The sequence below is a fragment of the Pseudoxanthomonas sp. J35 genome (assembly GCF_000513995.1).
Lineage (GTDB): Bacteria > Pseudomonadota > Gammaproteobacteria > Xanthomonadales > Xanthomonadaceae > Pseudoxanthomonas.
Window position 1 is genome coordinate 57,214 of the sequence record NZ_AZVB01000004.1, and the last position, 55,370, is coordinate 112,583.

Annotated in this window: 55 protein-coding genes and 1 tRNA gene (2 of these 56 only partly in view); 34 read left to right on the top strand and 22 right to left on the bottom strand. The window is 70.6% G+C overall.

Translation table 11 applies throughout. The annotated features are described in order from the left end of the window. The 3 genes from PSEJ35_RS15390 to PSEJ35_RS0104555 form a co-directional block, all read left to right on the top strand. Window positions 1–243, top strand: partial view of a GFA family protein gene (locus PSEJ35_RS15390; RefSeq protein WP_051412498.1) — the 3' portion only. Its footprint begins 69 nt before the window's first position; the window shows 243 of its 312 coding nt (coding positions 70–312); the start codon falls outside the window, past its left edge; its stop codon occupies window positions 241–243. Between the two features lie 97 nt (window positions 244–340). Beyond that, on the top strand, window positions 341–721 hold the full coding sequence (locus PSEJ35_RS0104550) for a VOC family protein (RefSeq protein WP_028916766.1): 381 nt from the start codon (window positions 341–343) through the stop codon (window positions 719–721). A gap of 123 nt (window positions 722–844) precedes the next feature. Further along, window positions 845–1,882, top strand: coding sequence for an aldo/keto reductase (locus PSEJ35_RS0104555; RefSeq protein WP_028916767.1), 1,038 nt, complete (start codon window positions 845–847; stop codon window positions 1,880–1,882). A 68-nt stretch (window positions 1,883–1,950) separates the two neighbouring features. On the opposite strand, the gene PSEJ35_RS0104560 is transcribed toward PSEJ35_RS0104555, so the two are convergent. Further along, complete coding sequence (locus PSEJ35_RS0104560) at window positions 1,951–2,169, bottom strand: DUF6522 family protein (protein WP_028916768.1); 219 nt, start codon at window positions 2,167–2,169, stop codon at window positions 1,951–1,953. 164 nt (window positions 2,170–2,333) lie between these two features. On the opposite strand from PSEJ35_RS0104560, the gene PSEJ35_RS0104565 reads away from it, so the two are divergent. From PSEJ35_RS0104565 to PSEJ35_RS0104575, 3 genes are read left to right on the top strand one after another with little or no spacing between them, the layout of a single operon-like run. After that, complete coding sequence (locus PSEJ35_RS0104565) at window positions 2,334–3,386, top strand: class I SAM-dependent methyltransferase (RefSeq protein WP_028916769.1); 1,053 nt, start codon at window positions 2,334–2,336, stop codon at window positions 3,384–3,386. 8 nt (window positions 3,387–3,394) lie between these two features. Continuing rightward, entirely contained in the window at window positions 3,395–4,105 is a 711-nt protein-coding gene (locus tag PSEJ35_RS0104570; RefSeq protein ID WP_028916770.1) for a 16S rRNA pseudouridine(516) synthase, read from the top strand. A 5-nt stretch (window positions 4,106–4,110) separates the two neighbouring features. Next, on the top strand, window positions 4,111–4,797 hold the full coding sequence (locus PSEJ35_RS0104575) for an HAD family phosphatase (RefSeq protein ID WP_037082468.1): 687 nt from the start codon (window positions 4,111–4,113) through the stop codon (window positions 4,795–4,797). Between the two features lie 35 nt (window positions 4,798–4,832). Here PSEJ35_RS0104575 and PSEJ35_RS0104580 read toward each other — a convergent pair whose 3' ends face one another. From PSEJ35_RS0104580 to PSEJ35_RS15395, 3 genes are all read right to left on the bottom strand, one after another. Beyond that, a complete protein-coding gene (locus PSEJ35_RS0104580; protein ID WP_028916772.1) occupies window positions 4,833–5,414 on the bottom strand; it encodes a DUF1415 domain-containing protein in 582 nt (193 codons plus the stop codon). After that, window positions 5,414–5,896 carry a YajQ family cyclic di-GMP-binding protein gene (locus tag PSEJ35_RS0104585; RefSeq protein WP_028916773.1) on the bottom strand — a complete coding sequence of 161 codons (483 nt, stop codon included), beginning with the start codon at window positions 5,894–5,896 and terminating at the stop codon, window positions 5,414–5,416. Before PSEJ35_RS0104585 ends, PSEJ35_RS0104580 begins: the two co-directional genes overlap by 1 nt. A 90-nt stretch (window positions 5,897–5,986) precedes the next feature. Further along, entirely contained in the window at window positions 5,987–6,664 is a 678-nt protein-coding gene (locus tag PSEJ35_RS15395; RefSeq protein WP_051412499.1) for an HAD hydrolase-like protein, read from the bottom strand. Window positions 6,665–6,838: 174 nt separating this feature from the next. Between PSEJ35_RS15395 and PSEJ35_RS0104595 the strand changes: the two genes are divergently transcribed. Next, window positions 6,839–7,735 (top strand): DMT family transporter, encoded by an 897-nt coding sequence (locus PSEJ35_RS0104595; RefSeq protein WP_028916774.1) that lies wholly within the window; start codon window positions 6,839–6,841, stop codon window positions 7,733–7,735. A gap of 69 nt (window positions 7,736–7,804) precedes the next feature. Next, window positions 7,805–8,365: a hypothetical protein gene (locus PSEJ35_RS0104600; protein WP_028916775.1), complete on the top strand. Its 561-nt coding sequence runs from the start codon at window positions 7,805–7,807 to the stop codon at window positions 8,363–8,365. A gap of 79 nt (window positions 8,366–8,444) precedes the next feature. On the opposite strand, the gene PSEJ35_RS0104605 is transcribed toward PSEJ35_RS0104600, so the two are convergent. Continuing rightward, window positions 8,445–9,068 carry an OmpW family outer membrane protein gene (locus tag PSEJ35_RS0104605; protein ID WP_028916776.1) on the bottom strand — a complete coding sequence of 208 codons (624 nt, stop codon included), beginning with the start codon at window positions 9,066–9,068 and terminating at the stop codon, window positions 8,445–8,447. Between the two features lie 434 nt (window positions 9,069–9,502). Between PSEJ35_RS0104605 and aceF the strand changes: the two genes are divergently transcribed. Both aceF and lpdA read left to right on the top strand, forming a co-directional pair. Continuing rightward, entirely contained in the window at window positions 9,503–10,921 is a 1,419-nt protein-coding gene (aceF, locus tag PSEJ35_RS0104610; protein ID WP_028916777.1) for a dihydrolipoyllysine-residue acetyltransferase, read from the top strand. Between the two features lie 12 nt (window positions 10,922–10,933). Then, on the top strand, window positions 10,934–13,084 hold the full coding sequence (gene lpdA, locus PSEJ35_RS0104615) for a dihydrolipoyl dehydrogenase (protein WP_084635441.1): 2,151 nt from the start codon (window positions 10,934–10,936) through the stop codon (window positions 13,082–13,084). A gap of 76 nt (window positions 13,085–13,160) precedes the next feature. On the opposite strand, the gene PSEJ35_RS0104620 is transcribed toward lpdA, so the two are convergent. Beyond that, window positions 13,161–13,973, bottom strand: coding sequence for a hypothetical protein (locus tag PSEJ35_RS0104620; RefSeq protein ID WP_028916779.1), 813 nt, complete (start codon window positions 13,971–13,973; stop codon window positions 13,161–13,163). Between the two features lie 346 nt (window positions 13,974–14,319). Between PSEJ35_RS0104620 and PSEJ35_RS0104625 the strand changes: the two genes are divergently transcribed. From PSEJ35_RS0104625 to PSEJ35_RS0104685, 13 genes are all read left to right on the top strand, one after another. Then, window positions 14,320–14,688 (top strand): ATP synthase subunit I, encoded by a 369-nt coding sequence (locus PSEJ35_RS0104625; RefSeq protein WP_028916780.1) that lies wholly within the window; start codon window positions 14,320–14,322, stop codon window positions 14,686–14,688. A gap of 48 nt (window positions 14,689–14,736) precedes the next feature. Further along, window positions 14,737–15,534 carry a F0F1 ATP synthase subunit A gene (atpB, locus tag PSEJ35_RS0104630; protein WP_024869949.1) on the top strand — a complete coding sequence of 266 codons (798 nt, stop codon included), beginning with the start codon at window positions 14,737–14,739 and terminating at the stop codon, window positions 15,532–15,534. A gap of 67 nt (window positions 15,535–15,601) precedes the next feature. Continuing rightward, window positions 15,602–15,883, top strand: coding sequence for a F0F1 ATP synthase subunit C (gene atpE / locus PSEJ35_RS0104635; protein WP_013534007.1), 282 nt, complete (start codon window positions 15,602–15,604; stop codon window positions 15,881–15,883). 126 nt (window positions 15,884–16,009) lie between these two features. After that, window positions 16,010–16,480, top strand: coding sequence for a F0F1 ATP synthase subunit B (locus PSEJ35_RS0104640; RefSeq protein ID WP_028916781.1), 471 nt, complete (start codon window positions 16,010–16,012; stop codon window positions 16,478–16,480). Window positions 16,481–16,484: 4 nt separating this feature from the next. After that, complete coding sequence (locus PSEJ35_RS0104645; protein ID WP_028916782.1) at window positions 16,485–17,012, top strand: F0F1 ATP synthase subunit delta; 528 nt, start codon at window positions 16,485–16,487, stop codon at window positions 17,010–17,012. A gap of 70 nt (window positions 17,013–17,082) precedes the next feature. Further along, on the top strand, window positions 17,083–18,630 hold the full coding sequence (gene atpA, locus PSEJ35_RS0104650) for a F0F1 ATP synthase subunit alpha (RefSeq protein ID WP_028916783.1): 1,548 nt from the start codon (window positions 17,083–17,085) through the stop codon (window positions 18,628–18,630). Between the two features lie 82 nt (window positions 18,631–18,712). Then, entirely contained in the window at window positions 18,713–19,576 is an 864-nt protein-coding gene (atpG, locus tag PSEJ35_RS0104655; RefSeq protein WP_028916784.1) for a F0F1 ATP synthase subunit gamma, read from the top strand. 99 nt (window positions 19,577–19,675) lie between these two features. Then, the gene (gene atpD / locus PSEJ35_RS0104660) at window positions 19,676–21,073 is read left to right on the top strand and encodes a F0F1 ATP synthase subunit beta (RefSeq protein ID WP_028916785.1); all 1,398 of its coding nucleotides are present in this window, start codon (window positions 19,676–19,678) and stop codon (window positions 21,071–21,073) included. 38 nt (window positions 21,074–21,111) lie between these two features. Then, window positions 21,112–21,534, top strand: coding sequence for a F0F1 ATP synthase subunit epsilon (locus PSEJ35_RS0104665; protein WP_028916786.1), 423 nt, complete (start codon window positions 21,112–21,114; stop codon window positions 21,532–21,534). Between the two features lie 645 nt (window positions 21,535–22,179). Beyond that, the gene (gene trpD / locus PSEJ35_RS0104670; protein WP_028916787.1) at window positions 22,180–23,226 is read left to right on the top strand and encodes an anthranilate phosphoribosyltransferase; all 1,047 of its coding nucleotides are present in this window, start codon (window positions 22,180–22,182) and stop codon (window positions 23,224–23,226) included. Next, window positions 23,223–23,585, top strand: a complete 363-nt coding sequence (locus PSEJ35_RS0104675) for an antibiotic biosynthesis monooxygenase (protein ID WP_028916788.1) — start codon at window positions 23,223–23,225, stop codon at window positions 23,583–23,585. The genes trpD and PSEJ35_RS0104675 overlap by 4 nt, the downstream gene beginning before the upstream one ends. 105 nt (window positions 23,586–23,690) lie before the next feature. Further along, window positions 23,691–24,485, top strand: coding sequence for an indole-3-glycerol phosphate synthase TrpC (gene trpC, locus PSEJ35_RS0104680; protein WP_028916789.1), 795 nt, complete (start codon window positions 23,691–23,693; stop codon window positions 24,483–24,485). Then, window positions 24,482–25,210: a haloacid dehalogenase-like hydrolase gene (locus PSEJ35_RS0104685; RefSeq protein ID WP_028916790.1), complete on the top strand. Its 729-nt coding sequence runs from the start codon at window positions 24,482–24,484 to the stop codon at window positions 25,208–25,210. Before trpC ends, PSEJ35_RS0104685 begins: the two co-directional genes overlap by 4 nt. Before the next feature lie 151 nt (window positions 25,211–25,361). On the opposite strand, the gene crp is transcribed toward PSEJ35_RS0104685, so the two are convergent. Next, window positions 25,362–26,030: a cAMP-activated global transcriptional regulator CRP gene (crp, locus tag PSEJ35_RS0104690; protein WP_024870476.1), complete on the bottom strand. Its 669-nt coding sequence runs from the start codon at window positions 26,028–26,030 to the stop codon at window positions 25,362–25,364. Window positions 26,031–26,190: 160 nt separating this feature from the next. Here crp and speD point away from each other — a divergent pair, with 160 nt between their 5' ends. Together speD and sugE are read left to right on the top strand one after the other, a co-directional pair. Continuing rightward, complete coding sequence (speD, locus tag PSEJ35_RS0104695; RefSeq protein ID WP_024870477.1) at window positions 26,191–26,985, top strand: adenosylmethionine decarboxylase; 795 nt, start codon at window positions 26,191–26,193, stop codon at window positions 26,983–26,985. 168 nt (window positions 26,986–27,153) lie between these two features. After that, window positions 27,154–27,471, top strand: a complete 318-nt coding sequence (gene sugE / locus PSEJ35_RS0104700) for a quaternary ammonium compound efflux SMR transporter SugE (RefSeq protein ID WP_028916791.1) — start codon at window positions 27,154–27,156, stop codon at window positions 27,469–27,471. A gap of 900 nt (window positions 27,472–28,371) precedes the next feature. Here sugE and coq7 read toward each other — a convergent pair. After that, window positions 28,372–29,016 carry a 2-polyprenyl-3-methyl-6-methoxy-1,4-benzoquinone monooxygenase gene (coq7, locus tag PSEJ35_RS0104705; protein ID WP_028916792.1) on the bottom strand — a complete coding sequence of 215 codons (645 nt, stop codon included), beginning with the start codon at window positions 29,014–29,016 and terminating at the stop codon, window positions 28,372–28,374. A 247-nt stretch (window positions 29,017–29,263) separates the two neighbouring features. On the opposite strand from coq7, the gene rplM reads away from it, so the two are divergent. The 4 genes from rplM to PSEJ35_RS0104725 all read left to right on the top strand — a co-directional run bounded on the left by rplM (window position 29,264) and on the right by PSEJ35_RS0104725 (window position 31,489). Then, entirely contained in the window at window positions 29,264–29,692 is a 429-nt protein-coding gene (gene rplM, locus PSEJ35_RS0104710; RefSeq protein ID WP_028916793.1) for a 50S ribosomal protein L13, read from the top strand. Between the two features lie 9 nt (window positions 29,693–29,701). Then, a complete protein-coding gene (rpsI, locus tag PSEJ35_RS0104715; protein WP_024867475.1) occupies window positions 29,702–30,094 on the top strand; it encodes a 30S ribosomal protein S9 in 393 nt (130 codons plus the stop codon). A gap of 116 nt (window positions 30,095–30,210) precedes the next feature. After that, window positions 30,211–30,285 (top strand) — tRNA-Gln (locus tag PSEJ35_RS0104720). 133 nt (window positions 30,286–30,418) lie between these two features. Then, window positions 30,419–31,489: a sensor domain-containing diguanylate cyclase gene (locus PSEJ35_RS0104725; RefSeq protein ID WP_156924729.1), complete on the top strand. Its 1,071-nt coding sequence runs from the start codon at window positions 30,419–30,421 to the stop codon at window positions 31,487–31,489. Window positions 31,490–31,506: 17 nt separating this feature from the next. On the opposite strand, the gene PSEJ35_RS0104730 is transcribed toward PSEJ35_RS0104725, so the two are convergent. The 10 genes from PSEJ35_RS0104730 to ccoN form a co-directional block, all read right to left on the bottom strand. Further along, entirely contained in the window at window positions 31,507–32,232 is a 726-nt protein-coding gene (locus tag PSEJ35_RS0104730; RefSeq protein WP_028916795.1) for a sulfite exporter TauE/SafE family protein, read from the bottom strand. A 1-nt stretch (window position 32,233) separates the two neighbouring features. Continuing rightward, on the bottom strand, window positions 32,234–32,431 hold the full coding sequence (gene ccoS, locus PSEJ35_RS0104735) for a cbb3-type cytochrome oxidase assembly protein CcoS (protein WP_028916796.1): 198 nt from the start codon (window positions 32,429–32,431) through the stop codon (window positions 32,234–32,236). Next, complete coding sequence (locus tag PSEJ35_RS0104740; RefSeq protein WP_232207578.1) at window positions 32,428–34,854, bottom strand: heavy metal translocating P-type ATPase; 2,427 nt, start codon at window positions 34,852–34,854, stop codon at window positions 32,428–32,430. Before PSEJ35_RS0104740 ends, ccoS begins: the two co-directional genes overlap by 4 nt. A 23-nt stretch (window positions 34,855–34,877) precedes the next feature. Further along, on the bottom strand, window positions 34,878–35,405 hold the full coding sequence (locus tag PSEJ35_RS0104745; RefSeq protein WP_028916798.1) for a FixH family protein: 528 nt from the start codon (window positions 35,403–35,405) through the stop codon (window positions 34,878–34,880). Beyond that, entirely contained in the window at window positions 35,402–36,949 is a 1,548-nt protein-coding gene (locus PSEJ35_RS0104750) for a 4Fe-4S dicluster domain-containing protein (protein ID WP_028916799.1), read from the bottom strand. The genes PSEJ35_RS0104745 and PSEJ35_RS0104750 overlap by 4 nt, the downstream gene beginning before the upstream one ends. A 198-nt stretch (window positions 36,950–37,147) precedes the next feature. Next, window positions 37,148–37,444: a hypothetical protein gene (locus PSEJ35_RS0104755; RefSeq protein WP_024867482.1), complete on the bottom strand. Its 297-nt coding sequence runs from the start codon at window positions 37,442–37,444 to the stop codon at window positions 37,148–37,150. Next, window positions 37,441–38,376: a cytochrome-c oxidase, cbb3-type subunit III gene (gene ccoP, locus PSEJ35_RS0104760; RefSeq protein ID WP_028916800.1), complete on the bottom strand. Its 936-nt coding sequence runs from the start codon at window positions 38,374–38,376 to the stop codon at window positions 37,441–37,443. The genes PSEJ35_RS0104755 and ccoP overlap by 4 nt, the downstream gene beginning before the upstream one ends. Continuing rightward, window positions 38,373–38,528, bottom strand: a complete 156-nt coding sequence (locus tag PSEJ35_RS16840; protein WP_081721055.1) for a cbb3-type cytochrome c oxidase subunit 3 — start codon at window positions 38,526–38,528, stop codon at window positions 38,373–38,375. Before PSEJ35_RS16840 ends, ccoP begins: the two co-directional genes overlap by 4 nt. Continuing rightward, window positions 38,525–39,157: a cytochrome-c oxidase, cbb3-type subunit II gene (gene ccoO, locus PSEJ35_RS0104770; protein ID WP_028916801.1), complete on the bottom strand. Its 633-nt coding sequence runs from the start codon at window positions 39,155–39,157 to the stop codon at window positions 38,525–38,527. The genes PSEJ35_RS16840 and ccoO overlap by 4 nt, the downstream gene beginning before the upstream one ends. A 9-nt stretch (window positions 39,158–39,166) precedes the next feature. Beyond that, window positions 39,167–40,606, bottom strand: a complete 1,440-nt coding sequence (ccoN, locus tag PSEJ35_RS0104775; RefSeq protein WP_028916802.1) for a cytochrome-c oxidase, cbb3-type subunit I — start codon at window positions 40,604–40,606, stop codon at window positions 39,167–39,169. 290 nt (window positions 40,607–40,896) lie between these two features. Between ccoN and PSEJ35_RS0104780 the strand changes: the two genes are divergently transcribed. Together PSEJ35_RS0104780 and PSEJ35_RS15400 are read left to right on the top strand one after the other, a co-directional pair. Then, window positions 40,897–43,626: a bifunctional acetate--CoA ligase family protein/GNAT family N-acetyltransferase gene (locus PSEJ35_RS0104780; RefSeq protein ID WP_028916803.1), complete on the top strand. Its 2,730-nt coding sequence runs from the start codon at window positions 40,897–40,899 to the stop codon at window positions 43,624–43,626. Window positions 43,627–43,681: 55 nt separating this feature from the next. Continuing rightward, complete coding sequence (locus PSEJ35_RS15400) at window positions 43,682–44,578, top strand: NAD(P)/FAD-dependent oxidoreductase (RefSeq protein WP_037082421.1); 897 nt, start codon at window positions 43,682–43,684, stop codon at window positions 44,576–44,578. Between the two features lie 3 nt (window positions 44,579–44,581). On the opposite strand, the gene prpF is transcribed toward PSEJ35_RS15400, so the two are convergent. The 3 genes from prpF to acnD are packed head-to-tail and all read right to left on the bottom strand — an operon-like array spanning window position 44,582 to window position 48,989. Next, window positions 44,582–45,775: a 2-methylaconitate cis-trans isomerase PrpF gene (gene prpF, locus PSEJ35_RS0104790; RefSeq protein WP_028916804.1), complete on the bottom strand. Its 1,194-nt coding sequence runs from the start codon at window positions 45,773–45,775 to the stop codon at window positions 44,582–44,584. A gap of 1 nt (window position 45,776) precedes the next feature. Beyond that, entirely contained in the window at window positions 45,777–46,370 is a 594-nt protein-coding gene (locus tag PSEJ35_RS0104795) for a 2'-5' RNA ligase family protein (RefSeq protein ID WP_028916805.1), read from the bottom strand. Continuing rightward, window positions 46,371–48,989, bottom strand: coding sequence for a Fe/S-dependent 2-methylisocitrate dehydratase AcnD (gene acnD / locus PSEJ35_RS0104800; protein ID WP_028916806.1), 2,619 nt, complete (start codon window positions 48,987–48,989; stop codon window positions 46,371–46,373). It abuts the gene before it with no gap. Between the two features lie 470 nt (window positions 48,990–49,459). Here acnD and xylB point away from each other — a divergent pair, with 470 nt between their 5' ends. Both xylB and xylA read left to right on the top strand, forming a co-directional pair. After that, on the top strand, window positions 49,460–50,971 hold the full coding sequence (xylB, locus tag PSEJ35_RS0104805) for a xylulokinase (RefSeq protein ID WP_028916807.1): 1,512 nt from the start codon (window positions 49,460–49,462) through the stop codon (window positions 50,969–50,971). A gap of 38 nt (window positions 50,972–51,009) precedes the next feature. Further along, window positions 51,010–52,347, top strand: coding sequence for a xylose isomerase (xylA, locus tag PSEJ35_RS0104810; RefSeq protein ID WP_028916808.1), 1,338 nt, complete (start codon window positions 51,010–51,012; stop codon window positions 52,345–52,347). A gap of 151 nt (window positions 52,348–52,498) precedes the next feature. Here the strand turns inward: xylA and PSEJ35_RS0104815 are convergent, their stop codons facing one another. After that, window positions 52,499–53,560, bottom strand: a complete 1,062-nt coding sequence (locus PSEJ35_RS0104815) for a LacI family DNA-binding transcriptional regulator (protein WP_028916809.1) — start codon at window positions 53,558–53,560, stop codon at window positions 52,499–52,501. A 169-nt stretch (window positions 53,561–53,729) separates the two neighbouring features. On the opposite strand from PSEJ35_RS0104815, the gene PSEJ35_RS0104820 reads away from it, so the two are divergent. Beyond that, window positions 53,730–55,370, top strand: partial view of an alpha-glucuronidase family glycosyl hydrolase gene (locus PSEJ35_RS0104820; RefSeq protein ID WP_028916810.1) — the 5' portion only. It continues 510 nt past the right edge of the window; the window shows 1,641 of its 2,151 coding nt (coding positions 1–1,641); it begins with the start codon at window positions 53,730–53,732; the stop codon falls past the right edge of the window.

Here is a 55,370-nt window from a genome sequence, read left to right on the forward strand (position 1 = left end):
CGGATCGAAGGGCGCAGCAGCGAGTTCGCGCGCACCGGCGACGAAGGCACGACGGCGCGTTTCCACTTCTGCCCGGCGTGCGGCGACACGGTGTATTACCTGATGGACGCGGTGCCCGACGCGGTGGCGATCCCGGTCGGCGCATTCGCCGATCCACGGTTCCCGGCGCCGACCGTGTCCGTCTACGGCGAGCACAAGCACGCCTGGGTGCAGCTGCCGCCCGGTATCGAAGCCTGGGACTGACCCGTGGAGCCGGGCCTGCCCGACTCCCCCGCATCCGGATCGAGACGGGACCCGCACCGCGGGCAATCCGTCCGCAACACACCTGCCCGGAGGTCCCATGAAACGCGTCACCGGCATCGGCGGCATCTTCTTCAAGGCGAAAGATCCGGCCGGGCTCGGCGCCTGGTACGGCAGGCACCTCGGCCTCGACGTGACCGGCTGGGGCGGCGCGCTGTTCCGTTGGGGCGGCGCGGGCAGCGAGGCCGGGATCACGGTGTGGAGTCCGTTCGCGCAGGACACCCGGTACATGGAACCGGGCACGGCCTCCTTCATGATCAACTACCGCGTCGCCGACCTGGACGCGCTGCTGGCCGCCCTGCGCAGCGAAGGCTGCAACGTGCTGGACAGGACCGAGGAGTCGGAGCAGGGCAGGTTCGGCTGGGTGGTCGATCCGGAAGGCAACAAGATCGAACTGTGGCAGCCGGCACCGGGCATGTGATGCGGCGTCGCCGTGCGGCGGTGCGACCGCCGGCAACCCAGCATCCCACCGGCGGGCTTGGCGGTGCCGCCGCGAGGGAGTGAAATGTCGCGCCTGGACCCTACTCCCCCGAGGAACACTTCCATGGAATACCGCTATCTCGGCCGTTCCGGCTTCCGCGTCCCCGTCCTGAGCTTCGGCACCGGCACCTTCGGTGGCAGCGGCGCGCTGTTCAGCGCCTGGGGCAGCACCGACGTCGCCGAAGCGCGGCGCCTGGTCGACATCTGCCTGGAGGCCGGCCTCAACATGTTCGACAGCGCCGACGTGTATTCGAAAGGCGCGGCCGAGTCGATCCTCGGCGAGGCGATCAAGGGCCGCCCGCGCGACTCGCTGATCATCTCGACCAAGGCCACCTTCCGCTTCGGCGAGGGCGAGAACCAGGTCGGCTCCTCTCGCTACCACCTGATCAACGCGGTCGACGCGGCGCTGAAGCGGCTGGGCACCGACTACATCGACCTGTTCCAGCTGCACGGCTTCGACGCGCGCCCGCCTGTGGAGGAAGTGCTGTCGACCCTCGACAACCTGGTGAAGGCCGGCAAGATCCGTTACCTGGGCGTGTCCAACTTCTCCGGCTGGCACCTGATGAAGTCGCTGGCCACCGCCGACCGCTACGGCTGGACCCGCTACGTGGCGCACCAGGCCTACTACTCGCTGGTTGGCCGCGACTACGAGTGGGAGCTGATGCCGCTGGCGCACGACCAGGGCGTGGGCACGGTGGTGTGGAGTCCGCTGGGCTGGGGTCGCCTCACCGGCAAGCTGCGCCGCGGCCAGCCGCTGCCCGAATCCAGCCGCCTGCGTTCGCAGACCGCGGTCGACTCCGGCCCGCAGGTGCCTGAGGAATACCTGTTCCGCGTGGTCGACGCGCTGGACGAGGTCGCCGCCGAAACCGGCAGGACCGTGCCGCAGGTGGCGCTGAACTGGCTGCTGCAACGGCCGACCGTGTCCAGCGTGATCATCGGCGCGCGCAACGAGGAGCAGCTGAAGCAGAACCTCGGCGCGGTGGGCTGGAACCTCACCGCCGCGCAGGTGGCCAGGCTCGATGCCGCCAGCGAGGTGCAGAAGCCGTATCCGTACTGGCACCAGTCCGCGTTCAAGTACCGCAACCCGACGCCGCTGGACTGAGCCGTGCGCGCCGACGCGGGAGCCGGGCTTGCCCGGCCCTGCCGGTGCAGCGGTGCATCCGCCCGTGCTCAGGCCGGGCGGATGCGGCCGCGCGCATCGACCAGGAAGCGCGCCCGCCGGCCCTGGTAGTAGTACGAGGCACGCCAGGTGCCGGCGTCCTCGCCGGTGCCGCGCTCGCACAGCACCGCGATCCGGCCGTCGTCCATCAGCCGGCGGAAGCTGTCCACGTCCAGGTCGAGCGCGCGGGCGACCTGGCGGCCGTCGATTTCCAGCTGAGGTGAAGGCATGCGCCGGTCCCGTCCTGACCCGCAGGATCGCCGCCGGTGGCCGCCTCTGCCTTGATCCCGGTCAGGTGACGGCCATTCGGCGGCAGGACCGGCGGCGGCCCCCGCGACCCGGCCGCGACGGCGATCACCGATAATGGCTGCCCCCCGACTCCCAGCCGTGCCGCGTGACCGCCGACGACGAACCCCTCAAGGCCCTGCTGCTGCCGTTCGACAGTGGCGCGCTGCCGTGGCCGTCGCAGGGAGCGATCGCCTTCCTGCGCGCTCGCGACGGCTGGCCGCTGCGCCGCCGTCCGCTCGCCAACCTGCGCTGCGAGCAGGGCTTCCGCCCGCTGGCCGACGGCCTGCGCCAGGCCGGGCTGGAGGCGCAGCCGGAACTGCAGGGCGCCGGCGAGGCCGCGCTGGTGCTGGTGCTGCCGCCGCGCCAGCGCGAGGAGGCGCAGGCGCTGCTGGCCCGCGCCGTCGACCTGGCGGCGCCGGGCGCGCGCGTGGTCGCCGCCGCCGCCAACGACGAGGGCGCGCGCTCGCGTGAGAAGGACCTGCAGCAGCTGGCCGGCGTCGACGGCACGCTGACCAAGTTCCACTGCCGCGTGTTCTGGACGCCGCCGCTGGCCGGGCCGCGCGATGCGGAACTGGCCGCGCGCTGGCGCGTCGCCGATGCGCCGCGGCCGATCCTGGGCGGACGCTATACCAGCCGTCCGGGCGTGTTCGCCTGGGACCGCATCGACCCGGCCTCGGCGCTGCTGGCGGCGCACCTGCCGGCCGACCTGCGCGGCCGCGGCGCCGACCTGGGCGCAGGCTGGGGCTACCTTTCCGACGAGGTCCTGGGCCGCGCGCCGGCGGTGCAGGCGCTGGACCTGTACGAGGCCGAGGCGCGCGCGCTGGAGCTGGCCCGCGGCAACCTCGCCGCGCACGCGACCAGGGTCGCGCTCGGCTTCCACTGGCACGACGTCACCGCCGGCCTGCCCGCGGACGGTTACGACTTCATCGTCAGCAACCCGCCGTTCCACGCCCACGACCGCGGCGACCGGCCCGAACTGGGCCAACGCTTCATCGAGGTCGCCGCGCAGGCGCTGCGGCCGGGCGGGCGGCTGCTGATCGTGGCCAACCGCCACCTGCCGTACGAGGCCACGCTGGTGCAGGCCTTCGACGCGACGCGGGTGCTGGCCGAGGGCGGCGGATTCAAGGTGATCGAGGCGACGAAGGGAGCGCAGCGTTGAGCAAGTCGATGAAACTGGTGAAGCACCTGGCCAACCTCGGCTATGGCAGCCGCAAGGAAGTGGCCTGGATGTTCCGCGAAGGCCGCGTCACCGACGCCGCCGGCGAGGTGCTGTACCAGGACGATCCGCTGGACCACGACAACGTGCGCGTGGACGGCGAGCCGCTGGACCCGCCACCGGGCCTGGTGGTGATGCTGCACAAGCCGGCCGGCTACACCTGCTCGACCAAGGACAAGGGCCGCATCGTCTACGACCTGCTGCCGCCGCGCTTCCGCCTGCGCGACCCGGTGCTGTCCACGGTCGGCCGCCTGGACCGCGACACCACCGGCCTGCTCCTGCTCACCGACGACGGCGCGCTGCTGCACCGGATCGTCTCGCCGAAATCGCGCCTGCCCAAGGTGTACGAAGCCACCCTGGCGCGGGACCTGCGCGGCGACGAGGCCGAACTGTTCGCCAGCGGCACGCTGATGCTGGAATCGGAAAGCACGCCGCTGCTGCCGGCGGGACTGGAAGTGCTGGGCCCGCGCCGCGCGCGCCTGGTCCTGCACGAGGGCCGCTACCACCAGGTGCGGCGCATGTTCGCCGCGACCGGCAACCACGTCGAGGCGCTGCATCGACCGCAGGTCGGCGGGCTGGCCCTGGACGGGCTGCCGGAAGGGCAGTGGCGCGCGCTTGACGAAGGCGACGTGGCGCGGCTGTTCGCCGGGGCGACGCCGTGAGCCCGGTGCCCGGCGTCGCCCCGCTGCCGTTCGCGCCGCAGGCGGTGGTGTTCGACATGGACGGGCTGATGCTCGACAGCGAGCGCGCGATCAACGCCTGCATGGCCCGCGCCGCGCGCGAGCTGGGCCACGACCTGCCGGACGCGCTGTGGCTGGCGATGGTCGGCAGGGGCGAGGCGGTGTGCCGGGCGATGCTGGCCGGGCGCGTCGGCGAGGACGCGGCCGATGCGCTGCTGGCCCGCTCCGGCGCGCTGTACGACGCGGTGGCCGCGGCCGGCATCGACCACCGGCCCGGCATCGTCGAGCTGCTGCGGCTGCTGGTCGCGCGCGGCATCCCGCGCGCGGTGGCGACCTCCACGCGCCGGCCACTGGCCATCGCCAAGCTCCGGGCGGCCGGGCTGCTGGACTACTTCGACGCGGTCTGCACCAGCAGCGACGTGGCCCGGCCCAAGCCGGCGCCGGACGTGTACCTGCTGGCCGCCGAGCGGCTCGGCGTGGAGCCGGCGCGCTGCCTGGTGCTGGAGGATTCGCCCACCGGCGTGCGTGCGGCGCTGGCCGCCGGCATGACCCCGGTGCAGGTGCCGGACATGCTGGCCCCGGACGAGGAAGTGCGCGCGCTGGGCCACCGCATCGTCGCCTCGCTGGCCGAGGCGCAGCGGCTGCTGGAAGCGCGGCTGGCCGAACAGGCCTGAAGTGGCCGCGCCGGACCGTGGCGCGCGGCTCCGGATCAGGACGCCGCGTCGTCCTCGAACAGCCTGCGCCAGCCCTCGTGGCCGAGCCTGCGCAGGGTCTGGTAGTTGCGCTCGACGATCGGATCCGGCTCCGGATACGCCTCCACCGCGCGGTCGATGCTTTCCTCGCGCAGCAGGTGCAGGGTCGGGTAGGGCGAGCGGTTGCTGTAGTTCTCGATGTCGTCCGGATCGCTGCCGGCGAACCGGTAGTCCGGGTGGAAGCTGGCCACCTGCAGGATGCCGTCCAGCTCCAGCGCCTCGACCAGGGCGTCGGCCTCGTCGAGGAAGTCGTTGTAGTCCATGAAGTCCTGCAGCACGTGCGGATGCACCAGCAGGGTGGTGTCGGTATGCGAGGCCGGCGTGTCGCGCAGGCGCAGCAGTTCCTCGCCCAGGTGCTCCAGCAGCTGCTCCGGGGTGGTCGCGTCGCTGTACTCGAAGCGCACCTGCTCGCGCACGTACACCGACTTGGCGAAGGGGCACAGGTTCAGCCCGATCACCGCCCGTTCCACCCAGCGACGGGTGGCTTCGAGGGCTTCCCCGGCGCCGGGAGGCGGCGCGTTGGCGTCGTCGCCGGCCATCAGTCGCGGAAGTTCTCGAACTGCAGGGGGATGCCGAAGTCGCCCTTGCGCAGCAGGGCGATGGCTTCCTGCAGGTCGTCGCGCTTCTTGCCGTTGACCCGCAGCTTGTCGCCGTTGATCTGGCTGTCGACCTTGAGCCTGGCGTCCTTCAGCGCGCCCTGGATCTTCTTGGCGGTCTCGCGCTCGATGCCCTGCTTGACCGTGATCTTCTGCCGCGCGCCGGCCAGGTTGGTCTCGATGTCGCCGAATTCCAGGCAACGGATGTCGATCCCGCGCGCGGTGAGGCGCTGCTTGAGGATGTCGGTCATCTGCTTGAGCTGGAAGTCGCTGGGCGCCGACTGGCTGATGGTGTTGTCTTCCAGCGCGAACTTCGCGTCCACGCCCTTGAAGTCGAAGCGGGTGGTCAGCTCGCGGCTGGCCTGGTCGACCGCGTTGGTCAGTTCGTGGCGGTCGACTTCGGAGACGATGTCGAAGGAGGGCATGTCGGGCACCGGTGGGAAACAGGATCGCGGCGCATTATCCCACGCCACCGGGCAGGGGCCGCCACGCCGCGGCAGATCCTCGCGGTGGCATCAGCGCGCGGCCGCGCCAAGCTGGGCCAGGTCGGTCGGCTGCTGCCGGCGCACCTGCGGATTGCACGCCTCCAGCGACGACAGCGGCATGTAGCCCCAGCCCACCGCGCCGAAGCCCATGCCCGAGGCGCGCGCGGCCTCGCCGTCGCCGAGCTGGTCGCCGACGTAGAGCACGCGCTGCGGGGCGACGCCGGCGCGGCGCGCCAGCCGTGCCAGCTTGGCGGCCTTGCCGAACAGCGACACGCCACAGACCGTGTCCTCGAACAGCGCCCAGTCGCGCGGACCGAGCACCTGCTCGCAGGTCGCGCGTGCGTTGGAGGTCAGCAGGGCCAGGCGCGTGCCGCCGGCGTGCAGCTCGCGCAGGGCCTCGACCACGCCGGGGAAGGGCGCCACGCGGGTCCGGCGTGCGGCCATGAGCCGCCGCGCCTGGTGGACGATCAGCGGCAGCCGCCAGCCCGGCACCTGCAGATGGCGGACCAGGGCGCGCGCGTCGAGCTGGCGCAGCGTTTCCACCTGCCCCGGTTCGATCCGGGCGAAGCCATGGTGCGGGGCCAGTTCATTGTGTACCTCCAGGAACAGCGCGAACGAGTCGACCAGGGTGCCGTCGAAGTCGAAGGCGACCAGGTCCCAGGGCCGGTCAAGGGCGGATGCGTGCGGGGACGGTGGCGCGACGGTCATCGGAACGGAGGCATGGATGCACGAGCGCGCATCATCCCCGACGGCACACGCGCCTGCTTGAACGGAAGCCTGTCGTGGGAGCCGGCCGTAGCGGATCCTCGGCCAGGCTGCCGCCTGCCGGGCCCGCGACTTCCATCACGCGCACGCCGGCGCGGATCGGCGGACAATACGGGCATGACCCTCCCCCGTTCGAACCTGGCGGCCGCCGGCTGGATGATCGCGGCCGTGGCCAGCTTCTCGCTGATGGACGCGGGCATGAAGCTGCTGTCGGCGCACTACCCGCCGCTGCAGGTGACCCTGCTGCGCGGCGCCGCCTCGCTGCCGTTCGTGCTGGCCTGGGTGCTGGCCACCGCCGGGCCGCGTTCGATCGTGCCGGTGCGCTGGGGCCTGCACCTGCTGCGCGGCGTGCTGGGCATGGCGATGATCGGCTGCTTCGTGTTCGCGCTGAAGCGGATGCCGCTGTCCACCGCGTACACGATCTACTTCGTCGCGCCGCTGCTGGTGGCCGCGCTGTCGGTGCCGCTGCTGGGCGAACGGGTGGGGCCGCGGCGCTGGACCGCCATCGCCATTGGCCTGGTCGGCGTGATCGTGGTGCTGCGGCCCGGCGCCGACGGGCTGGTCTCGCTGCCCGGGCTGATGGTGCTGCTGGCGGCCACCGCCTACGCCGTGGCCGCGGTGACCGTGAGCCTGCTGACCCGCACCGACACGCCGCAGTCGATGGTGGTGTGGTTCTTGCTGATCATGGCCGTGGGCGCCGGCGTGGCCGCGATCCCCGGCTGGGTGCCGCTGCGCCTGGAGCACGCCTGGCTGATCCTGGGCATGGGCCTGGCCGGCGCGCTGGGCCAGGTGGCGCTGACCGCGGCGTTCATGCGCGGCGACGCCTCGATGATCGCGCCGCTGGAATACACCGGCCTGGTCTGGGTGATCGGCTGGGACTGGCTGCTGTGGCGCACCCTGCCGGATGCGATGACCTGGGTCGGCGCGGCGATCATCGTCGCCAGCGGGCTGTACCTGCTGCGGCGCGAACGCGTGACCCGTACTGCCCGCTGCGCGACGCTCGACCAGCCGTGACCACAGCGGCGTGACGCGAAGCCGCGGCGGGACGGGTTAGCCTGCGGGCTGGCCATCCGGAAGCGGACCATGCCCCTGCTGCTTGCCGTGCCGCTGGCGATCCTGCTGGCGCTGTCCCTGCTGCTGGTGCTGCTGCCGCTGTCGCTGTGGCAGCGTTGGCGCCTGGCCGGTTCGCGCCGGCGCGCGCGCGGCTGGGCGATGGCGCTGGCGTGGTGGTCCTCGCTGGGCTCGAGCCTGCTGTTCCTGCTGTTCGTGCTGGTGGCCGGGCACTTCTGGCCCTCGGCCTGGGCCTACGTGGCGCTGGCCTGGCCGGCGGGACTGCTGCTGGGCGCGCTCGGCCATGCGCTGACCCGCTTCGAGCCGACGCCGCAGGGCCTGTACTACCGCTCCAGCCGCGTCATCGCCCTGGGGCTGGTGCTGCTGGTGGCGGTGCGGCTGGGTGCCGGGCTGGTGCAGGGAATGCGCGGCGGCTTCGGCGCGGGCTGGCCGGACAGTGGCTGGCTCAGCCATGCCGGCCTGCTGGCGATCGGCGCGCTGCTGCTGGGCTATGCGACGGCGCAGTCGCTGGGGCTGTACCGGCGCGTGCGGCGGTTCGAACGCCACCGCGGCTACGACCGCTCGCCGGGCTGAGGCGTCCTACCCGGCCTTCCATGCATGAACGAACGGGCCCCGCGGGGCCCGTTCGCGATTGCAGCGGAACCGGCGTGCGTCAGAAGCGCGCGCCGATGCCCACGCCGACGGTCCACGGATCCAGCTTCAGCTTCTCGCCGGTGCCTTCGCCGGCGACGCGGACCTCCGGGCGGCCATGCATGTAGCGCACGTCGGTGCGGGCGAACCAGGTCGGGGTGATGTTGAAGTCCATGCCGATCGTGCCGATCGCGCCCTTGGCGTTGGACAGGCCCACGTGCAGGCCGTCGCCGCCGATGTCCTCGTTGCTGAAGTTGGACTCGTAATAGCCCACGCCCACGAACGGGCGGAACACGTTGTCGGCCTGGCCGAAGTGCCACTGGCCGCTCAGCGCGATCGGCTGCTGCTGCACGGTGCCCAGCTTGCCGACGCCGTCCTGGCGGACGCGGTGGTCGAACTTGTCGGCCGCGCCCCACAGCTCGATGGCGAGGTTGTCGTTGGCGTACCAGCTGGCGCTCAGCGTCGGCGCCGGGCCGCCGTCCACGCGCAGGCCATTGCCCGGGTCGGACGGATTCATGTGGGCGAAGCCGCCGGTGACGGCAAAGCGCTTGCCGGAGGCGGTGTCGGTGGTGGTGTCCTGGGCGAAGGCGGAACCGGCCGCCAGCGCCGGGATCAAGGCCAGGGAGAGGATTCGAATGGACCGCATGGGGAGTTCTCCTGTTGTTGTTCTGGTGCCCTTGGAGTGGGCGCGCCCGACCGTAGTGGCGCGTGGATGAACCTCCGCAGGCTCGCGGACGCATGTCGTCGCGACGGTTCAGGCAGTCGCCGGCAGGCCCCGTGGTTGCTTCATCGCGCGACGTCGCCACGTTCATGCAGCTCATCGGCGGGTGAGCGCGCCGGGGCCGGCGGGTGGCATCGATGCGCCGTGAAAGCACCGGCGCGCGCCTCCGCATCGCGGCACGCCGGAACATGCGCATGCGTACTGAAACGGGCCGTCGCATGCGGCGACGGTCACCGCTGAAACCTGTCCGGGACAGGCTCCACGGGACATCGCGCGGTTTCGTGCGGGAGGTTGGCGGGTGGGGCGAGGCCGGACACAATAGGGGTCTTTCCCCCACGCATAACCGCCGGAGTCCTGGCATGGCCGAAATCAAGGAAGCGCGCGTCCCCGATATCGGGGATTACAGCGACGTCCCCGTCATCGAAGTCCTCGTCGCAGTTGGCGACACCGTCGCCAAGGACCAGGGACTGGTGACGCTGGAGTCGGACAAGGCCACGCTGGAAGTGCCCGCGCCGTTCGCCGGCGTGGTCAAGGAGCTGAAGGTCAAGATCGGCGACACCCTCTCCGAGGGCAGTGTCGTGGCGCTGATCGAGGTCGCCGGCGAGGCCGCGCCCGCCGCGCCGAAGGCCGAAGCCCCGAAGGCCGAAGCCGCGCCCGCGCCGGTGAAGACCGCCGCAACCGGCGCCAGGGTCGAGCCGGTGGCGCCGTCCGCGGCGCCCGACAAGCTGGCCCAGCGCGAGATCGCGCAGGCCGATCGCGTACCGACGCCGTCCGGTAGTGATCCGGAAGCCAATCCGCCGCGCACTCCGCCGGTGGAATTCAACGCTGACAGCGTGCTGCCGGGAAAAGTGCCGTACGCCTCGCCGGCGGTGCGCCTGTTCGCGCGCGAGCTGGGCGTGGACCTGTTCCAGGTCAAGGGCAGCGAACGCGGCGGCCGCATCACCCGCGAGGACGTGCAGCGCTTCGTCAAGGCCGCGCTCGCCGGTGGCGCTTCGCCGTCGGCCCCGGCCGGCGCGGTGGCGGGCGGTGGCGGACTCAACCTGCTGCCGTGGCCGAAGGTCGACTTCGCCAAATTCGGCGAGATCGAGACCCGGCCGTTGTCGCGGATCAAGAAGATCTCCGGCGCCAACCTCGCCCGCAACTGGGCGATGATCCCGCACGTCACCCAGTTCGACCAGGCCGACATCACCGAGCTTGAGGAACTGCGCGTGCAGCTCAACAAGGAGCAGGAAAAGGCCAAGTCCGGCATCAAGCTGACCATGCTGGCGTTCCTGCTGAAGGCCTCGGTCGCCGCGCTCAAGCAGTTCCCCGAGTTCAACGCTTCGCTGGACGAGACCGGCGAGAACCTGACCCTCAAGAAGTACTTCCACATCGGCTTCGCCGCCGATACGCCCAACGGCCTGGTCGTGCCGGTGATCCGCGACGTCGACCGCAAGGGCGTGCTGCAGATCGCCCAGGAAATGGGCGAGCTGGCGAAGAAGGCGCGCGAAGGCAAGCTCGGCCCGGCCGACATGCAGGGTGGCTGCTTCTCGATCAGCTCGCTGGGCGGCATCGGCGGCACCGCGTTCACCCCGATCATCAACGCGCCGGAAGTGGCGATCCTGGGCGTGTCCAAGTCCAGCTTCCAGCCGGTGTGGGACGGCAAGCAGTTCGTGCCGCGCCTGACCCTGCCGCTGTCGCTGAGCTACGACCACCGCGTGATCGACGGCGCCGCCGCCGCGCGCTTCACCAGCTACCTGTCGCAGGTCCTCGCCGACATGCGCCGCGTGCTGCTGTAAGGAGGCATGGACATGGCGAACCTTATCGAGGTGAAGGTCCCGGACATCGGCGACTACAGCGACGTGCCGGTGATCGAGGTGCTGGTGTCCGTGGGCGACACGGTGAAGAAGGACCAGGGCCTGGTCACGCTGGAATCGGACAAGGCCACCCTGGAAGTGCCGTCCTCGGCCGATGGCGTGGTCAAGGAAGTGAAGGTCAAGGTCGGCGACAGGCTGTCCGAAGGCAGCGTCGTGGTGGTGCTGGAAGCCGCCGGTGCCGCCGCGGCCGAAGCGCCGAAGGCGGCCGCGCCGGCCGCCGCGGCTCCCGCACCGGCCGCTGCGCAGGCTCCGGCTGCCGCGCCCGCGGCGGCCCCTGCACCGGCGCCTGCCGCCGGCAGCGCCGGTCCGGTCGAGGTGAAGGTCCCGGACATCGGCGACTACAGCGACGTGCCGGTGATCGAGGTGTTGGTCGCCGTCGGCGACACGGTGAAGAAGGACCAGGGCCTGGTCACGCTGGAATCGGACAAGGCGACGCTGGAGGTGCCGTCCTCGGCCGATGGCGTGGTCAAGGAGATCAAGGTCAAGGTCGGCGACACGCTGTCCGAGGGCGACGTGGTCGTGGTGCTGGAAGGTGCCGCTGCCGCCGCTGCTCCGGCGCCGGTCGCGCCGGGCAGCAAGCCGCCGGTGACCCCGTCGCACCGCGCCCCGGCCGAGCCGCCGGCGCCGAAGCCGGCCCTGTCCACCGGCAAGCCGGCCGACATCGAGTGCCGCATCGTCGTGCTCGGCGCCGGCCCCGGCGGCTACACCGCTGCGTTCCGTGCCGCCGACCTGGGCCTGGATACCGTGCTGGTCGAGCGCTACCCCAGCCTCGGCGGCGTCTGCCTCAACGTCGGCTGCATCCCGTCCAAGGCACTGCTGCATTCGGCCGCGATCATCGAGGAGGCCGCGCATGCCGACGAGTGCGGCATCGAGTTCCCGGCGCCGAAGATCCACCTGGACAAGCTGCGCGCGTACAAGGAAAAGGTCGTCGGCCAGTTGACCAAGGGCCTGGCCGGCATGGCCAAGCAGCGCAAGGTGCGCACGGTGCAGGGCGTGGCGAAGTTCGTCTCGCCCTACGAGCTGGAGGTCGCAGGCGCCGACGGCAAGACCCTTCTGCTGCGCTTCGAGCAGTGCATCATCGCCGCCGGCTCGCAGGCGGTGAAGCTGCCCAACTTCCCGTGGGACGACCCGCGGATCATGGATTCCACCGACGCGCTGGAACTGGCCGAGGTCCCGAAGAAGCTGCTGGTCGTCGGCGGCGGCATCATCGGCCTGGAGATGGCCACCGTGTACAGCGCGCTGGGCGCGCAGGTCACCGTGGTCGAGTTCATGGACCAGCTGATGCCGGGCGCCGACAAGGACCTGGTGAAGCCGCTGGCCGACCGCCTGAAGAAGCAGGGCATCGAGGTGCACCTGAAGACCAGGGCGTCCGGAGTGAAGGCCGACAAGAAGGGCATCACCGTCACCTTCGAATCGGCGGTCGAAGGCCAGAAGCCGGCGCTGGAATCGGGCACCTGGGATCGCGTCCTGGTCGCCGTCGGCCGCGCACCGAACGGGAAGAAGATCGACGCGGAGAAGGCCGGCGTGCAGGTCACCGACCGCGGCTTCATCCCGGTCGACCGGCAGATGCGCACCAACGTGCCGCACATCTTCGCCATCGGCGACATCGTCGGTAACCCGATGCTGGCGCACAAGGCCACGCACGAGGGCAAGCTGGCGGCGGAGGTGGCCGCCGGCGAGAAGAAGGAGTGGGTGGCGCGGGTGATCCCGTCGGTGGCCTATACCAGCCCGGAGATCGCCTGGGTCGGCGTCACCGAGACCGAAGCCAAGGCCAAGGGCCTGAAGGTCGGCGTGGGCAAGTTCCCGTGGGCGGCCAGCGGCCGCGCCATCGGCATCGGCCGCACCGAGGGCTTCACCAAGCTCGTCTTCGACGAGGCGACCCACCGCATCATCGGCGCGGGCATCGTCGGCGTGCATGCCGGCGACCTGATCTCGGAGCTGGCGCTGGCGATCGAGATGGGCGCGGAAGCCGGCGACATCGGCGCGACCGTGCATCCGCACCCGACCCTGGGCGAGACGGTGGCGATGGCCGCCGAGGTCTACGAGGGCACGATCACCGACCTGTACATCCCGAAGAAGAAGTAAGCCGCGCCGGCGGCAACACAAGGAAAAACCCCGGCAATCGCCGGGGTTTTTCCTGTCCGGGCATGGTGCGGCGGGCTCAGAACGCCAGGGTGACGCCCACCACCGGCCCCTTGAAGCGCTGGTCCCAGCCGACGATGCCGTTGCCCAGGCCGTCGCCGCTGACCTCGCGCTTCACGTCCAGGCGGTACCACTCGTAGCCGGCGAACAGGCCGAAGTTGGGGGTGAAGCGGTATTCGGCGATGGCATTGGCGCGGGTGATGCTGCCGTCGTAGTCGTCGAAGTCGCCCCAGTCGGCGTCGAGGTACTGGCCCTGCAGGTTGAGCAGCCAGCGGTCGCCCGGGCGGGCGGTGAAGCGCACACCGACCACCGGGGCGTAGCCGTCCTCGCTGGCGCTGTCGGTCCAGCGGTCGTCGCCGGCCTCGGCCACGAGGCTGGCGGTGGCCTTGGCCCATTCGGCGCCGATCTGCAGGCCGAGGCTGAAGCTGTCGTTCTCGACCACGGCGAAGTCGTAGACCAGGGTGGCCAGCTGGAAGTCGAGCTCGGCCTCCGCGTAGCTGCCGGCCGGGATGGTGGTGGCGTCGAAGGAGATGTCCTCGCCGAGGGTCTCGCGGCGCTTCTTGTCGTAGTTGAAGTAGTCGAAGACCAGGCGGTGGCGGTCGCCCATGCGGAACACGCCGTCCACGCGCGGCACCCATTCCTCGCTGCCGAAGTCGAAGGTCTCGGAGAAGCGGTACGGCTGGTCCTGGTAGGTGGTCGAGGCCGACAGGGTGGTCTCGGCATCGGCGTTCAGCGCGCCCAGGCGCAGGGTGAAACGGTCGGCTTCCTGGGCCTGGACGGCCGGGACGGAGAGCAGGGCGAGGGGCAGGGCGGCGAGCACGGCGGGTCGCATGGGCGGGGAAGTCCTTGGGTGGCGGGACCTCCATGATTCCGGCGGCGCGGTACATGCGCGGTGACGCCGGCATCGATGACGGGTGAAAACGCCGGCGATCGCGCAGCCAACATGGCCGATGCGGACAATAAAAAGGCCCCGGATGGGGTCCGGGGCCTGCAGGGACTGGACCGACGAGGTTCTCCGTCCCCTGCAGGCATCGACCGGCCGGTGCCATGGAAGTTCCATACGCCGGTTGTGCGACCTTCGGCGGTTGTCCCGGAAAATGTCCCGCTGCTATACTTTTGCAGCTCGACAGGGCGCGTTTGCGTCCGGCCTCCCGCCGACTCCCGCAGGTAACCGTCTCGTGCTGAATTCCGTTGCCGCAGGCCGGCGACAGGCCGGCCGCGCGATCGCCTGGCAGGTAGTGGCGACGCTGCTGGTCGCGCTGGCATGCCTCTGGAAGGGGCAGGGCTGGGCCGCGGCCGCGCTCGTGGGCGGTGGTTCGGTGGTCCTGGCGGGATGGATTTCGGCCCGGATAGCGCTGGGGGGCGGCGTGGACGCCGCGGTCCCGGCGCTGACCAGGCTGGTGGCCGGGGTGCTGGCCAAGTGGCTGGTGCTGGTCGCGGCGCTGTCGCTGGGCGTGATCGCCCTGGGGCTGCACCCGCTGCCGATGCTGGCCGCCGCTGCGGCGGTACTGGCGGCGCAGATGGTGGCGCTGGCGGTTCGCCGCTGACGCTGGCCGCTTCATCAATCAGGTTGTTAGAACAGGAAAAACGGACCCATGTCGGCTGAGGCGGAACTGACCCCAACCAGCTACATCCAGCACCACCTGAAGAACCTGACCCAGCCCCTGGGCGAAGGCAGCTTCTGGACGCTGAACGTGGACACCTTCGTGACCGCGGTGCTCATGGGCCTGCTGATGGTGTTCCTGTTCTGGCTGGCGACCCGCAAGGCCACCGCCGGCGTGCCGGGCAAGTGGCAGGCCTTCGTCGAGATCTGCCTGGAGTTCGTCGACCGCCAGGCCCGCGACACCTACCACGGGACCAGCAAGCTGGTGACGCCGATCGCGATCACCCTGTTCTTCTGGATCCTGTTGATGAACCTCATCAAGATGGTCCCGGCCGACTTCATCGCCAAGCCGCTGGAATGGGTGGGCGTGCACTACTGGAAGCCGGTGCCGACCGCCGACGTCAACGCGACCCTCGGCATGTCGTTCAGCGTGTTCTTCCTGATGCTGTTCTTCGCGCTGCGCGCCAAGGGCCTGGGCCACTTCACCGCCGAGTTCCTGACCGCGCCGTTCGGCAAGTGGATGATGCCGTTCAACCTCATCCTCAACATCGTCGAATGGCTCAGCAAGCCGATCTCGCTGGCGATGCGACTGTTCGGCAACATGTTCGGCGGCGAGATCGTGTTCCTGCTGATCTGGGTGCTCGGCGGCGCCGGCATCGCCGGCATGTTCGCCGGCGCGGCCTTCGGCTTCGGCTGGATGATCTTCCACCTGCTGGTGATTCCGCTGCAGGCGTTCATCTTCATGATGCTGTCGATCGTGTACCTCAGCCTGTCCGAAGACAGCCACTGATTTCCCCTGCGTTCCACCCTTCGTTCCCACCGCTTCACCACTCAAGCAATCCGTTCCGGAGAAAACCATGGAAACCGCACTGACCGCCCTCGCTTCCGTCCAGGCTTCGACCGTTCTGGCCATCGGCATCATGATCGGCCTGGCCGCGCTGGGCGCCGGCCTGGGCCTGGCCATCATGGCCGGCAAGTTCCTGGAGTCGGCCGCCCGCCAGCCGGAACTGATCCCGGTGCTGCAGGTCCGCATGTTCATCACCGCCGGCCTGATCGACGCCGCGTTCATCATCTCGGTCGCCGTCGGCCTGCTGTTCGCCTTCGCCAGCCCGTTCCTGGTCGGCGGCCTGGCCCCGTAATTGCCGGTCCGGATCGGCATTTCTACGGCTCTGCCGCCGCCCGCGCCCGCGGAGCGGCGGCAGCAAGCGGGTTAGCCTGCCGGCCAATGCGGCCGCAGGCGCCCTGAGCACAGGCAGAGCGCACCCATGAGCATCAATCTGACCCTTATCGCCCAGGCGCTGGCTTTCGCCGCGCTGATCTGGCTGATCGCCACCAAGATCTGGCCGCCGCTGCTGAAGGCCATCGAGGAGCGCCAGCAGAAGATCGCCGAGGGCCTGGCCGCGGCCGACCGCAGCCAGAAGGAACTGGCGCAGGCGCAGGACAAGGTCAACGAGCTGCTGAAGGAAGCCCGCGTCAAGGCCAACGAGATCATCGACCAGGCCCACGCGCGCGCCAACCAGATCGTCGACGCGGCCCGCGAGGAAGCGGTCGCCGAGGCCAACCGCCAGAAGGCACTCGCCCAGGCCGAGATTGACGCGTCCGCCAACCGCGCCCGCGAGGAGCTGCGCAAGCAGGTTTCGGTGCTGGTCGTGAGCGGCGCCGAGAAGCTGCTGCGTCGCGAGATCGACGCCAACGTCCACAAGTCGCTGCTGGACGAACTGGCTGCCGAGATCTGACGACATGAGCCAGGCCCTCACCCTTGCCCGTCCCTACGCCCGCGCCGCCCATGCGGTCGCGCGCGACGAAGGCCGCGTGGAAGCGTGGTCGCAGGCCCTGGGCTTCGCCGCCCAGGTCGCCGCCGACCCGCGCGTGGCCGGTCTGCTGCTCAATCCGGAGCTGGGCAGTGACCAGGCGGTCGCGCTGCTGGCGCCGGAGGGCGCGGACGCCTCGTTCACCCGCTTCCTGGCCCTGCTGGCCGACGCCGGCCGCCTGCCGCTGCTGGCCGAGATCGCCGGGCTGTTCGAGCAGCTCCGCGCCGAGGACCAGCGCGTGGTCCGCACCACCGTGACCTCCGCCACCGAGCTGTCGGCGCAGGAGCTGGACAAGCTCCGCGAGGCGCTCAAGCGCCGTTTCGGCCGCGACGTGGAGATCCAGACGGCGGTGGACACCGGCCTGATCGGCGGCGCGGTGATCGACGCCGGCGACGTGGTCATCGACGGCTCGCTCAAGGGCAAGCTGGCGCGCCTGCAGACGGCGCTGGCCGGCTGACGGACCGCTCCAGACAGTTCACTTTTCAGGTCGCAGACCCGCCAGGGCGCGCGACTCCAAGGAAACCAACATGGCTACCACGCTCAACCCCTCCGAAATCAGCGACCTGATCAAGACCCGCATCGAGCAGGTCAAGCTGTCCGCCGAGGTCCGCAACGAAGGCACCGTGATCTCGGTCTCCGACGGCATCGTGCGCATCTTCGGCCTGGCCGACGTGATGCAGGGCGAAATGATCGAGCTGCCGGGCAACACCTACGCGCTGGCCCTGAACCTGGAGCGCGACTCGGTCGGCGCCGTGGTCCTGGGCGACTACGAGCACCTGCGCGAGGGCGACGTGGCCAAGACCACCGGCCGCATCCTCGAAGTGCCGGTCGGCCCGGAACTGCTGGGCCGCGTGGTCAACGCCCTGGGCGAGCCGATCGACGGCAAGGGCCCGATCAACGCCAAGCTGACCGCGCCGGTTGAGCGCGTCGCCCCGGGCGTGATCTGGCGCAAGTCGGTCGACCAGCCGGTGCAGACCGGCTACAAGTCGGTCGACGCGATGATCCCGATCGGCCGCGGCCAGCGCGAGCTGATCATCGGCGACCGCCAGACCGGCAAGACCGCCATGGCGATCGACGCGGTCATCAACCAGAAGAACACCGGCATCAAGTGCGTGTACGTGGCGATCGGCCAGAAGGCCTCGACCGTCGCCAACATCGTGCGCAAGCTCGAGGAGAACGGCGCGCTGGCCCACACCATCGTCGTGGCCGCCACCGCCTCCGAGTCGGCCGCCATGCAGTACATCTCGGCCTACGCCGGCTGCACCATGGGCGAGTACTTCATGGACCGCGGCCAGGACGCGCTGATCGTGTACGACGACCTGTCCAAGCAGGCCGTCGCCTACCGCCAGATCTCGCTGCTGCTGCGCCGTCCCCCGGGCCGCGAAGCCTACCCGGGCGACGTGTTCTACCTGCACTCGCGCCTGCTGGAGCGCGCCGCGCGCGTGTCCGAGGAGTACGTCGAGAAGTTCACCAACGGCGAGGTCAAGGGCCAGACCGGTTCGCTGACCGCGCTGCCGATCATCGAGACCCAGGCCGGCGACGTGTCCGCGTTCGTGCCGACCAACGTGATCTCGATCACCGACGGCCAGATCTTCCTGGAAACCGACCTGTTCAACGCCGGCATCCGCCCGGCGGTGAACGCCGGTATCTCGGTGTCGCGCGTCGGCGGCGCCGCCCAGACCAAGATCATCAAGAAGCTGTCCGGCGGCATCCGCATCTCGTTGGCGCAGTACCGCGAGCTGGCGGCCTTCGCCCAGTTCGCCTCGGACCTGGACGAAGCGACCCGCAAGCAGCTCGAGCGCGGCCAGCGCGTCACCGAGCTGATGAAGCAGAAGCAGTACCTGCCGATGTCGATCGCCAACCAGGCGCTGTCGATCTACGCCGTCAACGAGGGTTACCTGGACGACGTGCCGGTGAACAAGATCGGCGCCTTCGAGGAGGGCCTGCACGCCCACTTCGCCAACACCGCCGGCGAGCTGATCGAGCAGATCAACAAGACCGGCGCCTGGAACGACGAGATCGAGGCGGCCTTCAAGAAGGGCATCGCCGAGTTCAAGCAGACCGGTACCTGGTAAGCCGCGCGGCGGGCATGCCCGCCGGGTAGACGCAACCAAGTCCACACGGCGGGCCCCCGGGCCCGCCCCACGGGAAGAAGAGATGGCTGGCGGACGCGAAATCAAAACCAAGATCAAGAGCGTGCAGAACACCCGCAAGGTGACCCGCGCGCTGGAGATGGTCTCGGCCTCCAAGATCCGCAAGGCACAGGACCGGATGCGGACCTCGCGCCCGTACGCGCACGCGATGAAGCAGGTCATCGGCCACCTGGCCCAGGCCAGCACCGACTACCAGCACCCGTTCCTGGTCGAGCGCGAGCAGGTCAAGCGCGTCGGCTACATCGTCGTGTCCTCCGACCGCGGCCTGGCCGGCGGCCTCAACAACAATCTGTTCCGCAAGCTGCTGGGCGAGATCCGCCAGCACAACGAGCAGGGCGTCGAGGTCGACATGGTCACCATCGGCCAGAAGGCGCAGGCCTTCTTCCGCCGGATCAAGGTGAACATGGTCGGCAGCGTTTCCCACCTGGGCGACGTGCCGCACCTGGACGACCTGATCGGCGTGATCAAGGTGATGCTGGACGCGTACACCGAAGGCAAGGTCGACCGCGTGTACGTGGTCTACAACCACTTCGTGAACACGATGAGCCAGAAGGCCACCTTCGACCAGCTGCTGCCGCTGCCGGCGGCGCAGGCCGGGGTGCCGAACCACGACTGGGACTACATCTACGAGCCCGACGCGGCCACGGTGCTGGACCACGTGATCACCCGCTACATCGAGTCGCTGGTGTACCAGGCAGTGCTGGAGAACGTCGCTTCGGAGCACGCGGCGCGCATGGTGGCGATGAAGGCCGCCAGCGACAACGCGACCAAGCTGATCGGCACGCTGAACCTGGTCTACAACAAGGCCCGCCAGGCGGCGATCACCCAGGAAATCTCCGAGATCGTGGGCGGCGCCGCGGCGGTCTGATCCAAATCCATCGGGAGCCACACGCAGCCGCGCGGGGCCCCGGAGAAAAACCTTCGGCGACCCGGGTCGCGAGAATTTTGAGAGTCTGAGGAAAACACCATGAGTCAGGGCAAGATCGTTCAGATCATCGGCGCCGTCGTCGACGTCGAGTTCCCGCGTGCCGAAGTGCCGAAGGTGTACGACGCGCTGAAGGTCGATGGCACCGCCATCACCCTCGAAGTCCAGCAGCAGCTGGGCGACGGCGTGGTCCGCACCATCGCGCTGGGTTCGACCGACGGCCTGAAGCGCAACCTGGTTGCCACCAACACCGGCCGTGCGATCTCGGTGCCGGTCGGCGCCGGCACCCTGGGCCGCATCATGGACGTGCTGGGCAACGCGATCGACGAGGCCGGTCCGGTGCAGGCTTCCGATCACTGGGAGATCCACCGCGCCGCCCCGTCCTACGAGGACCAGTCCTCGACCACCGAGCTGCTGGAAACCGGCATCAAGGTCATCGACCTGATGTGCCCGTTCGCCAAGGGCGGCAAGGTCGGCCTGTTCGGCGGCGCCGGCGTCGGCAAGACCGTCAACATGATGGAGCTGATCAACAACATCGCCAAGGCGCACTCGGGCCTGTCCGTGTTCGCCGGCGTGGGCGAGCGTACCCGCGAGGGCAACGACTTCTACCACGAGATGAAGGACTCCAACGTCCTCAACAAGGTGGCGATGGTGTACGGCCAGATGAACGAGCCGCCGGGCAACCGCCTGCGCGTCGCGCTGACCGGCCTGACCATGGCCGAGTACTTCCGCGACGAGAAGGACGAGTCGGGCAAGGGCAAGGACGTGCTGCTGTTCGTCGACAACATCTACCGCTACACCCTGGCCGGTACCGAAGTGTCGGCGCTGCTGGGCCGCATGCCGTCGGCGGTGGGCTACCAGCCGACGCTGGCCGAGGAAATGGGCGTCCTGCAGGAACGCATCACCTCGACCAAGACCGGTTCGATCACCTCGATCCAGGCCGTGTACGTGCCCGCGGACGACCTGACCGACCCGTCGCCGGCGACCACCTTCGCCCACCTCGACGCCACCGTCGTGCTGTCGCGTAACATCGCCGCGCTGGGTATCTACCCGGCCGTCGACCCGCTGGACTCGACCAGCCGCCAGCTGGACCCGAACGTCATCGGCCACGAGCACTACGACACCGCCCGCCGCGTGCAGGCCACGCTCCAGAAGTACAAGGAGCTGAAGGACATCATCGCGATCCTGGGCATGGACGAGCTGTCGGAAGAGGACAAGCTGGCCGTGTCGCGCGCCCGCAAGATCGAGCGCTTCTTCAGCCAGCCGTTCCACGTGGCCGAGGTGTTCACCGGTTCGCCGGGCAAGTACGTCTCGCTGAAGGACACCATCCGCGGCTTCAAGGGCATCGTGGACGGCGAGTACGACCACCTGCCGGAGCAGGCCTTCTACATGGTCGGCACCATCGAGGAAGCCGTCGAGAAGGCCAAGAAGATCGCCTGAGTGCGATCTTCTCCGGACACTGAGCACAGCGAGGCAGCATGAGCACCATCCGTTGCGACATCGTCAGCGCCGAGCAGGAGATCTTCCACGGCGAGGCCACCCTGGTCGTGGCCACCGGCGAGCTGGGCGAGCTGGGCATCGCGCCGCGGCACGCGCCGCTGATCACGCGGCTGAAGCCGGGCAAGGTGGTGGTGACGCTGCCTGACGGCTCGTCGCTGGACTTCGCCATTTCCGGCGGCATCCTCGAGGTGCAGCCGCAGGTGGTGACGGTGCTGGCCGACACCGCGATCCGCGCCGAGGACATCGACGAGGCGGCGGTGCGCAAGGCGAAGGAAGAGGCCGAGCGCGTGCTGGCCAACCGCAGCGAGGCGATGGATGTGGCCGAGGCGCAGCAGCGCCTGGCCGAGGTCACCGCCCAGCTGCAGGCCCTCGAGCGCCTGCGCCGCAGCCTCAAGCACTGACGCCCCCTCCCGGCCACAGCCGGGCAGGGTTTTCCGCGAACGCCGGCCCTGGGCCGGCGTTCTGCGTTTCTGGAACAGCAGGTCGCAACGGCAACAGCATTGGGGCGCGTGGGCTTCGGACGGAGCCGCGGCAGCGCGGGGGGCGCCGGGAATGAACGGGGGCGCCGGCGACGTCCGGTGCGTCGCCACGCGCCAGCTGCCTCACCGCATCGCACTGCGACCTGTTGCGGGGGGGCGGTGGCTCTCCGATGGCTCGCTTCGGACGGAGCCGCGGCAGCGCGGGGGTATGGCGCATCGCGCGGTTCCGCGTCCTGCTCCAACGCGCGAGCGCGGCACATCCATGTGCCGCTTGCGCCGCGCCGGGAATGAACGAGGGCGCTGGCGACGTTTGACGCGTCGCCACGCGCCAGCTGCCTCACCGCATCGCACTGCGACCTGTTGCCGGAGGGCGGTGGCTCTACGATGGCCGTCTTCGGGTGCTCTGCGGTCGTGGCTCCGTTCTCTTCTCCCCCTCTCCCGGTGGCAGAGGGGCTTTGCCCGGGCGGGCGCGGACGGGTATTCCCGGGTGCGTATCCGGCCCTGTCCGGGCTACGCGCGGCGCACCGCGATAAACTCGGCGGGTACCCCCGCAGACGCCCCACGACCATGACCATCACCCCGCAGGAAGCCCTGCAGCGCACCATCGAACACCGCGAGATCTTCCACGACGAGATGGTCGGGCTGATGCGCCAGATCATGCGTGGCGACGTCTCGCCGGTGATGGCGGCGGCGATCCTGACCGGCCTGCGGGTGAAGAAGGAAACGGTGGGCGAGATCGCCGGCGCGGCGCAGGTGATGCGCGAGTTCTCGCGCACGGTCGACGTGGCCGACCGCAGCCGCCTGGTCGACATCGTCGGCACCGGCGGTGACGGCTCGCACACTTTCAACATCTCCACCTGCTCGATGTTCGTGGTCGCCGCGGCCGGCGCGCGGGTGGCCAAGCACGGCAACCGCAGCGTGTCGTCGAAGTCCGGCAGCGCGGACGTGCTGGAGGCGCTGGGCGCGGCCATCGAGCTGCAGCCGGAACAGGTCGCCGAGTCGATCGCGCGCACCGGCATCGGCTTCATGTTCGCGCCGATCCACCATCCGGCGATGAAGGTGGTCGCGCCGGTGCGCCGCGAGATGGGCGTGCGCACGATCTTCAACATCCTCGGGCCGCTGACCAATCCGGCCGGCGCGCCGAACATCCTGATGGGCGTTTTCCATCCCGACCTGGTCGGCATCCAGGCGCGCGTGCTGCAGGAACTGGGCGCGGAGAGGGCGCTGGTGGTGTGGGGCCGCGACGGCATGGACGAGATCTCGCTCGGCGCGGCGACGATGGTCGGCGAGCTGCGCGACGGCCAGGTGCGCGAATACGAGATCCATCCGGAAGATTTCGGCATTGCCATGTCCGCCAGCCGCAACCTCAAGGTGGCCGACGCGGCGCAGTCGCGGGGCATGCTGCTGGGGGTGCTCGACGGCGCGCCCGGCCCGGCGCGCGAGATCGTGGTGCTCAACGCCGCCGCGGCGCTGTACGTGGCCGGGGTGGCGGACAGCATCGCCGACGGCATCGGCCTGGCCCGCGAAGCGCTGGACAGCGGTGCGGCGCGGCAGGCGCTGGACCGCTACGTGGCGGCCACCCGCGAACTGGCCGCGGCGGTGCCGGCGTCGTGAACGGCGGCTTCGCCCGGCTTCCGGCGCCGCCGTACTACGCGGTGGTGTTCAGTTCGCAGCGCAACGCCGCGGACCCGGCGGAGTACGCCGTCGCCGCGGAACGCATGCTCGAACTGGCGCAGCGGCAGCCCGGCTACCTGGGCGTCGAGTCGGTGCGCGGCGCCGATGGTTTCGGCATCACCGTGTCTTACTGGCAGAGCGAGGCGGCGATCGCCGCCTGGCGCGCGCAGGCCGAGCACGCCGAGATCCGCCGGCATGGCCGCCGCCACTGGTACACGCACTACGAACTGCGGGTGGGCCGGATCGAGCGCGTCTCCGGCTATGCGGCCGGCCGCGACGCCCCCGGTTCGGCCGACTGAGCCGCCACGCCGGCGCGCGCGGCAGGCGCCGCGGGGCCGCCCGGCCCGTCGCCGGCTCGTGCGAGAATGCCGGTCCGCCGTGTTTCCTGGACCCGCGCCCCACCGATGAGCGACATCCTCCAGACCATCCTCGCCCGCAAGGGCGAAGAGATCGCCGAACGCCGCGCGCGCCTGCCGCTGGCCGACGTGGTCGCGCGCGCGCGCGACGCCGGCCCGGTGCGCGGGTTCGCCGCCGCCCTGCAGGCGGCAATCGACCACGGCGACCCCGCGGTGATCGCCGAGGTGAAGCGCGCCAGTCCGTCCAAGGGCCTGATCCGTGCGGATTTCCGCCCGGCCGACATCGCGGTGGGCTACGAGTTCGGCGGCGCGTCCTGCCTGTCGGTGCTGACCGACGTCGATTTCTTCCAGGGTTCGGACGCGTACCTGCAGGAGGCGCGTGGCGCCTGCACCCTGCCGGTGCTGCGCAAGGACTTCACCATCGATCCCTACCAGGTGCACGAAGCGCGCATGCTCGGTGCCGACTGCATCCTGCTGATCGTCTCGGCGCTGGGCGACGAGCAGCTGGCCGACCTGTCGGGCCTGGCCCTGGAGCTGGGCATGGACGTGCTGGTGGAGGTCCACGACATCGACGAACTGGAGCGTGCGATCCAGGTGCCGGTGCCGCTGGTCGGCATCAACAACCGCAACCTGCGCACCTTCGAGGTCTCGCTCGACGTGACCCTCGGGATGAAGGACGCGGTCCCGCGCGACCGCCTGCTGGTCACCGAGAGCGGGATCCTGGAGCACGCCGACGTGGCGCGGATGCGCGCGGCAGGCGTCAACGCCTTCCTGGTGGGCGAAACCTTCATGCGCGCCGAGGAGCCGGGCGAGGCGCTGCGCCAGCTGTTCTTCGACGCATGAGCAGTGGACCATACCCGACGCCGCGCGACGACGCGCCCCTGGTGGTCTTCGATTTCGACCACACGCTGTACGACGGCGATTCCGGCAGCCATCTGTTCGCCTGGATGATCCGCCGCAACCCGCTGCGGGTGCTGGCCGCGCTGCTGGCCACGCCGATCCTGGGGCCGATGGTGGCGTTCCTGCCGACCCGGCGCTGGGGCATTTCCGGCTACGTGTGGATCGGCAGCTTCGGCGTGCACCGGGTGCGCGAGTTCGACCGGGTGATCGACCGCTACGTGGCCACGCACCGCGAGGAGATCGCCGGGCGCCTGCTGCCGGTGGCGCTGGAGGTGTTCGCGGCGCACCGTGCGCGCGGGGACCGGGTCGTGGTGGCCACCGGCGCGCCGCCGGAGCTGGCCAAGGCGATCCTCGGCTTCGTCGCCCACGAGGACGTGCCGGTGGTGGGCACGGCGGTCGGCCCGCGGCTGGGTGCGGTGGTGGCCACCCGCCACTGCCACAACGAGGAAAAGATGCGCATGCTGCGCGAGCGCGGCTACGGCGACATCGAGGTGGCCTACTCCGATTCCAGCGCCGACCTGCCGCTGCTGAAGGCGGCGCGCCGCCCGGTGGTGGTCAATCCCAAGCACAACCGGGTGGAGTTCTTCCGCCGCGTGCTGCCGGCGGGCACGCCGATCCTCAACTGGGGCTGCCGCGACCGCGGCGGCGATCCGGTGGCGGCCGCCTGACCGGCGTATCGATGCGAGCGGAGCCGGCCCGTCGGGCCGGCGCACCACGGCCTGCGGCGCCGTCCGGGCGCCGGGCATGGCTTCGCGGATCTTGCCCGCCGGGCCTCGCCGGCCCCTCCCTGTTGCAGGGCCGGCGTGCTCGTGGGACCCCTCAACGGGTCCCGTAGAGGACGATGGTCTTGCCGCGGGCGTGAAGCTGGCCGTCGGCCTGCAGCTTCTTCAGGACGCGGCCGGCCATCTCGCGCGAGCAGCCGACCAGGCGGGCCAGTTCCTGGCGCGAGACGCGCATCTGCGTGCCCTGCGGGTGGCTCATCGCCTCCGGTTCCTTGGCCAGGTCGTGCAGGGTGCGCACGATGCGGTCGGTGACGTCGAGGAAGGCCAGGCGGCTGGCCTTGCGGCTGGTGGTCAGCAGGCGGCGGGAGAGCTGCACGCCGATCGAGTAGAGCAGGCGCGGGGCGTCGCCGGCCAGCGGGCCCAGCATCAACTGTTGCAGGCGGTCGTAGCTGATCTCGGCCAGCTCGCAGGCACTGCGCGTGCGCAGGATCACCTCGCGGCTGTCGGACTCGATGAACAGGCCCATTTCGCCGACGAACTCGCCCTGTCCGTAGTAGCCCAGGACCAGTTCGCGCCCGTCTTCTTCCTCGGCAATGATGCTGACCGAGCCGTTGACGACGTAATAAAGCGTGCCAGCCGGGTCGCCGGGACGGAACACGTCGGTCCGGTTCGGGTAACGGCGGCGCTGGCAATGGGCCAGGAAGCGCTCGACGGCGGCCTGGTCCAGCGACAGGGGGCTGCTGGTGAAGCGCAGGACGGGGCTCACGGCAGGATTTTCCTAGGGGTGACGGGGGAAAATGACGGCCGAAGATAGCCCGCTCGGACCCCGTGGGCAAATCCTTCACGTACTCTTCACGCCCTGCATATCACCCCGGGCCGGTTTGGCCCATAATGGCGCGTTTTCCACCCCCAGAGGCATGACCGCCGTGGTCAAACCCCTGCCGCGCCTGAGGCTGCAAGGCTTCAACAACCTCACCAAGGCGCTCAGCTTCAACATCTATGACGTCTGCTACGCGGTCTCCGAGGACGAGCGCCAGCGCTACATCGAGTACATCGATGAGGCCTACAACGCCGACCGCCTGACCCAGATCCTGACCGACGTGGCCCGGATCATCGGCGCCAACATCCTGAACGTGGCCCGCCAGGACTACGACCCGCAGGGCGCGTCGGTGACCATCCTCATCTCCGAGGAGCCGGTGATCGACAAGAAGCAGGCGGGCAAGGAGGTCATCTCCGACGCCGTCGTGGCGCACATGGACAAGAGCCACATCACCGTCCATACCTACCCGGAGACGCATCCGCAGAACGGCATCGCGACGTTCCGCGCGGACATCGACGTGGCCACCTGCGGCGTGATCTCGCCGCTGAAGGCGCTGAACTACCTGATCGAGAGCTTCGAGTCCGACATCGTGGTGATGGACTACCGCGTGCGCGGCTTCACCCGCGACATCAAGGGCAAGAAGCACTACATCGACCACAAGATCAACTCGATCCAGGACTTCCTGGCGAAGAACATCCGTTCGCGCTACGAGATGATCGACGTGAACGTGTACCAGGAAAACATCTTCCACACGAAGATGCACCTGAAGGAGTTCGACCTCGACACCTACCTGTTCGAGGAGAAGGCCCGCAACCTCTCGTTCAAGGAACGCATGCGCATCGAAGCGCTGCTCAAGCGCGAGATCGAGGAGCTGTTCCACGGCCGCAACCTGGTCGAGTGACGGTTACGCGCGGTTGCGCAGGCGCCGGTCATACTGGCGCCGGCTGAGAAAACCAGGCGGGACGACCCGCCCGCGGCACCGCCGCGAACGCAGGACCGACGGCGGTCCGGAACCATGTTCCGGGCCGCTTTCGCTTTTTGTGGCCTGGAGCACAGAAGGAGAAACGCGATGCCCTGGATCTACCTGGTGCTGGCCGGCCTGCTGGAAGTGGTCTGGGCGGTCGGCCTGAAATACTCCGAAGGCTTCACCCGCCTGGTGCCCAGCGTGGTCACCGGCGTGGCGATGCTCGCCAGCTTCTGGCTGCTGGCCATCGCGTTGAAGACGATCCCGCTGGGCACCGGCTACGCGGTCTGGGTCGGCATCGGCGCGGTCGGCACCGCGCTGCTGGGCATGGTCGTGTTCCGCGAACCGGCCACCGTCGCCCGCCTGCTGTGCATCGGCCTGATCGTCGCCGGCATCGTCGGCCTCAAGCTGACGACGCGGTAGGCGCTTCCTCCTCTCCCCCCGGGAGGGGGGCGGGTGAGGGTCGGCACCCTGCCAGGTCCCGGATCGGGAAGGTACGAAACGGCTGACCTTCCCATCCTTCCGGTCCTCGGCGGACAGCCTGGCCACAGCCAAGCAACAGCAACAGCAACGGCGTTGGGGGCGCGGGCTTCGGACGGAGCCGCGGCAGGCGGGGGTATGGCGCATCGCGCGGTTCCGCGTCCGCGCCAGGAATGCGCCAGGGCGCCGGTGATGTCCGGCGCGTCGCCACGCGCCAGCAGTCTCACCGCTCGTACTGCGTTCGCGACCGCGGCACATCCATGTGCCGCTTACGCCGCGCCGGGAATGAGCTCGGGCGCTGGCCACGCATGGCGCGTCGCCACGCGCCGGCCTTCCAACCGCATCGTCCAGCCACATGCTTCTGCACACCCCCGCGCTACCGCGTCTTCGGGGGCGTTCCGGTCGTGGCTTCGTTCCTGCCTCCCCTCTTCCTCCGGGAGAGGGCCATGACGCGGTGCGCTTTTCTGTAGAGCGGGGCCTGCCCCGCTGCCTTTCACCGACGTTGGGGCATCCGGCGTGGGAGTCGGGCAAGCCCGACTCTACAGGGCGGCGCCGCGACTGGCGGGGTGACGGGCTCTTCGCGGCGTCGATAGAAGCCACGCCCTGGACGTGTCGAAGGACGTCGTCCCAAGGGGGGTCTGGCGCAAGCAGGCCATGGAGGGCCTGCGGTCGCGCGTTGGAGCCAGGGATGGCGGAACCGCGCGATGCGCCAGCCCCCCTTGGGGCGGCGGCCCCGGCCGGAGCCCGCGCGCTGGACGCTTTGCCTTTGCCTTCGGCTTTAACTCTGGATTGGCTCGGGCTCGGGCTTTGGCTTGAACGGAGGCGGTGCCGCCGGCTTCCGCCTCAGATCCGGTACGCCACCAGCTTCATGAACTTCGACGCCAGCGCCATCGCCTGCGGGATCGGTGGCGGCAGGACACGGGCGCCGGCGTGTTCGGCGTTGTCGGCGTGGCGGGCCTCGTCCTCCTTCATCACCCGGATGATCTGGCGGCTGCGCTGGTCGGCGGCCGGCAGGGATTCCAGGTGCTCGTCGAGATGGGCCTCGACCTGGCGCTCGGTCTCGACCACGAAGCCGAGGTTCCAGCCGTCGCCGCGCAGCCCGGCCAGCGAGCCGATCGCATAGCTGCCCGCATACCACAGCGGGTTGAACAGGCTCGGGCGGCTGTCCAGCTCGCGCAGGCGCTGCGCACACCAGGCCAGGTGGTCGGTCTCCTCCTGTGCCGCCTCGAGCAGGTGCTGGCGCGTGGCCGGGTCGCGCGCGACTGCGGCCTGGCCGAAGTACAGGCCCTGGGCGCAGACCTCGCCGACATGGTTGATCCGCATCAGCCCCGCCGCATGGCGGCGCGCCGGGACCGGCAGCACCGGATCGGCCGCGTCGGCCGGGCAGGGGCGGCCGGCCGGCGGGTCGCCCAGGGTGGTTTCCAGGGCGCGTTGCGCCTCGACCAGGACATGGTCCAGCGCGGACAGGTGGCGGACGGCGGCAGGCATGGCAAGGCTCCAGGGGCCGCCCGGGAAGTCGCGGGCGGCCCCCGGATTGTCGGCCGCGGCGGCCCGGACTGCCAACCCGGCGGTGCCCGCCGTGGGATACTGCCGGGCTGCCTCAGCCGTGGACTTGCACGCGACCCGCCACCGGGCTATCATTCCGCTTCTTTGCGGCACCCTTCACAACGCGAGGCAAAGTTCCCGTCCGGGCAATCCGGGTCTGGAATCCGCCCGACCAACGACCCGAGTTCCCATGAAGACCTTCATCGCCAAGTCCGAGGCCGTCCAGCGCGACTGGTATCTCGTCGACGCCTCCGGCAAGACCCTCGGCCGCCTGGCCGCCGAGCTTGCCCACCGCCTCCGCGGCAAGCACAAGCCGACCTACACCCCTCACGTTGACACCGGCGACTACCTCGTCGTGATCAATGCCGAGAAGATCACGGTCACCGGCAAGAAGCTGCAGGACAAGATGTACCATCGCTTCACCGGCTACATCGGCAACCTGAAGAGCGAGACCCTGGCCCAGGCGCTGGAGCGCCACCCGGAGCGCGTGATCGAGATCGCGGTCAAGGGCATGCTGCCGAAGGGTCCGCTGGGCCGTGCGATGTACCGCAAGCTCAAGGTCTACTCCGGTTCCGAACACCCGCACGCGGCCCAGCAGCCGCAGCCGCTGGACATCTAAGGCACAACGATGGCTACCACTCAGAACTACGGCACCGGCCGTCGCAAGTCTTCCACCGCCCGCGTGTTCCTGCGCAAGGGTTCGGGCAACATCACCGTCAACGGCCGTCCGCTGGACGAGTTCTTCGGCCGTGAGACCGCGCGCATGATCGTGCGCCAGCCGCTCGAGCTGACCCAGTCGACCGACAAGTTCGACGTCGTCGTCACCGCCACCGGCGGCGGCACCACCGGCCAGGCCGGTGCGATCCGCCTGGGCATCGCCCGAGCGCTGGTCGAGTATGACGAGTCGCTGAAGTCCGACCTGCGCAAGGCCGGCTTCATGACCCGCGACGCCCGCGAGGTCGAGCGCAAGAAGGTCGGCCTGCACAAGGCCCGCCGCGCCACCCAGTTCTCCAAGCGCTGATGCGCCTGGTGGGTCGCCTCTGCGGAGGCGGCCCGGGGGAAACGGATATCCGTATCCGTTTCCTTCAGCGGATGGCGTGCAAACGTCTTCCGGTGGTTTTATAATCTGCAGCCTACAGCCCCGTCGCCAAGCGGTAAGGCACCTGACTCTGACTCAGGCATTCGGTGGTTCGAATCCATCCGGGGCTGCCATATTCGAAAAGCCCGGCCGAAAGGCCGGGCTTTTTCTTTGCCCCGGTTCTTGCGGCGGTGAAGGCGTGGCAAGCGTGACGTGCTTGGCATGTCTCTTGCGGCGCCTGTTCATATTCCGTCGCAAGCTGCCCAGATGTCCTTCTCCACCTCGCCCGGTGACTCCGGGGGCAACCGTTTCGTCCGCTTCACCTGCGCCATGCGCGTGCTGGGCACCTGGACCAGCCTGATGGGAGTGATGGCGTCGCTGCATGCGCAGGGCGCGAACGCGCTGTGGTGGCCGCTGGCGGCGCTGACGGGCATCGGCTGGCCGCTGCTGGCCTGGCGCATCTCGTCCAACAGCTCGCGGCCGGTGGAAGCGGAGTTCGGCAACCTGGTGATGGACTCGGTGGTCGCCGGGTTCTGGATCGCCATCATCCGCTTCGACCTGCTGCCGACGGTGCTGCTGGTGTCGGTGATGAGCATGGACCGCACCGTCGCCGGCGGCTGGCCGCTGGCGGGCCGTTCGCTGGCGGCGATGGTCGCGACCAGCCTGGTCACCGCGGCGCTGAACGGCTTCGCCTTCGAGCCGCGCACCCAGTTCAGCACCATGCTCTGGTGCATGCCGTTCCTGGTCCTGTACCTGCTGGCGATCGGCATCACCGCGCGCTCCTTCGCCGACAAGGTGCGGGCGCAGAAGCGCATGCTCGAGCAGGTGGTGCGGGTCGACGCCGAGACCGGCCTGGCCAGCCGCCAGCAGTGGCTGGCGCTGGTCGCCGAGCAGATGCGTCGCTTCCACCACTACGGGGCGGTGTCCTCGCTGCTGATGATCGACGTCGACGAGTTCAAGCGGATCAACGACAGCCAGGGCCACCTGGCTGGCGACCAGGTCCTGCGCCGGGTCTCGGCCCTGCTGCACGAAGGCCTGCGCAGCACCGACGTGGCCGGCCGCTACGGCGGCGACGAATTCGGCGTGCTGCTGCCGGGCATCCACCGCGCGGCCGCGCTGGAAGTGGCCGAGCGACTGCGCCAGCGGGTGGCCGGCCAGGTCATGGCCGCGGGCGTGCCGGTGACGCTGAGCATCGGCGTGGCCGAACTGCGCGCCGGGATGAAGGACATCGAGGACTGGACCGGCGCGGCCGACGAGGCGCTGTACCGCGCCAAGGCCGCCGGCCGCAACCAGGTGTGCATCGGCGAGGATGTGGTGCCCACCCCGGTCGCAGGCTGACGCGCTGCGTCAGTCGCTCAGGCGCCGCGCGGGACGCAGCCCAGCGCCGCCAGCACCCCGTGCAGGGCCGGCACCTGCATCAGCCAGGGCGCCGACAGGGTCAGCAGGCCGGCGCCGAGTACCACGCCCCCGAGCGCCAGCCGCCAGCGTGGGCGCTGCAGCCAGCCGTGCATGCGCGTACCCGACCAGGTCAACGGCACCATCATCGGCAGGGTGCCCAGGCCGAAGGCCGCCATCACCGCGGCGCCGCCACCGGCGCTGGCCTGCAGCCAGGCCACGGTGAGCAGGCCCAGGCTCAGTCCGCACGGCATCCAGCCCCACAGCGCGCCCAGCGCGATCCGTCGCCACGGCGTGGTCGCCGGTAGCAGGTGCCGGTGCAGCGGCTGCAGCCAGCGCCAGGCGCGCATGCCGGGCCTGGCCAGCAGGTCCAGGCGGCCGCCGCGGTCGAGCAGGCGCAGGGCGACCAGCACCAGGGCCAGGCCGGCGGCCATGCGCAGGCCGGTGGCCAACCCGTCGATGCGCAGCACGCGCAGCAGGCCGCCGCCGAAGCCGCCGGCGACGGCGCCGGCCAGCACGTAGCCGCCGACGCGGCCGAGGTTGGCCTGCCAGGCCACGCGCAGCGGCCGGCCCGGCGCCATCGCCGGGAAGCTGGCGGCGATGCCGCCGCACATCACCGCGCAGTGCACCCCGCCGAGCAGGCCGGCGAGGGCGGCGGCCAGCAGCGTGGGCAGGTCGACCGGCATCTCAGGCGTCAGGCTCCGGTGGCGCGGGTGGGGCCGGCTTTGCCGGTGGCGGGGCGGGGCGGTCGTTGTCCTCGAGGATGTCGAGGGCGGGGGTGTCGAGGTCGTCGAACTGGCCGCGCTTGACCGCCCAGACGAAGGCGGCCACCGCCACCCCCAGCAGTACCAGGCTCAACGGGACCAGCATCAGCAGGATGTTCATGGCACGGCCTCCGCGGTCATGGTGGCCCTGGCGCGCGCGGCGGGCGCCGCGCTCCGCGCCAGGCGCAGGGCGTTGAGGGTGACCAGCAGCGAGGACGCGGCCATGCCCAGCGCCGCCAGCCACGGCGTCACCAGGCCGGCGGCGGCCAGCGGCAGGGCCAGCAGGTTGTAGGCCGTGGCCCAGGCCAGGTTCTGCCGGATCACGCGGTGGGTGCGCCGGGCCAGCGCCACGGCGGCAGGGATGCGTTCCAGGCTGTTGCCGGTGGTGACCAGGTCGGCGGCGCGGTGCGCCAGCGAGGCGCCTTCGCCGAGGGCGACGGAGACGTCGGCGCCGGCCAGCACCGGGGCGTCGTTGAGGCCGTCGCCGACCATCGCCACGATCCGGCCTTCGCCCTGCAGGCGCTTGACCAGGGCGAGCTTGTCCTCGGGCGACTGGCGGGCGTGGGCCTGGCCGATGTCCAGGGCCGCGGCCATGCGCCGCACCGCGGCCTCGCCGTCGCCGCTGGCCAGGTGCGGGCGCAGGCCGAGCGCGCGCAGCGAGTGCAGCGCGGCGGCCGCGTCGGCGCGCGGGCGCTCCTCGAGGGTGAAGCGGGCCGCGGCCCGGGTGCCGTCGCCCAGCCACAGCGCGCCGTCGTCCTCGCGCCCGGCGGCGAAGTCGGCGCGACCCAGCCGCCAGCGGCGGCCTTCGACCTCGCCTTCGATGCCGTGGCCCGGCACCGCGGCGACCTGCGTCGCCGCCAGCGGCTGCGGGTCGTCGTCGGGGGCGAAGGCGGCGGCCAGCGGATGCCCGCTGTCGCGCTCCAGCGCGGCGGCAATACGCAGGGCCTGTTCGCGCTCGAAGCCGAAGGTGTCCACCGCGGCCAGTGCCGGGCGATGGTCGCTGAGGGTGCCGGTCTTGTCGAAGACGATGTCGGTGGCGCGGGCCAGCGTGTCCAGCGCGTCCGGGCGCAGCGCCAGCAGGCCGGTCTTCGCCAGCGCGCCGTGCGCGGCGGCCAGCGCCGCCGGCACCGACAGCGACAGCGCGCAGGGGCAGCTGATCACCAGCAGGGCCAGGGTCACTTCCAGCGCGCGCGAAGGTTCGTGGTGCCACCACCAGGCGAACACCAGGACGGTCACCGGCAGCAGGCCGAGCACGAAGCGGCTGCCGATGCGGTCGGCGGTGCGCGCCAGCGCCGGACGGTGTTCCTGCGCCTCTTCCACCAGACGCGCCAGCTGCGAGATGCGCGTCGCCGGGCCGGTGCAGGACACCTGCAGCCGCGCCGGGCGTTCCCGGCACACGGTGCCGGCGTAGACCGGGTCGCCGGCGCGCTTGTGCACCGGCTTCGATTCGCCGGTCAGCAGCGCTTCCTCGAACCAGGCCTCGTCGTCGAGCAGGATGCCGTCGGCCGGCACCGCGTCGCCGGCGGAAACGCGGGCCACGTCGCCGGCCTGCAGCGAGGCCAGCGGCACGGTCTCGCGGCTGCCGTCGGCCAGTTCGCGGGTGGCGAACGCCGGCCGGGCGCGCGCCAGCGCGTCGACCTGGGCACTGGCCACGGCGCGGGCGCGCTGCTCGAGCATGCGCGCGGCCAGCAGCAGGAACACGAACATCACCGCCGCGTCGTACCAGACGTGGACGCCGCCACGGATGGTCTCCAACAGGCTGGCGAAGTACGCCAGCAGGGTGGAGCCGGCGATCAGCACGTCCATGCCCAGGCGGCGGCTGCGCAGTTCGCGCCACGCGCCGGCGAGGAACGGCCAGCCGGAATAGAACACCACCGGCGTGCACAGCAGGAAGGTCAGCCAGCGGAAGAAGTCGCGGGTGGCCGCCGGCATGGTGCTGTTGAAGTCCAGGTACAGCGCCTCGGCGAACATCATCGCCTGCAGCGTGCCCAGCCCGGCGATGCCCAGGCGCAGCACCCAGCGCCGGCGTTCGCGGGTGCGCTCGCGTTCCATCGCCTCGCTGCCGGCCAGGTAGGGCCGGTAGCCGAGCATGGCCAGGCGCCGCAGCGGCGCCGACAGCGCGGTGCGCGCCGGATCCCAGGCGATGCGGATGCGGCCGGTGACGGCGTTGGCGCCGCAGTCGAGCACGCCCGGCTCGCGGCGCAGGGCGCGGTCGATCAGCCAGGCGCAGGCGGCACAGCGCATGCCGTCGGTGAGCAGGGTGATCTCGCGGCCGCCCTCGACCGGGCGGCTGTGCTCGGCCTGGACGTCGGCGCGGTCCCACACCGCCAGGTCGGGCAGGTCGTCGCCGACCCGGGTGCCGCCGGCGCTGCGCAGGCGGTAGTAGCCATCCAGTTCGGCGCCGGCAATCCATTCGGCGGCGGCGGCGCAGCCGTCACAGCAGAACGGGCGCGGCCGGCCTTCGAACTCGCGCACCACCGGGCGGGCGGACAGCGCCTCGCCGCAGTGGTGGCAGGTGCCGCTGGCCACCGGCGCGTCCTGCATGGCCAGTTCCGCCGGCATCGCGGTCAGCCGCCTCCGCCGATCAGCGGGGCCAGGCGCGCGGCGTGCTGCTGGCGGACGAGTCGCCCGTGCAGGCGCCAGCTGCCGTCGGCGGCGTGCAGCTGCACGACCCAGTCATGCCCGGATTCGACCGGCTGCTCGAGGCGCCAGCCCGGGCCTTGCGGCGCCAGTTCCAGCTGGATGTCCTCGGCCTTGCGGGTCGGATGCTGCAGGAACAGCTGCAGCGGCTGGTCGCGCGGGAACTCGCCGGTCGCCGGCAGCACCTCGACGATGCCGTCCTCCACGCGCAGCACCGCGCTGAGGCCGAGCTTCTTCGCCTGGGCGTCGGGGCTCAGGTCGGTGGTCTGGATCTGGGCGACGCGGCGCACCGGGTCGTTGACCGTGTCGGCGCCGCCGGAGCGGTTGGCGATCACCACCAGGCCGACGCCGGCGACGATCGACAGCAGCGGCAGCCCGATCACCAGCCACAGGGCCGCGTTGCGCCAGCCGGGCTGCCTGGCTTCGGGGGGAGGGGTCTGTTCGGGACGGTTCATGGGCTGGGTCCGAAGAAGCTGCTGTCGACGACGCGGCGATCGCGGCCGTCCTCGCTCTCGACGACGAAACGGATCTCGCGGCGGCCGCCGGCGCCCTCGCTGGCGGTGATGGTCAGCGCGACCGGCAGCACCTGCTCGGGGCCGGCCTCGACCACCACCGGGCCGGGCAGCGACAGGCCGGCACCGGCCGGTTCGAGGGTGATGCGGAAGCTGCGGGTTTCCTGGCTCTTGTTGATCAGCTTGAGCGTGTAGTCGTTGGCCACGCCGGCGGCGGTCTCGCGGTAGAGCGCGTTGCGGTCGCGCAGGACCTCGGCGATCAGTTCGCTGCGGTGGGCCACGCCCCACGCCCAGGCGCCGCACAGCGCCAGCAGCAGGAAGCCGTAGACGAAGATGCGCGGGCGCAGCACGCGGGTCGGCTTGCCGTCGATCGCGTTCTGCGTCGAATAGCGGATCAGGCCGCGCGGGTAGCCCATCTTGCCCATGACCTCGTCGCAGGCGTCGATGCAGGCGCCGCAGGCGATGCACTCGTACTGCAGGCCGTTGCGGATGTCGATGCCGGTCGGGCAGACCTGCACGCAGATCGTGCAGTCGATGCAGTCGCCCAGCTCCTCGTAGGAGAACTTCGGCAGCGGCTCGGGTTTGTCGCCGACGCCGCCGAGGGTGATCGTGCCGTGCGCCTGCAGGCGGTTGTCGGCGGCGGTCGGGTGGGCGCTGGCGCGGAACACGTAGTCGTACGCGGTCTTCGGGTCGAGCAGGCCGCGGGCGCGCTCCAGCACGCTGCCGAGGCCGCGCTTGCGCGGGCCGCGCGGCTCGCCGCGCATCGGGTCGTAGGCGATCAGCAGCGTGTTGCGGTCGAACATCGCGCTCTGGAAGCGCGCGTACGGACACATGTACTTGCACACCTGCTCGCGCAGGAAACCGGCGTTGCCCCAGGTGGCGAAGGCGTAGAAGAACACCCAGAAGGTCTCCCACCCGCCCCATTCGAACGGCACGATGCGCGAGGCCAGGTCGGTGATCGGGGTGAAGAAGCCGACGAAGGTGAAGCCGGTCCACAGCGCGAACACCGCCCACAGGAAGTGCTTGGCGCCCTTGCGCAGGATCTTCTCGCGGCCCCACGGCGCGGCGTCGAGCTTCATGCGCCTGGAACGGTCGCCCTCGGTCCAGCGCTCGATCCACAGGAACACCTCGGTCCACACCGTCTGCGGGCAGGCGTAGCCGCACCACAGGCGCCCGGCCAGCGCGGTGAAGAAGAACAGCGACAGCGCGGCGATGATCAGCAACAGTGCCAGGAACAGGAAGTCCTGCGGCCAGAAGGCCAGGCCGAACACGTAGAACTTGCGCGCCGGCAGGTCGAACAGCACCGCCTGGCGGCCGTCCCAGCGCAGCCACGGGAACACGTAGAACATGCCCAGCAGCCAGACCACCGCGGCCACGCGCAGGCGGTTGAAGCGGCCCGACACGTCGCGCGGATAGATCTTGCGCTCGCTGACGTAGAAGGAGTTGCCCTGGTCGTCGACCACGTCCAGGGGAATGCGTTTGCTCATGGCTGCCGTCCTGGCGTCGATGCGCCGGCGCGATGCGTCGACGGACCGGTAGGGATGGGGTGGCTTGCGTTCATGTCCGGGATTGGCCGCGTGCGCGACCCGGAAGCCGGGTTCCGGCTTCCGTGCCTGACCAGTATCCGCAAACCGGGGGGGCGCGCCAGACGACAAATTGTCGCAGTCCGGCGTCCGCCCGGGCGGTCAGTCCGGCGGCAGGGCGCGATTGAAGCGGCTGGAGGGTCTCAGCAGGATCCAGGTGAACAGGCTCGAGGAGGCGGTGGCGACCCAGAAAACGAAGAAGCCCAGCGTGTAGCCGAGCTCCCGGGTCAACTTCAGGTCTGGAAACGTCAGGTCCCGCAGCGCCAGCGGGTCGACGAAGGCGAAGAACACCATCGTCGCCACGCCGGCGGCGAAGAAGCTCGGCCAGGCTATGGCCCCCACGCGCTGTGCGAGCGGACGTGGGGGGTGGTCAAAGCGCGGCTCGCTGAAGTCGGTCACTGGGTTCCCTGCTGGCTCCCTTTCCCGGCTCCATTTGACAGCGACCAGACGTAGGCTGCAACCAGGCGGGCGCGGGTCTCGCCGAGGAGCTCGCGGTGCGCCGGCATGCTGCCGTGGCGGCCCTGGGTGATGGTCCGGTGCAGGCTCTCGCGGCTGTTGCCGTACAGCCAGTAGTCGTCGGTCAGGTCGGGCGCGCCCAGGTCCTGGTTGCCCTTGCCGTCGACGCCGTGGCACGCAGCGCACACGCCTTCGTACAGCTTCCTGCCCTGGGCGGCCATGAAGTTGTTCTGCATGGCGTCCGGATCGGACAAGGTGCGGACGTAGGCGATGGTGTAGTCCACCGCTTCCGGGCCGCCCATGCCGGTCAGGACCGTGCCCCACTCGGGCATGATGCCTTCACGGCCGTCCAGCACGGTCTCGAGGATGCGCTCGGGCGCGCCGCCCCAGTGCCAGATGTCGTCGGTCAGGTTCGGATAGCCGACGGCACCCTGGCCGGCCGAGCCGTGGCAGGTGGCGCAGGTGTTGCTGAAGATCGAGCGGCCCAGCGCCAGCGCCTTCGGGTCGCGGGCCAGCACGTCGATCGCCTGGCCGGCGAACGGCGCGAACGTCTTCTCCAGCTTGGCGTCTTCCAACGCCTTCTTCGCCGCGTGCTCCTGCTTCGAGCTCCAGCCGCTGTAGCCGCTGATGCCGCCCAGGCCGCCGAACCAGAAGAAGTAGCCCACGCCGAAGACGATGGTCAGGTAGAACAGGTTGATCCACCACTTCGGCAGCGGCTTGTTGTACTCGGTGATGTCGCCGTCCCACACGTGGGAGGTGTCGTCCGGCTTCGGGTCGCCGGGACGACGGCGCGAGGTCCACCACAGCAGCCACACGTAGCCGACGATGTTGATGGCCACCAGGGCGATGACGTACCAGGTCCAACCACTTTTCATGCCACGTTCCCCCTGTCCTCAACGGCTTCGCCATCGTCGAGCGGCAGCAGCGCCGCTTCGTCGAACGCCTTCCTGCGCTTCGGGCTCCAGGCCCAGATCCAGCTGCCGATGAACAGCACCAGCAGCGCCGCGGTCGAGATTCCACCGATCATTGCTGGCCTCCCCGCGGGGCGTGCTTGCCCAGCGCCTGCAGGTAGGCGACCACCGCGTCGAGCTCGGTCTTGCCTTCGACCTCGGCCGGGGCCTGCGCGATCTGCTCGTCGGTGTACGGGTCGCCGAGGGCCTTGAGCGCGGACATGCGCTTGGCCACGGTGGCGCCGTCGACCTGGTTTTCGGCCAGCCACGGGAAGGCCGGCATGTTCGACTCCGGGACCACGTCGCGCGGGTTGTTCAGGTGCACGCGGTGCCAGTCGTCGGAGTAGCGCCCGCCGACGCGGGCCAGGTCCGGACCGGTGCGCTTGGAGCCCCACTGGAAGGGACGGTCGTAGACCGATTCGCCGGCCAGCGAGTAGTGGCCGTAGCGCTCGGTCTCGAAGCGCAGGGTGCGGACCATCTGCGAATGGCAGTTGTAGCAGCCTTCGCGGATGTAGACGTCGCGGCCGGCCAGCTGCAGGGCGGGATAGGGCTCCACGCCCTCCAGCGGCTCGATCGCCTCGGCCTGGAACATCAGCGGCACGATCTGGGCGAGGCCGCCGAAGGAGATGGCGACCGCGATCAGCACGGCCATCAGGCCGACGTTCTTCTCGACTTTCTCGTGGGGATTCTGGTTGTGTTCGCTCATGGTTATGCCTCAGGCGCGCGCTTGGGAGGCGTCGACCGGCAGCACCGGCTGCGGCGCGATCGCGGGGGCGGCGCGGTAGGTACGCACCAGGTTCCAGGCCATCACGCCCATGCCCGCCAGGACCAGGACGCCACCCAGCAGGCGGATCAGGTAGTACGGGTAGGTCGCGTTGAGCGCCTCGGCGAAGCTGTAGGTCAGCGTGCCGTCGTCGTTGGTGGCGCGCCACATCAGGCCCTGCATCACGCCGGCGATCCACATCGAGGCGATGTAGAACACCACGCCCAGGGTGTGCATCCAGAAGTGCACGTCGATCGCCTTGACCGAGTACATCTGCTCGCGGCCCAGCAGCTTCGGCATCAGCGAGTAGACGGCGCCGATCGAGATCATCGCCACCCAGCCCAGCGCGCCGGCGTGGACGTGGCCCACGGTCCAGTCGGTGTAGTGGGACAGCGAGTTCACCGTCTTGATCGACATCATCGGGCCTTCGAAGGTCGCGATCATGTAGAAGGAGACGGCCACGATCAGGAACTTCAGGATCGGGTCGGTGCGCAGCTTGTACCAGACGCCCGACAGGGTCATCACGCCGTTGATCGCGCCACCCCAGGACGGGGCCAGCAGGATCAGCGAGAACACCATGCCCAGCGACTGCGCCCAGTCGGGCAGCGCGGTGTACAGCAGGTGGTGCGGGCCGGCCCACATGTACACGGCGATCAGCGCCCAGAAGTGCACGATCGACAGGCGGTAGGAGTAGATCGGGCGGCCGGCCTGCTTCGGCACGAAGTAGTACATCATGCCGAGGAAGCCCGCGGTCAGGAAGAAGCCCACGGCGTTGTGGCCGTACCACCACTGCACCATCGCGTCGACGGCGCCGCTGTAGACCGGGTAGGAATGCAGCAGGTCCGACGGGATGGCGATGTTGTTGACGATGTGCAGCAGCGCCACCGCCAGGATGAACGCGGCGTAGAACCAGTTCGCCACGTAGATGTGCTTGACCCGGCGCTTGGCGATCGTGCCGATGAACAGGACCGCGTAGGCGACCCAGACCACGGCGATCAGGATGTCGATCGGCCAGATCAGCTCGGCGTATTCCTTGCCCTGGGTCAGGCCCAGCGGCAGGGTGATGGCCGCCAGCAGGATCACCAGCTGCCAGCCCCAGAACACGAAGGCCGCCAGCCCGTCCGAGATCAGCCGCACGTGGCAGGTACGCTGCACCACGTGGAGGCTGGTGGCGAACAGCGCGCTGCCGCCGAACGCGAAGATCACCGCGTTGGTATGCAGCGGCCGCAGCCGGCCATAGCTGAGCCAGGGCAGATCGAAATTCAGCGCCGGCCAGTAAAGCTGGGCGGCGATGATCACGCCCACCAGCATGCCCACGATGCCCCAGACCACGGTCATGACCGCGAACTGGCGCACCACCTTGTCGTTGTAAGTCCCCTGCACGCTTTGCATGCGGTCCGTCCCTCAGTATGAACGGGGGCGATGATCCCCCTGTGCGGAAGCCCGGGCATTGATCGGGATCAATGCCTGGAAGAGCTCGTGGGAGTACCCATGTAGGGCCAATGCATTCGGGGCCGGCGGAAACATCCGCCAGCCCCCTCCAGCCCCGCCACCGGGTATCTTCCGGCTGGTAGCATAGGCCTTGGCTGGCCGCCTGTGACCTTGTCAGATTGTCCCGGGGTACGGCTCCGGCGGGTCGCCCTGTATCGTTCAGAGGCAATGACAGCAAGGATTTCCGCCGGATGAGCATCTACGCCCTGGAGTCGGTCTTCCGCCCGAAGTCGGTGGCTGTGGTCGGGGCCAGTCCCCGCGACCGCTCGGTCGGCCGGGCCGTGGTCAGGAACCTGCGCGAAGCCGGTTTCGCCGGCCAGGTCGGCTTGGTCAACCCCAAGTACCGGCAGATCGACGGCATGCCCGCGGTGGCGCGGCTGTCCGACCTGCCCTTCAAGCCCGAACTGGTGGTGGTCTCCACCCCGGCCCTGACCGTGCCGGAGGTGATCGCCGAGGCGGTGCGGGTGGGGGCCAAGGCCGCGGTGGTGGTCACCGCCGGCCTGGGCCAGGGGCCCGGTTCGCTGCTGGAACGGCTGCGCGACGAGGCCCGGCCGCACGGCCTGCGCATCGTCGGCCCCAACTGCCTGGGGGTGATGTCGCCGCATGCCGGACTCAACGTCAGCTTCGGCGCGCGCAGTCCACTGCCCGGCGACCTGGCCCTGGTCTCGCAGTCCGGTGCGATCGCCGCCGGCCTGGTGGAATGGGGCGCGGCCCGCTTGATCGGCTTCTCCGCCGTGGTTTCCCTGGGCGACGCCCTGGACGTGGACTTCGGCGACTTGCTGGACTGGTTCGCCCAGGACGTGAAGACCCGGGCGATCCTGCTGTACATCGAATCGGTTCGCGACGCCCGCAAGTTCATGTCCGCCGCCCGCGCCGCCGCCCGCGCCAAGCCCGTGGTGGTGGTGAAGTCCGGCCGCCACGAACAGGGCGCGAAGGCCGCGGCCACCCACACCGGCGCGCTGGCCGGCTCGGACGCGGTCTACGACGCCGCCTTCCGCCGTGCCGGCCTGCTGCGGGTGCATGCGCTGGACGAACTGTTCGCCGCCGCCGAGACCCTCGGCCACCTGCGCAGCGCGCCGGGCCGCCGGCTCGGCATCCTCACCAACGGCGGCGGCATCGGCGTGCTCGCCGTGGACCGCCTGGTCGACCTGGGCGGTACCCTCGCCGCGCTCGACCCGGCCACCGTCGAGCGGCTCGACAAGGTGCTGCCGCCGACCTGGTCGCGGGCCAACCCGGTCGACATCGTCGGCGACGCCGACGCGGCCCGTTACACCGCCGCGCTGGAAGCGATGCTCGAGGACCCGGGCAACGACGCGGTGCTGGTGATGAACGTGCCCACCGCGCTGTCTTCCTCCGAGGAGGTCGCGAAGGCCGTGGCCGGGGTGCTGGCGAAGCGGCCACGCGCGGCCAAGCCGGTGCTGGGCGTGTGGCTGGGCGACCAGCCGCAGGCGCTGGCCACGCTCGGCGCCGCCGGCGTGCCCATGTACGGCACCGAGGCAGACGCCGTGCGCGGCTTCATGTACCTGGTCCGCCACCGCGAGGCGCAGCAGGCGCTGATGGAAACCCCGCCGAGCCTGCCGGAGGACTTCGTGGTCGACACCGCCGCCGCGCAGGCGGTGGTCGCCGGCGCGCTGGCCGAGGGCCGGCGCTGGCTGGACCCGCTTGAAGTCAGCGCATTGCTGGAGGCCTACGGCATCCCGACCACCCGCGCGGTGCTGGCCGCCGATCCGGACGCGGCGGTCGCCGCGGCCGCGCCGCTGCTGGCGCAGGGCCTTCCGGTGGCGCTGAAGATCCTGTCGCCGGACATCGTCCACAAGTCCGACGTCGGCGGCGTGCGCCTGAACCTGGCCAGCGAGGCCGCGGTGCGCGAAGCCGCCGCCGGCATCCTCGAGCGCGCCCGCCAGGCGCGCCCGGACGCCCGCATCGACGGGGTGATCGTGCAGCCGATGATCACCCGGCCGAAGGCGCGCGAGCTGATCGTCGGCCTCGCCGACGACCCGACCTTCGGTCCGGTGGTGGTGTTCGGCCGCGGCGGCACCGCGGTGGAGGTGATCGACGACAAGGCGCTGGCGCTGCCGCCGCTGGACCTGCGCCTGGCCCACGAACTGATCGGCCGCACCCGCGTCTCGCGCATCCTCAAGGCCTACCGCGACGTGCCGGCCGCCGACGAGCGCGCGGTGGCGCTGGTGCTGGTCAAGCTGGCGCAGCTGGCCGCCGACATCCCGCAGGTGCGCGAGCTGGACATCAACCCGCTGCTGGCCGACCGCGATGGCGTCATCGCGGTGGATGCGCGGGTGGCGATCGCGCCGTGGGACGGCCCGGTACAGAAGGGCCCGTGGCATTCGCGCTGCGTCGTGCGCCCGTATCCGAAGGAATGGGAGCGCATGGAGCAGCTGCCGCACGGCCGGCGCATGTTCGTGCGCCCGGTGCGGCCGGAGGACGAGGAGCTGTTCCGCGAGTTCTTCGCCCGGGTCACCGAGGAGGACCTGCGCCTGCGCTTCTTCTCGGCGGTGCGCCACTTCAGCCACGAGTTCATCGCGCGGCTGACCCAGATGGACTACGCGCGCTCGATCGCGCTGGTCGCGCTGGACCCGGACAGCGGCGAGATGCTCGGCGCGGTGCGCCTGCTGGCCGACGCCAACTACGAGCGCGGCGAGTACGGCATCCTGGTGCGATCGGACCTCAAGGGCCACGGCATCGGCTGGCGGCTGATGGAGATCATGATCGAGTGGGCCGGCAGCATCGGCCTGAAGACGGTCGAAGGCCAGGTCCTGCGCGAGAACGTGACCATGCTGGCGATGTGCCAGCACCTGGGCTTCAAGATCACCCCGGACCCCGACGACCTGACCATGACCGACGTGGTCCTGGACGTGGCCGCGGCCATGGCCGCGCGCGCGCGCCGCGCGGGCAGCCCCGCGTAGCCGCGTCCTTCACGCGCGCCGCCTATCGTTGTCCGGCAACGGAGAGGAGACGCGCGTGGACGCCACGCTGGATGTCATCGTCATCGGCGGCGGCCCGGCCGGGCTGACCGCCGCGATCTACCTGGGGCGCCTGCACCGTGCGTGCCTGGTTCTGGACGCCGGCCGCAGCCGCGCGCGCTGGATCCCGGAGAGCAACAACTGCCCGGGCTTTCCGCAGGGGATTTCCGGCGACGCGCTGCTGGCGCGGTTGCGCGAGCAGGCCGGATCGTTCGGCGCGAAGTTCGAGGCGGCGACGGTCGCCTCGCTCGACCGCGACGCGGACGGCGGCTTCAGCGTCGCCAGCGACGACGGCCGGCGCTGGCGCGCGCGCGCGGTGATGCTGGCCACCGGCCTGGCCGACCGCCTGCCGGAACTGGAGGGGGTGGAGGACGCGGTCGCCTGCGGCGCGCTGCGCCTGTGCCCGGTGTGCGATGCCTACGAGGCCAGCGACAGCGCCATCGGCATCCACGGGCCGTGGGAGGCGGTGGCCTCGCACGCGCGCTTCCTGCGCGGTTACACCGCGCGGTTGTCGCTGCTGCCGACCGACGTGGCCGGCGATGCGGCCGACCTCGATGGCATCGACGCGCGGATCCTGCCCGCCGGCGGCCAGCTGCGCTTCGACGGCGAGCGCTGCGGTTATGCAATCGATGGCGACACGCACTGGTTCGACACCGTGTATCCGTTCCTCGGCTGCAGCACCAGCGCGGCGCTGGCGCGGCAGGCCGGCGTGGCGCTGACGGACACCGGCGAGATCCCGGTCGACGGCCACCAGCAGGCCGGCGGGATCCCCGGGCTCTACGCGATCGGCGACGTGGTCAGCGGCCTCAACCAGATCTCGGTGGCGGTGGGGCAGGCCGCGATCGCGGCGCTGCACGCGCACGGCCGGCTGCCGTTCGTGCCGCGCCGCGGCTGAGTCTCAGATCGTCGAGGCCGGCACCCGTACCGCGCCTTCCATCAGGATCCGCGCGCTGCGGCTCATCACCGCGCGGGTGATGGTCCACTGCCCGTCGACCTGCGAGACGCTGGCGCCGACCCGCAGCGTGCCGGAGGGATGCCCGAAGCGGACCACGTCGCGCTGGCCGCCACCGGCGGCGAGGTTGACCAGGGTGCCCGGCACCGCCGCGGCGGCGGCGATGGCGACCGAGGCCGTGCCCATCATCGCGTGGTGCAGCTTGCCCATCGACATCGCGCGCACGTTGAGGTCGATGTCGCCCACGCCGATGGCCTTGCCGCTGGAAGCGGCGTAGGCGCGCGGTGGCGCCACCCACGCCACCTTCGGCGTGTGCTGGCGGGTCGCGGCCTCTTCCGGCGAGCGGATCAGGCCCATCTTCAGCGCGCCGGCCACGCGCACCGCCTCGAGCCTGGCCAGCGCGGCGGCGTCGCCGTTGACCGCCGGCTGCAGTTCGGTGCCGTCGTAGCCGAGGTCTTCGGCCCTGACGAAGACGGAGGGGATGCCGGCGGTGATCAGGGTGGCCTGCAGGGTGCCGACGCCGGGCACCTCGAGCGTGTCGACCAGCCGGCCGGTGGGGAACATCGCGCCGCCGCCTTCGCCCTCGCCCTCGTCGGCCGGATCGAGGAATTCCAGCACGATCTCCGCCGCCGGGAAGGTCACGCCGTCCAGCTCGAAGTCGCCGTCCTCCACCACCTGGCCGCCGGCCACCGGCACGTGGGCGAGGATGGTCTTGCCGATGTTGGCCTGCCAGATCCGCACCGTGCAGACGCCGTCGGCCGGCAGGCGCGACGGGTCGACGTAGCCGGCGTGGATCGCGAAGGCGCCGGCGGCGGTGGACAGGTTGCCGCAGTTGCCCGACCAGTCGACGAAGTCGGCGTCGATCGAGACCTGGCCGTAGAGGTAGTCGATGTCGTGGCCGGGGCGGCTGCCCGGCGAGACGATCACGCACTTGCTGGTGCTGGAGGTCGCGCCGCCCATGCCGTCGGTCTGCTTGCCGTAAGGATCGGGCGAGCCGATCACCCGCTGCAGCAGGCGGTCGCGTGCCGGGCCGGGCACCTGCGCGGCCGGCGGCAGGTCCTCGAGGCGGAAGAACACGCCCTTGGAGGTACCGCCGCGCATGTAGGTGGCGGGAATGCGGAGCTGCGGAAGTGCGGTCATTTCAGTGTTCCGGAAATCTGGGCCAGAGGAGGCCGAGCTGGGCCGGCGGCGGTGCGGCGGGCGCGCGCAGCGGCCAGGCTTCGACCACGTCGTAGCGGTAATCCTTGCCTTTGCCGGCGACCTCGACCAGCTCGATGCTGTCGATGCGCCAGTCCATCGGCCCGAACGACAGCGGTTCGATCGCGCGGCTGGCGTTGTAGCTGACGGTGACGTGCGGGCGGTGGCCCTGGGTTTCGACCAGCCCCTGCGCGCGCAGTTGCGTGCGCACCGCGGCCATCAGCTGGCCCAGGCCCTCGGGGCGGCCGGTGGACGACACGAAGCGCCAATGGATCCGCCCCGGTTCGGGACCGGAGCTTTCCAGTCGGTCCAGCTCCATGCCGAAGGCGGGCGCCACCACCGCGGCGCAGGCGCGGCGCATGGCCTCGCGCGCGTCCGGCGGATGCAGGTCCGAGAGCGTCTGGTGCCAGTTGCGCGGCGCATACAGCGCGCCGCCCAGCAGCGTGTCCAGCCCGGCGTCGCGCATCACGCCCAGCAGCGCGTCCCGCAGGGCCTGCGGGACGCGCGCCATGACGAACAGCTCGCCGGGCCGTGCCACTCAGGCCGCCTTCGCCGCCTCGAGGAAGTCCTGGGCGAAGCGCTGCAGCACGCCGCCGGCCTCGTAGATCGACACTTCCTCGGCGGTGTCGAGGCGGCAGGTGACCGGCACTTCCACCGTCTCGCCGTTGCGGCGGTGGATGACCAGGACCAGGTCGGCGCGCGGGGTGCGGGTGCCGACCACGTCGAAGGTCTCGGTGCCGTCGATGCCGAAGGTGTGGCGGTTCTGGCCCGGCTTGAACTCCAGTGGCAGCACGCCCATGCCGATCAGGTTGGTGCGGTGGATGCGCTCGAAGCCCTCGGCGACGATCGCCTCCACGCCCGCCAGGCGCACGCCCTTGGCGGCCCAGTCGCGCGAGCTGCCCTGGCCGTAGTCGGCGCCGGCGACGATGATCAGCGGCTGGCGGCGCTCCATGTAGGTCTCGATCACCTCCCACATGCGCATCACCTTGCCCTCCGGCTCCAGGCGGGCCAGCGAGCCCTGGCGTACGCTGCCGTCCTCGTTGCGGACCATCTCGTTGAGCAGCTTGGGGTTGGCGAAGGTCGCGCGCTGCGCGGTGAGGTGGTCGCCGCGGTGGGTGGCGTAGGAATTGAAGTCCTCCTCCGGCAGGCCCATCTTCGCCAGGTATTCGCCGGCGGCGCTGTCGGGCAGGATCGCGTTGGACGGCGACAGGTGGTCGGTGGTGATGTTGTCGCCGAGCACCGCCAGCGGGCGCATGCCGCGCAGGGTGCGCTCGCCTGCCAGCGCGCCTTCCCAGTACGGCGGGCGGCGGATGTAGGTGCTCTGCGGGCGCCAGTCGTACAGCGGCTTGACCGCGCCACCGTGCTCCACGCGCACGTCGAACATCGGCCCGTACACCTTGCGGAAGTGCTCGGGCTTGACGCTGGCGCACACGATCGCGTCGATCTCCTCATCAGAGGGCCAGATGTCCTTGAGCGTGACCGGGTTGCCCTGCGGGTCCACGCCCAGCACGTCCTTCTCGATGTCGAAGCGGATGGTGCCGGCGATGGCGTAGGCGATCACCAGCGGCGGCGAGGCGAGGAAGGCCTGCTTGGCGTACGGGTGGATGCGGCCGTCGAAGTTGCGGTTGCCGCTGAGCACGGCGGTCGCGTACAGGTCGCGGTCGACGATCTCCTGCTGGATCTCCGGGGCCAGCGCGCCGCTCATGCCGTTGCAGGTGGTGCAGGCGAAGGCGACGATGCCGAAGCCCAGCTTCTCCAGGTCCGGCAGCAGGCCCGATTCCTCCAGGTACAGCTGCACGGCCTTGGAGCCGGGCGCCAGCGAGGTCTTCACCCACGGCTTGCGCACCAGGCCGCGGGCGTTGGCGTTGCGCGCCAGCAGGCCGGCGGCGATCACGTTGCGCGGGTTGGAGGTGTTGGTGCAGCTGGTGATGGCGGCGATGATCACCGCGCCGTCCGGCAGCAGGCCGCGGGCCTCCTCCTCGCGCGCGGCCTGCAGCTTGGCCTCGTCGGCGATGCCGCGCTCGGCCAGCGCCGTGGTCGGCAGGCGCCGGTGCGGGTTGGACGGGCCGGCCATGTTGCGCACGACCGAGGACAGGTCGAATTCCAGCACGCGCTCGTACTGTGCATCGCGCAGGTCGTCGGCCCACAGGCCGGCGGTCTTCGCGTAGGTCTCCACCAGCTGCACCTGCTTCTCTTCGCGGCCGGTCAGGCGCAGGTAGTCCAGGGTCTGCTGGTCGATGTGGAACAGCGCCGCGGTGGCGCCGTATTCCGGGCACATGTTGGAGATGGTGGCGCGGTCGCCGATGGTCAGCGCCGCGGCGCCCTCGCCGAAGAACTCCAGGTAGTGGCCGACCACGCGTTCCTTGCGCAGGAACTCGGTCAGGGCCAGGACCACGTCGGTGGCGGTGATGCCCGGGCCGGGGCGGCCGCTGAGGCGCACGCCGGTGATCTCCGGCAGGCGCATCCACGAGGCGCGGCCGAGCATCACGTTCTCCGCTTCCAGGCCGCCGACGCCGATGGCGATCACGCCCAGCGCGTCCACGTGCGGGGTGTGCGAGTCGGTGCCGACGCAGGTGTCCGGGAAGGCGACGCCGTCGCGCACGTACACCACCGGCGACATCTTCTCCAGGTTGATCTGGTGCATGATGCCGTTGCCCGGCGGGATCACCTCCACGTTGCGGAACGCGTGCCGGGTCCACTCGATGAAGTGGAAGCGGTCGGCGTTGCGGCGGTCCTCGATGGCGCGGTTCTTCTCGAAGGCCTGCGGGTCGTAGCCGCCGCACTCCACCGCCAGCGAGTGGTCGACGATCAGCTGCACCGGCACCACCGGGTTCACCTGGGCCGGGTCGCCGCCCTGCTCGGCGATGGCGTCGCGCAGGCCGGCCAGGTCGACCAGCGCGGTCTGGCCGAGGATGTCGTGGCAGACCACCCGCACCGGGAACCACGGGAAGTCCAGGTCGCGGCGGCGCTCGACCAGCTGCACCAGGTAGTCCCGCAGGTGCGCCGGGTCGGCACAGCGCACCAGGTTCTCGGCGTGCACGCGCGCGGTATAGGAAAGAGTGGCCCACGCCCCGGGGCGGATGGCCTCGACCGCCTCGCGGGCGTCGTACCAGTCCAGGGAAGTGCCGGGGAGTTGCTTGCGGTGCTGGGTGTTCATGGCGGGCGTCAGCTGGCGGAGGGACGGGCCGTCGCAGGCGCGGTGGCGACGACGTGCCCGGAAGTGACAGGGGAATTCTAGGCCTCGCCCGTCGCAGCCCGGCCCCGGAAAGCGCCTGGACAGGCCGGTTGCGGGCGCTTGCGGACGCGAAGCGTTGATACACGAAATCAATGGATCAACGAGTGTGGCCGGAGGCGGGTTGCCGGGTGGTCAGCCTCGGCCGGCTGCGGGCGCCTGGGGCCTCGTGCGTGTCGGGCCACGGCCGGGAAGGGGGCAGGGCCCTGCAGCGGGTGGACCCTCCAAGGCGCCGCCGGCCGGGCTCGACCTCCCTCCACCGGCCGGGTTGCGCACTGCAGCAAGCCATTTGCCAAGGGGCTGGTAGAGTCGCAACCTGCCATGGCCGCGAACGCGCCGTGGTCGCACGGGCCGAAGGCCCGTTTTTCCCTGGACACGATGGTAGCGCTAACACGATGGGCAACCTGGAGCGGAGCAACGCGGTAGTGGTCGGCCTGGACGTAGGAACCCAGAGCGTCAAGCTGGTGGCCTACGACCCGCAGTCGCGGCAGGTGGTCGCGACCATCGGCCAGCCCCTGGAACTGGCCGCCGGCGACGACGGCAGCCGCGAGCAGCGGGCCGAGTGGTGGATCGATGCGATCCGCAGCTGCTTCTCGCGCCTGGACCCGGCGCTGCGCCAGCGCACCGTCGCCATCGGCGTCTCCGGACAGCAGCACGGCTTCGTCCCGGTGGACCGCGCCGGGAACGTGCTGGCCCCGGCCAAGCTGTGGTGCGACACCAGCACCGCGGCCGAGTGCGACCTGATCATGGACGCGGTCGGCGGCGCGCAGCGCTGCATCCAGGTCGCCGGCAATCCGATCCTGGTCGGCTACACCGCCTCCAAGCTGCCGTGGACCCGCACCCACCGCTCGCAGGCCTACGCGCAGCTGGCCACGATCCTGCTGCCGCACGACTACGTGAACTTCTGGCTCACCGGCGAGCGCTGGATGGAATGCGGCGACGCCTCCGGCACCGGCTGGCTGGACGTGCGCACCCGGCAGTGGTCGGAGGCCATGATCCGGGCGACCGATCCGGAGCGCGACCTGCGCGAATGCCTGCCGCCGCTGGTCGAGGCCGACGCGCTGTTCCCGATCGCGCCGGCCATTGCCGACGAGCTGGGCCTGCCGCGCGACGTGCGCGTCTCCGCCGGCGGCGGCGACAACATGATGGCCGCCATCGGCACCGGCAACGTCACCCCGGGCGTGCTGAGCATGAGCCTGGGCACCTCCGGCACCCTGTTCGCCCATGCCGGCCGCCCGATCGTCGACGACGCCGGCCGCTGGGCCGCGTTCTGCGATTCCACCGGCGGCTGGCTGCCGCTGATCTGCACGATGAACTGCACCGTCGCCACCGAATCGGTGGCGAAGCTGTGCGGCTTCTCCACGAAGGACGGCGACGCGCTGCTGGCCAGCACCCGCCCCGGCGCCGAGGGCCTGCTGATGCTGCCGTTCCTCAACGGCGAGCGCACGCCCAACCTGCCCAACGGCCGCGGCAGCGTGTTCGGCATGACCGCCACCAACGTCACGCCCGCCAACCTGTACCGCGCCGCGATGGAAGGCGCGGTGTACAGCCTGAAGAACGGCTACGACGCCTTCGTCGATGCCGGCATGCGCTTCGAGGCGATCCGCCTGACCGGCGGCGGCAGCCAGAGCGCGGTGTGGCGGCAGATGGTCGCCGACGTGTTCGGCCTGCCGGTGGACGTGCCGGAGCAGGCCGAGGGCGCGGCCTTCGGCGCGGCACTGCAGGCGCTGTGGGCCATCCAGCGCGCCAGCGACCCGGGCGCCGACCTGGCCGCGCTGGCCGCCGCGCATGTGCGCCTGGAGCCGCGCCTGTCCGCGCATCCGCACGCCGAGGCCACCGCCGCCTACGACGCGCAGTACCGCCGTTTCCTTTCCCACCTCGAGGCGATCCGGCCGCTGTACGCCTGAGCGCACGACCCCACCCACCACATCACGGAAGCAGCCACATGAGCAGCAAGGCATTCATCGGCGCAAGGGAATATTTCCCCGGCATCGGCACCATCCCCTACGAAGGCCCGGGTTCGGACAACCCGCTGGCGTTCAAGGTCTATGACGCGGAGAAGAAGATCGGCGGCAAGACCATGCGCGAGCACCTGCGCTTCGCGGTCTGCTACTGGCACACCTTCTGCAACGCCGGCGCCGATCCGTTCGGGCCGGGCACCCGCCGCTTCCCGTGGGACAAGGGCGAGGCGATGGCCACCGCGGAAGCGAAGGTCGACGCGGCCTTCGAGTTCTTCACCAAGCTCGGCGTGCCGTACTACTGCTTCCACGACGTCGACCTGGCGCCCGACGCCGACGACATCGGCACCTACGAGAAGAACCTCAGGCACCTGGTGGCGATGGCCAAGGAGCGCCAGCAGGCGACCGGCGTCAAGCTGCTGTGGGGCACGGCCAACCTGTTCTCGCACCCGCGCTACATGAACGGCGCGTCCACCAACCCCGACTTCGCCGTCGTCGCCCGCGCCGCGGTGCAGGTCAAGAACGTTCTGGACGCGGTGGTCGAGCTGGGTGGCGAACACTATGTGTTCTGGGGCGGCCGCGAAGGCTACGCCAGCCTGCACAACACCGACATGAAGCGCGAGCTGGCGCATTTCGCCCGCTTCCTGACCATCGCCCGCGACTACGGCCGCAGCATCGGCTTCCAGGGCAAGTTCTTCATCGAGCCCAAGCCGATGGAGCCGATGAAGCACCAGTACGACTTCGACAGCGCCACCGTCGCCGGCTTCCTCAAGGAGCACGGGCTGGAGAAGGACTTCATGCTCAACATCGAGGCCAACCACGCCACGCTGTCGGGCCACACCTTCGAGCACGACCTGCAGGTGGCTTCGGACCACGGCCTGCTGGGCAGCATCGACGCCAACCGCGGCAACGCGCAGAACGGCTGGGACACCGACCAGTTCCCGACCGACCTGTACGACACCGTCGGCGCGATGATGGTGGTGCTGCGCCAGGGCGGCCTGGTCGGCGGCCTGAACTTCGACGCCAAGCCGCGCCGCGAGTCCACCGACATGGAGGACCTGTTCATCGCCCACATCGGCGGCATGGACGCGTTCGCCCGCGGCCTGGAAGTGGCGCACGCCCTGCTCAACGATTCGCCGTGGGAAGCCTGGCGCAAGCAGCGCTACGCCAGCTTCGACGGCGGCGACGGCAAGGCCTTCGAGGAAGGCAAGCTGGGGCTGGCCGACCTGGTCGCGCTGGCCGGCAAGCTCGGCGAACCGCAGCAGACCAGCGGCAAGCAGGAGCGCTACGAGAACCTGCTGAACCAGTACCTGCTTTCGCGTTGACGCGTACGCCGCCGTCCCTGCTGCCCGGGCTTTGAGGGAGGCCCAGAGGCGCGGGGACGGCGGGCCGTACTTTCCGAGGAGGGGAAAGATGGGCGGCGCCGTCCGCATCGACAGCAGCGAGGCCGCACCCGGGCACGCCCGGGCGTGGCGCTCAACCGCGCTTGGCCGGCGGGGCGGCGGAACCGCGCACGACCAGCTTGTGCGGGACTACCTGGTCGACCAGCACGCGGGTGGTGCGGTCCTTGCGCCGGATCGTGCGCAGCAGGATGTCGATCGCGGCGTTGGCCATCGAGGCCATCGGCTGGTGGATGGTGGTCAGTTCCGGCCAGACCATGGTCGCGGCCGAGGTGTCATCGAAGCCGACCACGGCCAGGTCGCGCGGCACGTCCAGGCCGCGCCGGTGCGCCACCGACACGGCCGCGGCGGCCATGTCGTCGTTGGAAGCGATGATCGCGGTGGGCGGACGCTTGCCGGACAGGATCTTCTCGGCGGCCTTCAGGCCGGAGCGGTAGGTGTAGTCGCCCTGCTGGACCACGCTGGCGTCGATCGGCAGGCCGGCCTCGTGCATCGCCATCCGGAAGCCTTCGTAGCGGTTCGAGCTGGCGCTCAGGTCGGGGCGGCCCTTGATGAAGCCGATCCGGGCGTGGCCCTGGGCGATGAGGTATTCGGCCAGCTCCTTGCCGGCGCGCAGGTCGTCGATGCGCACGCAGGAGATCTCCTCGCTGGAGCGGCCGGCGGCGATCGCCACCACCGGCACCTCGGCGCGCACGAACTCGCTGACCGCGGCGTGCGATTCGCACAGCGGCGGCGGCAGGATCACCCCGTCGACCTTGCCGGCCATGGCCCGCGCGGCCTTGCGCTCGGCGTCGGTGTCGAGGTTGTCCCAGTAGTCGATCACCAGCTGGATCGAGGTGCGCGACGCCACCCGCAGCAGGCCGACCAGCATCTCGCGCAGGTAGGCGCCGCTGGGGTTGGTGTAGACCAGCGCGATGCGGGTGTGCTGCGCCGCGGCCAGGGAGCTGGCGGCGAGGTTGGGCGTGTAGTCCAGCTCGCGCACCGCCTGCATGACCCGCTCGCGGGTGCTGTCGCGGACCTTGCCGTGGTTGTTCATCACCCGCGAGACGGTCATCGGCGACACGCCGGCCAGCGTGGCGACCTCGTCGATGGTGACGCCGCGGCTCTTGCGGCGCACGGACTTCCTCGGCTTCTCCAACGTCGTTCCCTTGGACTGATTGATCGGGGCAGGGCCGGCACGGCCTGAGCCCGAAGGCCGGCCGGTGCGGACCGGCGCGGCTCCCCCTACACCGGAGCAAATGATGGTATCGCTAACAACCCGGACAGGCGAACAGGGCGGGGCTGGCGCATGGCGCCGGGCCACGCGCATGGCGCGCACCGCCGTGACCTGGCTGGGCCTGCTGCTGGCCGCCGGCCCGGCGCTGTCGGAGGACGGCTACGAGCTGTGGCTGCGCTACGTCCCGGTGGCGGCGGAGCAGGCGGCCGGATACCGCGCGCGGGCCAGCGAACTGGTCGTTCCCGGCGCCACGCCCGCCGCGCAGGCGGCGCGCGACGAACTGCAGCGCGGCCTGCTCGGCCTGCTCGGCAAGGCCCCGCCGCTGGCCGCACGCGCCAGCCGGGAAGGCGCCATCCTGGTCGGCACGCCGGCCTCGCTGCCGCAGCTGGCCGCGCTGGGCCTGGACCTGTCCGGCGTGGGCGAGGAGGGCTACCTGCTGCGCAGCGTGCGCATCGACGGCCGCCCGGCCACCGTGGTCGCCGCCAACACCGACACCGGCGCGCTGTACGGCGCCTTCCACCTGCTGCGCCTGTTGCAGACCGCCCAGCCGCTGGAGGCGCTGGACGTCCGCGAGGCGCCGCGGCTGAAGCTGCGCCTGCTCAACCACTGGGACAACCTCGACCGCTACGTCGAACGCGGCTACGCCGGCCAGTCGATCTTCGACTGGCACAAGCTGCCCGGCTGGAAGGACCCGCGGTACACCGACTACGCCCGCGCCAACGCCTCCATCGGCATCAACGGCACGGTGCTCAACAACGTCAACACCAGCGCGCAGGCGCTGACGCCGCTGTACCTGCGCAAGGCCGCGGCGCTGGCCGAGGTGTTCCGGCCGTACGGCATCAAGGTCTACCTGAGCGCACGCTTCAGCGCGCCGATCGAGATCGGCGGCCTCGGGACCGCCGATCCGCTGGACCCGGCCGTGCGCCGGTGGTGGAAGGACAAGGCCGCGGAGATCTACCGCATCATCCCCGGCTTCGGCGGCTTCCTGGTCAAGGCCAACTCGGAAGGGCAGCCCGGCCCGCAGGACTACGGCCGCTCGCACGCCGACGGCGCCAACATGCTGGCCGAGGCGCTGGCGCCGCACGGCGGCATCGTGATGTGGCGCGCCTTCGTGTACTCGCACGAGGAGCCGGACGACCGCCACAAGCAGGCGTACACCGAGTTCGTGCCGCACGACGGCCGCTTCGCGCCGAACGTGCTGGTGCAGGTCAAGAACGGCGCCATCGATTTCCAGCCGCGCGAGCCGTTCCATCCGCTGTTCGGCGCGATGCCGAAGACGCCGCTGATGATGGAGTTCCAGGTCACCAAGGAGTACCTGGGCTTCGCCACGCACCTGGCCTACCTGGCGCCGCTGTACGAGGAAACCCTGCGCGCGGACACCTACGCGCGGGGCCCGGGCTCGACGGTGGCCAGGGTGATCGACGGCTCGCTCGACGGTCACGCCCTGACCGGCATGGCCGGGGTGGCCAACATCGGCAGCGACCGCAACTGGAGCGGTTCGCACTTCGACCAGGCCAACTGGTTCGCCTTCGGCCGGCTGGCCTGGAACCCGTACCTGGAATCGGCCGCCATCGCCGGGGAATGGGTGCGGATGACCTTCTCCAACGACCCGGCCGTGGTCGCGCCGGTGGTGGCGATGATGATGGGCTCGCGCGAGGCGGTGGTGGACTACATGACCCCGCTGGGCCTGCACCACCTGATGGGCCGCGGCCACCACTACGGGCCGGGGCCG

Coding starts and splice junctions, on each gene's coding strand:
- PSEJ35_RS15395 (WP_051412499.1), bottom strand. CDS start 6,664: ATGACCGTCGCGCCACCGTCCCCGCACGCATCCGCCCTTGACCGGCCC.
- PSEJ35_RS0104645 (WP_028916782.1), top strand. CDS start 16,485: ATGAGCCAGGCCCTCACCCTTGCCCGTCCCTACGCCCGCGCCGCCCAT.
- PSEJ35_RS0104550 (WP_028916766.1), top strand. CDS start 341: ATGAAACGCGTCACCGGCATCGGCGGCATCTTCTTCAAGGCGAAAGAT.
- lpdA (WP_084635441.1), top strand. CDS start 10,934: ATGGCGAACCTTATCGAGGTGAAGGTCCCGGACATCGGCGACTACAGC.
- sugE (WP_028916791.1), top strand. CDS start 27,154: ATGCCCTGGATCTACCTGGTGCTGGCCGGCCTGCTGGAAGTGGTCTGG.
- atpE (WP_013534007.1), top strand. CDS start 15,602: ATGGAAACCGCACTGACCGCCCTCGCTTCCGTCCAGGCTTCGACCGTT.
- rplM (WP_028916793.1), top strand. CDS start 29,264: ATGAAGACCTTCATCGCCAAGTCCGAGGCCGTCCAGCGCGACTGGTAT.
- PSEJ35_RS0104665 (WP_028916786.1), top strand. CDS start 21,112: ATGAGCACCATCCGTTGCGACATCGTCAGCGCCGAGCAGGAGATCTTC.
- atpB (WP_024869949.1), top strand. CDS start 14,737: ATGTCGGCTGAGGCGGAACTGACCCCAACCAGCTACATCCAGCACCAC.
- PSEJ35_RS0104585 (WP_028916773.1), bottom strand. CDS start 5,896: ATGCCCTCCTTCGACATCGTCTCCGAAGTCGACCGCCACGAACTGACC.
- PSEJ35_RS0104745 (WP_028916798.1), bottom strand. CDS start 35,405: ATGAACCGTCCCGAACAGACCCCTCCCCCCGAAGCCAGGCAGCCCGGC.
- prpF (WP_028916804.1), bottom strand. CDS start 45,775: ATGACCGCACTTCCGCAGCTCCGCATTCCCGCCACCTACATGCGCGGC.
- PSEJ35_RS0104595 (WP_028916774.1), top strand. CDS start 6,839: ATGACCCTCCCCCGTTCGAACCTGGCGGCCGCCGGCTGGATGATCGCG.
- PSEJ35_RS0104640 (WP_028916781.1), top strand. CDS start 16,010: ATGAGCATCAATCTGACCCTTATCGCCCAGGCGCTGGCTTTCGCCGCG.
- PSEJ35_RS0104600 (WP_028916775.1), top strand. CDS start 7,805: ATGCCCCTGCTGCTTGCCGTGCCGCTGGCGATCCTGCTGGCGCTGTCC.
- atpG (WP_028916784.1), top strand. CDS start 18,713: ATGGCTGGCGGACGCGAAATCAAAACCAAGATCAAGAGCGTGCAGAAC.
- ccoS (WP_028916796.1), bottom strand. CDS start 32,431: ATGAACATCCTGCTGATGCTGGTCCCGTTGAGCCTGGTACTGCTGGGG.
- PSEJ35_RS0104570 (WP_028916770.1), top strand. CDS start 3,395: ATGAAACTGGTGAAGCACCTGGCCAACCTCGGCTATGGCAGCCGCAAG.
- atpA (WP_028916783.1), top strand. CDS start 17,083: ATGGCTACCACGCTCAACCCCTCCGAAATCAGCGACCTGATCAAGACC.
- ccoO (WP_028916801.1), bottom strand. CDS start 39,157: ATGAGCGAACACAACCAGAATCCCCACGAGAAAGTCGAGAAGAACGTC.
- PSEJ35_RS0104780 (WP_028916803.1), top strand. CDS start 40,897: ATGAGCATCTACGCCCTGGAGTCGGTCTTCCGCCCGAAGTCGGTGGCT.
- PSEJ35_RS0104685 (WP_028916790.1), top strand. CDS start 24,482: ATGAGCAGTGGACCATACCCGACGCCGCGCGACGACGCGCCCCTGGTG.
- PSEJ35_RS0104555 (WP_028916767.1), top strand. CDS start 845: ATGGAATACCGCTATCTCGGCCGTTCCGGCTTCCGCGTCCCCGTCCTG.
- trpC (WP_028916789.1), top strand. CDS start 23,691: ATGAGCGACATCCTCCAGACCATCCTCGCCCGCAAGGGCGAAGAGATC.
- PSEJ35_RS16840 (WP_081721055.1), bottom strand. CDS start 38,528: ATGATCGGTGGAATCTCGACCGCGGCGCTGCTGGTGCTGTTCATCGGC.
- trpD (WP_028916787.1), top strand. CDS start 22,180: ATGACCATCACCCCGCAGGAAGCCCTGCAGCGCACCATCGAACACCGC.
- PSEJ35_RS0104750 (WP_028916799.1), bottom strand. CDS start 36,949: ATGAGCAAACGCATTCCCCTGGACGTGGTCGACGACCAGGGCAACTCC.
- PSEJ35_RS0104580 (WP_028916772.1), bottom strand. CDS start 5,414: ATGGCCGGCGACGACGCCAACGCGCCGCCTCCCGGCGCCGGGGAAGCC.
- PSEJ35_RS0104740 (WP_232207578.1), bottom strand. CDS start 34,854: ATGCAGGACGCGCCGGTGGCCAGCGGCACCTGCCACCACTGCGGCGAG.
- rpsI (WP_024867475.1), top strand. CDS start 29,702: ATGGCTACCACTCAGAACTACGGCACCGGCCGTCGCAAGTCTTCCACC.
- xylA (WP_028916808.1), top strand. CDS start 51,010: ATGAGCAGCAAGGCATTCATCGGCGCAAGGGAATATTTCCCCGGCATC.
- atpD (WP_028916785.1), top strand. CDS start 19,676: ATGAGTCAGGGCAAGATCGTTCAGATCATCGGCGCCGTCGTCGACGTC.
- aceF (WP_028916777.1), top strand. CDS start 9,503: ATGGCCGAAATCAAGGAAGCGCGCGTCCCCGATATCGGGGATTACAGC.
- acnD (WP_028916806.1), bottom strand. CDS start 48,989: ATGAACACCCAGCACCGCAAGCAACTCCCCGGCACTTCCCTGGACTGG.
- PSEJ35_RS0104560 (WP_028916768.1), bottom strand. CDS start 2,169: ATGCCTTCACCTCAGCTGGAAATCGACGGCCGCCAGGTCGCCCGCGCG.
- xylB (WP_028916807.1), top strand. CDS start 49,460: ATGGGCAACCTGGAGCGGAGCAACGCGGTAGTGGTCGGCCTGGACGTA.
- PSEJ35_RS0104605 (WP_028916776.1), bottom strand. CDS start 9,068: ATGCGGTCCATTCGAATCCTCTCCCTGGCCTTGATCCCGGCGCTGGCG.
- ccoN (WP_028916802.1), bottom strand. CDS start 40,606: ATGCAAAGCGTGCAGGGGACTTACAACGACAAGGTGGTGCGCCAGTTC.
- coq7 (WP_028916792.1), bottom strand. CDS start 29,016: ATGCCTGCCGCCGTCCGCCACCTGTCCGCGCTGGACCATGTCCTGGTC.
- PSEJ35_RS0104620 (WP_028916779.1), bottom strand. CDS start 13,973: ATGCGACCCGCCGTGCTCGCCGCCCTGCCCCTCGCCCTGCTCTCCGTC.
- PSEJ35_RS0104730 (WP_028916795.1), bottom strand. CDS start 32,232: ATGCCGGTCGACCTGCCCACGCTGCTGGCCGCCGCCCTCGCCGGCCTG.
- ccoP (WP_028916800.1), bottom strand. CDS start 38,376: ATGAAAAGTGGTTGGACCTGGTACGTCATCGCCCTGGTGGCCATCAAC.
- PSEJ35_RS0104725 (WP_156924729.1), top strand. CDS start 30,419: ATGTCCTTCTCCACCTCGCCCGGTGACTCCGGGGGCAACCGTTTCGTC.